Source organism: Streptomyces katrae (genome assembly GCF_000717655.1).
Classification (GTDB): domain Bacteria; phylum Actinomycetota; class Actinomycetes; order Streptomycetales; family Streptomycetaceae; genus Streptomyces; species Streptomyces katrae_B.
The window spans coordinates 55,999-112,949 of record NZ_JNZY01000023.1 but is presented as its reverse complement, the minus strand read 5'-3'; the positions used below and the strand labels follow the sequence as shown (position 1 = coordinate 112,949).

48 protein-coding genes and 5 pseudogenes (2 of these 53 only partly in view) are annotated in these 56,951 nt (G+C 69.6%); 32 read left to right on the top strand and 21 right to left on the bottom strand.

The genetic code is table 11. The features are described from left to right. From IF09_RS0125640 to IF09_RS0125610, 7 genes are all read left to right on the top strand, one after another. A protein-coding gene (locus IF09_RS0125640) for an alpha/beta hydrolase (RefSeq protein WP_324606863.1) crosses the window boundary here: on the top strand, positions 1 to 528 show its 3' portion. The gene continues 264 nt to the left of window position 1, outside the view; the window shows 528 of its 792 coding nt (coding positions 265-792); its start codon lies beyond the left edge, outside the window; it ends in the stop codon at positions 526 to 528. A 548-nt stretch (positions 529 to 1,076) separates the two neighbouring features. Beyond that, the gene (locus IF09_RS0125635) at positions 1,077 to 1,466 is read left to right on the top strand and encodes a GntR family transcriptional regulator (RefSeq protein ID WP_030299529.1); all 390 of its coding nucleotides are present in this window, start codon (positions 1,077 to 1,079) and stop codon (positions 1,464 to 1,466) included. Then, on the top strand, positions 1,463 to 2,353 hold the full coding sequence (locus IF09_RS0125630) for an ABC transporter ATP-binding protein (RefSeq protein WP_030299528.1): 891 nt from the start codon (positions 1,463 to 1,465) through the stop codon (positions 2,351 to 2,353). The genes IF09_RS0125635 and IF09_RS0125630 overlap by 4 nt, the downstream gene beginning before the upstream one ends. After that, complete coding sequence (locus tag IF09_RS0125625; protein WP_030299526.1) at positions 2,350 to 3,273, top strand: ABC transporter permease; 924 nt, start codon at positions 2,350 to 2,352, stop codon at positions 3,271 to 3,273. The genes IF09_RS0125630 and IF09_RS0125625 overlap by 4 nt, the downstream gene beginning before the upstream one ends. Before the next feature lie 1,120 nt (positions 3,274 to 4,393). After that, positions 4,394 to 5,590 (top strand): MFS transporter, encoded by a 1,197-nt coding sequence (locus IF09_RS0125620; protein WP_030299523.1) that lies wholly within the window; start codon positions 4,394 to 4,396, stop codon positions 5,588 to 5,590. 250 nt (positions 5,591 to 5,840) lie between these two features. Continuing rightward, entirely contained in the window at positions 5,841 to 6,461 is a 621-nt protein-coding gene (locus IF09_RS0125615; RefSeq protein ID WP_030299521.1) for a TetR/AcrR family transcriptional regulator, read from the top strand. Beyond that, entirely contained in the window at positions 6,458 to 6,805 is a 348-nt protein-coding gene (locus IF09_RS0125610) for a nuclear transport factor 2 family protein (RefSeq protein WP_030299520.1), read from the top strand. Before IF09_RS0125615 ends, IF09_RS0125610 begins: the two co-directional genes overlap by 4 nt. Before the next feature lie 934 nt (positions 6,806 to 7,739). On the opposite strand, the gene IF09_RS47255 is transcribed toward IF09_RS0125610, so the two are convergent. The 3 genes from IF09_RS47255 to IF09_RS0125595 all read right to left on the bottom strand — a co-directional run bounded on the left by IF09_RS47255 (position 7,740) and on the right by IF09_RS0125595 (position 10,446). Further along, positions 7,740 to 8,354: a helix-turn-helix domain-containing protein gene (locus IF09_RS47255; RefSeq protein WP_063607427.1), complete on the bottom strand. Its 615-nt coding sequence runs from the start codon at positions 8,352 to 8,354 to the stop codon at positions 7,740 to 7,742. 330 nt (positions 8,355 to 8,684) lie between these two features. Beyond that, positions 8,685 to 9,338: a hypothetical protein gene (locus IF09_RS0125600; RefSeq protein WP_030299518.1), complete on the bottom strand. Its 654-nt coding sequence runs from the start codon at positions 9,336 to 9,338 to the stop codon at positions 8,685 to 8,687. A 40-nt stretch (positions 9,339 to 9,378) separates the two neighbouring features. Beyond that, positions 9,379 to 10,446, bottom strand: a complete 1,068-nt coding sequence (locus IF09_RS0125595) for a MerR family transcriptional regulator (RefSeq protein WP_030299516.1) — start codon at positions 10,444 to 10,446, stop codon at positions 9,379 to 9,381. A gap of 92 nt (positions 10,447 to 10,538) precedes the next feature. Between IF09_RS0125595 and IF09_RS48545 the strand changes: the two genes are divergently transcribed. Together IF09_RS48545 and IF09_RS48540 are read left to right on the top strand one after the other, a co-directional pair. Next, entirely contained in the window at positions 10,539 to 11,663 is a 1,125-nt protein-coding gene (locus tag IF09_RS48545; RefSeq protein ID WP_078613448.1) for a hypothetical protein, read from the top strand. Then, entirely contained in the window at positions 11,605 to 11,847 is a 243-nt protein-coding gene (locus IF09_RS48540) for a WD40 repeat domain-containing protein (RefSeq protein WP_078613447.1), read from the top strand. The genes IF09_RS48545 and IF09_RS48540 overlap by 59 nt, the downstream gene beginning before the upstream one ends. 735 nt (positions 11,848 to 12,582) lie before the next feature. Here the strand turns inward: IF09_RS48540 and IF09_RS47250 are convergent. From IF09_RS47250 to IF09_RS41970, 4 genes are all read right to left on the bottom strand, one after another. Beyond that, positions 12,583 to 14,223: an alpha/beta hydrolase gene (locus tag IF09_RS47250; RefSeq protein WP_063607426.1), complete on the bottom strand. Its 1,641-nt coding sequence runs from the start codon at positions 14,221 to 14,223 to the stop codon at positions 12,583 to 12,585. A gap of 496 nt (positions 14,224 to 14,719) precedes the next feature. Next, positions 14,720 to 15,754: a terpene synthase family protein gene (locus IF09_RS0125585; protein WP_030299514.1), complete on the bottom strand. Its 1,035-nt coding sequence runs from the start codon at positions 15,752 to 15,754 to the stop codon at positions 14,720 to 14,722. Positions 15,755 to 15,852: 98 nt separating this feature from the next. Continuing rightward, positions 15,853 to 17,283 (bottom strand): cytochrome P450, encoded by a 1,431-nt coding sequence (locus tag IF09_RS0125580; RefSeq protein WP_078613446.1) that lies wholly within the window; start codon positions 17,281 to 17,283, stop codon positions 15,853 to 15,855. 1,162 nt (positions 17,284 to 18,445) lie between these two features. After that, complete coding sequence (locus tag IF09_RS41970; protein ID WP_051832868.1) at positions 18,446 to 19,069, bottom strand: hypothetical protein; 624 nt, start codon at positions 19,067 to 19,069, stop codon at positions 18,446 to 18,448. A gap of 725 nt (positions 19,070 to 19,794) precedes the next feature. Here IF09_RS41970 and IF09_RS0125570 point away from each other — a divergent pair. The 7 genes and pseudogenes from IF09_RS0125570 (at position 19,795) to IF09_RS0125550 (ending at position 24,529) form a co-directional block, all read left to right on the top strand. Then, entirely contained in the window at positions 19,795 to 20,262 is a 468-nt protein-coding gene (locus IF09_RS0125570; protein ID WP_030299511.1) for a lamin tail domain-containing protein, read from the top strand. A 99-nt stretch (positions 20,263 to 20,361) separates the two neighbouring features. After that, positions 20,362 to 20,706: a helix-turn-helix domain-containing protein gene (locus tag IF09_RS48280; protein WP_324606862.1), complete on the top strand. Its 345-nt coding sequence runs from the start codon at positions 20,362 to 20,364 to the stop codon at positions 20,704 to 20,706. After that, a pseudogene (locus IF09_RS47245) lies at positions 20,628 to 20,789 on the top strand (helix-turn-helix domain-containing protein); the annotation flags it as partial. The gene IF09_RS48280 and the pseudogene IF09_RS47245, both read left to right, overlap by 79 nt. Positions 20,790 to 21,105: 316 nt before the next feature. After that, positions 21,106 to 21,240: a hypothetical protein gene (locus IF09_RS48030; protein ID WP_267882177.1), complete on the top strand. Its 135-nt coding sequence runs from the start codon at positions 21,106 to 21,108 to the stop codon at positions 21,238 to 21,240. 92 nt (positions 21,241 to 21,332) lie between these two features. Then, positions 21,333 to 22,535: pseudogene (locus tag IF09_RS0125560) on the top strand (RHS repeat-associated core domain-containing protein); the annotation flags it as partial. 575 nt (positions 22,536 to 23,110) lie between these two features. Next, positions 23,111 to 23,395 (top strand): hypothetical protein, encoded by a 285-nt coding sequence (locus IF09_RS0125555; protein ID WP_158710046.1) that lies wholly within the window; start codon positions 23,111 to 23,113, stop codon positions 23,393 to 23,395. A 642-nt stretch (positions 23,396 to 24,037) separates the two neighbouring features. Further along, positions 24,038 to 24,529 (top strand): hypothetical protein, encoded by a 492-nt coding sequence (locus IF09_RS0125550; protein ID WP_234321148.1) that lies wholly within the window; start codon positions 24,038 to 24,040, stop codon positions 24,527 to 24,529. A 144-nt stretch (positions 24,530 to 24,673) separates the two neighbouring features. Here the strand turns inward: IF09_RS0125550 and IF09_RS48535 are convergent. Beyond that, positions 24,674 to 24,808: pseudogene (locus IF09_RS48535) on the bottom strand (hypothetical protein); the annotation flags it as partial. 719 nt (positions 24,809 to 25,527) lie between these two features. Here IF09_RS48535 and IF09_RS48530 point away from each other — a divergent pair. The 5 genes from IF09_RS48530 (at position 25,528) to IF09_RS0125530 (ending at position 28,929) form a co-directional block, all read left to right on the top strand. Next, positions 25,528 to 25,674, top strand: a complete 147-nt coding sequence (locus IF09_RS48530; RefSeq protein ID WP_418953074.1) for a hypothetical protein — start codon at positions 25,528 to 25,530, stop codon at positions 25,672 to 25,674. A 137-nt stretch (positions 25,675 to 25,811) separates the two neighbouring features. Next, a complete protein-coding gene (locus IF09_RS0125545; RefSeq protein ID WP_051832865.1) occupies positions 25,812 to 27,116 on the top strand; it encodes a competence protein CoiA family protein in 1,305 nt (434 codons plus the stop codon). Positions 27,117 to 27,240: 124 nt separating this feature from the next. Then, positions 27,241 to 27,591, top strand: a complete 351-nt coding sequence (locus tag IF09_RS0125540; RefSeq protein ID WP_030299504.1) for a hypothetical protein — start codon at positions 27,241 to 27,243, stop codon at positions 27,589 to 27,591. A gap of 112 nt (positions 27,592 to 27,703) precedes the next feature. Next, on the top strand, positions 27,704 to 27,850 hold the full coding sequence (locus tag IF09_RS45815; RefSeq protein ID WP_158710045.1) for a hypothetical protein: 147 nt from the start codon (positions 27,704 to 27,706) through the stop codon (positions 27,848 to 27,850). Positions 27,851 to 27,951: 101 nt separating this feature from the next. Then, positions 27,952 to 28,929, top strand: coding sequence for a helix-turn-helix domain-containing protein (locus IF09_RS0125530; protein WP_030299503.1), 978 nt, complete (start codon positions 27,952 to 27,954; stop codon positions 28,927 to 28,929). 4 nt (positions 28,930 to 28,933) lie between these two features. On the opposite strand, the gene IF09_RS0125525 is transcribed toward IF09_RS0125530, so the two are convergent. Then, on the bottom strand, positions 28,934 to 29,320 hold the full coding sequence (locus IF09_RS0125525) for a hypothetical protein (protein ID WP_030299501.1): 387 nt from the start codon (positions 29,318 to 29,320) through the stop codon (positions 28,934 to 28,936). 182 nt (positions 29,321 to 29,502) lie between these two features. Here IF09_RS0125525 and IF09_RS0125520 point away from each other — a divergent pair, with 182 nt between their 5' ends. Together IF09_RS0125520 and IF09_RS0125515 are read left to right on the top strand one after the other, a co-directional pair. Next, a complete protein-coding gene (locus IF09_RS0125520) occupies positions 29,503 to 29,871 on the top strand; it encodes a PRC-barrel domain-containing protein (RefSeq protein ID WP_030299500.1) in 369 nt (122 codons plus the stop codon). 22 nt (positions 29,872 to 29,893) lie between these two features. Continuing rightward, complete coding sequence (locus tag IF09_RS0125515) at positions 29,894 to 30,085, top strand: hypothetical protein (RefSeq protein WP_030299498.1); 192 nt, start codon at positions 29,894 to 29,896, stop codon at positions 30,083 to 30,085. Between the two features lie 65 nt (positions 30,086 to 30,150). Here IF09_RS0125515 and IF09_RS0125510 read toward each other — a convergent pair whose 3' ends face one another. From IF09_RS0125510 to IF09_RS0125495, 5 genes and pseudogenes are all read right to left on the bottom strand, one after another. Further along, positions 30,151 to 30,573, bottom strand: coding sequence for a YjbQ family protein (locus tag IF09_RS0125510; protein WP_030299497.1), 423 nt, complete (start codon positions 30,571 to 30,573; stop codon positions 30,151 to 30,153). 221 nt (positions 30,574 to 30,794) lie between these two features. Next, positions 30,795 to 31,868, bottom strand: coding sequence for a polyprenyl synthetase family protein (locus IF09_RS0125505; protein WP_030299495.1), 1,074 nt, complete (start codon positions 31,866 to 31,868; stop codon positions 30,795 to 30,797). Positions 31,869 to 32,283: 415 nt separating this feature from the next. Beyond that, positions 32,284 to 32,580, bottom strand: a pseudogene (locus IF09_RS48525) (aminotransferase class I/II-fold pyridoxal phosphate-dependent enzyme); the annotation flags it as partial. Between the two features lie 207 nt (positions 32,581 to 32,787). Then, complete coding sequence (locus IF09_RS0125500) at positions 32,788 to 33,390, bottom strand: HAD family hydrolase (RefSeq protein WP_030299493.1); 603 nt, start codon at positions 33,388 to 33,390, stop codon at positions 32,788 to 32,790. A gap of 86 nt (positions 33,391 to 33,476) precedes the next feature. Beyond that, positions 33,477 to 34,709, bottom strand: a complete 1,233-nt coding sequence (locus tag IF09_RS0125495) for an MFS transporter (RefSeq protein WP_063607425.1) — start codon at positions 34,707 to 34,709, stop codon at positions 33,477 to 33,479. Positions 34,710 to 34,880: 171 nt separating this feature from the next. On the opposite strand from IF09_RS0125495, the gene IF09_RS0125490 reads away from it, so the two are divergent. Together IF09_RS0125490 and IF09_RS0125485 are read left to right on the top strand one after the other, a co-directional pair. Next, on the top strand, positions 34,881 to 35,648 hold the full coding sequence (locus IF09_RS0125490) for a DeoR/GlpR family DNA-binding transcription regulator (protein WP_030299486.1): 768 nt from the start codon (positions 34,881 to 34,883) through the stop codon (positions 35,646 to 35,648). 28 nt (positions 35,649 to 35,676) lie between these two features. Continuing rightward, positions 35,677 to 36,189, top strand: a complete 513-nt coding sequence (locus tag IF09_RS0125485; protein WP_234321145.1) for a transposase — start codon at positions 35,677 to 35,679, stop codon at positions 36,187 to 36,189. Between the two features lie 173 nt (positions 36,190 to 36,362). Here the strand turns inward: IF09_RS0125485 and IF09_RS0125480 are convergent, their stop codons facing one another. The 3 genes from IF09_RS0125480 to IF09_RS0125470 all read right to left on the bottom strand — a co-directional run bounded on the left by IF09_RS0125480 (position 36,363) and on the right by IF09_RS0125470 (position 46,525). Further along, on the bottom strand, positions 36,363 to 37,970 hold the full coding sequence (locus IF09_RS0125480) for an MFS transporter (RefSeq protein ID WP_051832863.1): 1,608 nt from the start codon (positions 37,968 to 37,970) through the stop codon (positions 36,363 to 36,365). Continuing rightward, entirely contained in the window at positions 37,967 to 38,758 is a 792-nt protein-coding gene (locus IF09_RS0125475) for a thioesterase II family protein (protein ID WP_158710044.1), read from the bottom strand. Before IF09_RS0125475 ends, IF09_RS0125480 begins: the two co-directional genes overlap by 4 nt. Before the next feature lie 72 nt (positions 38,759 to 38,830). Next, positions 38,831 to 46,525, bottom strand: a complete 7,695-nt coding sequence (locus tag IF09_RS0125470) for a type I polyketide synthase (protein WP_106975134.1) — start codon at positions 46,523 to 46,525, stop codon at positions 38,831 to 38,833. Positions 46,526 to 46,929: 404 nt separating this feature from the next. Here IF09_RS0125470 and IF09_RS0125460 point away from each other — a divergent pair, with 404 nt between their 5' ends. After that, complete coding sequence (locus IF09_RS0125460; RefSeq protein ID WP_030299478.1) at positions 46,930 to 47,463, top strand: hypothetical protein; 534 nt, start codon at positions 46,930 to 46,932, stop codon at positions 47,461 to 47,463. Positions 47,464 to 47,470: 7 nt separating this feature from the next. Here the strand turns inward: IF09_RS0125460 and IF09_RS0125455 are convergent, their stop codons facing one another. Then, positions 47,471 to 48,712 carry an erythromycin esterase family protein gene (locus IF09_RS0125455; protein WP_030299476.1) on the bottom strand — a complete coding sequence of 414 codons (1,242 nt, stop codon included), beginning with the start codon at positions 48,710 to 48,712 and terminating at the stop codon, positions 47,471 to 47,473. An 830-nt stretch (positions 48,713 to 49,542) separates the two neighbouring features. Between IF09_RS0125455 and IF09_RS0125445 the strand changes: the two are divergent. Further along, positions 49,543 to 49,866, top strand: a pseudogene (locus tag IF09_RS0125445) (IS30 family transposase); the annotation flags it as partial. Positions 49,867 to 50,048: 182 nt separating this feature from the next. Here IF09_RS0125445 and IF09_RS0125440 read toward each other — a convergent pair. Beyond that, positions 50,049 to 51,074: a hypothetical protein gene (locus IF09_RS0125440; protein WP_234321144.1), complete on the bottom strand. Its 1,026-nt coding sequence runs from the start codon at positions 51,072 to 51,074 to the stop codon at positions 50,049 to 50,051. A 215-nt stretch (positions 51,075 to 51,289) separates the two neighbouring features. Here IF09_RS0125440 and IF09_RS0125435 point away from each other — a divergent pair, with 215 nt between their 5' ends. Both IF09_RS0125435 and IF09_RS0125430 read left to right on the top strand, forming a co-directional pair. Then, on the top strand, positions 51,290 to 51,814 hold the full coding sequence (locus tag IF09_RS0125435) for an AAA family ATPase (RefSeq protein WP_030299468.1): 525 nt from the start codon (positions 51,290 to 51,292) through the stop codon (positions 51,812 to 51,814). A gap of 1,115 nt (positions 51,815 to 52,929) precedes the next feature. Next, the gene (locus tag IF09_RS0125430) at positions 52,930 to 53,655 is read left to right on the top strand and encodes a peptidylprolyl isomerase (RefSeq protein WP_030299466.1); all 726 of its coding nucleotides are present in this window, start codon (positions 52,930 to 52,932) and stop codon (positions 53,653 to 53,655) included. A gap of 47 nt (positions 53,656 to 53,702) precedes the next feature. On the opposite strand, the gene IF09_RS40595 is transcribed toward IF09_RS0125430, so the two are convergent. Then, on the bottom strand, positions 53,703 to 53,888 hold the full coding sequence (locus IF09_RS40595; protein ID WP_051832857.1) for a hypothetical protein: 186 nt from the start codon (positions 53,886 to 53,888) through the stop codon (positions 53,703 to 53,705). Positions 53,889 to 54,166: 278 nt separating this feature from the next. Here IF09_RS40595 and IF09_RS0125420 point away from each other — a divergent pair, with 278 nt between their 5' ends. From IF09_RS0125420 to IF09_RS48025, 3 genes are all read left to right on the top strand, one after another. Beyond that, positions 54,167 to 54,370, top strand: coding sequence for a cold-shock protein (locus IF09_RS0125420; RefSeq protein ID WP_030299464.1), 204 nt, complete (start codon positions 54,167 to 54,169; stop codon positions 54,368 to 54,370). Between the two features lie 716 nt (positions 54,371 to 55,086). Beyond that, positions 55,087 to 55,287: a hypothetical protein gene (locus IF09_RS0125415; RefSeq protein WP_234321143.1), complete on the top strand. Its 201-nt coding sequence runs from the start codon at positions 55,087 to 55,089 to the stop codon at positions 55,285 to 55,287. Positions 55,288 to 55,602: 315 nt separating this feature from the next. Continuing rightward, positions 55,603 to 56,742 carry a hypothetical protein gene (locus IF09_RS48025; protein ID WP_158710043.1) on the top strand — a complete coding sequence of 380 codons (1,140 nt, stop codon included), beginning with the start codon at positions 55,603 to 55,605 and terminating at the stop codon, positions 56,740 to 56,742. 146 nt (positions 56,743 to 56,888) lie between these two features. Here IF09_RS48025 and IF09_RS0125400 read toward each other — a convergent pair whose 3' ends face one another. Then, a protein-coding gene (locus IF09_RS0125400) for a hypothetical protein (RefSeq protein WP_030299458.1) crosses the window boundary here: on the bottom strand, positions 56,889 to 56,951 show its 3' portion. 687 nt of this gene lie beyond the right edge of the window; the window shows 63 of its 750 coding nt (coding positions 688-750); the start codon falls outside the window, past its right edge; the stop codon is at positions 56,889 to 56,891.

Below are 56,951 nucleotides of genomic sequence, written 5' to 3'. Positions count from 1 at the left end.
TTCTCGGTCATCGGCCACTCCATGGGCGGGAAGGCGGCCCAGCGGATGTTGCTGGACGCCCCCTCGCGGATCCGCTCGATCGTCGGCATCTCGCCGGTGCCCGCGTCCGGGTTCCCGCTCGAAGGGGACATGTGGGAGCTGTTCGCCGGGGCCGTGGAGGAGTCCGGCAACCGCAGGACGATCTTCGACGTCACCACCGGCAGCCGGCACGACGATGCGTGGCTGGACGCCAGAGTGAGCGGCTCGGAACGTTCCTCGGAGGCGGCCCTGCGCTCGTACCTCGAGTCCTGGACGCGCGGCCCCGACATCCACGAGCTGGTTGAGGGAAACACGACCCCGGTACTCGTCGTGGCCGGTGCGAACGACCCGGCGATGGGCCCCGACATCATGCGGTCCACCTGGCTCCAGTGGTATCCGAACGCCGAACTCGAGGTCTTCGACGACGCCGGCCACTTCGCCCCGGACGAGAGTCCGCAGGCCCTGGCGACGGTGGTCGAGGGGTTCCTCGGGCGCTGGAGTGTGTCGTGAGGAGTCGTACGCCCGAGTACGCGAAGCAAGGGCCGTCCTGGTCCGCCTCGACCCGGTTGGCGCCGGCTGCGGAGTCGGTGCCGTCCCCGGAGACGGCGAAGGGCTTGAAGCCGTGCCGGCGCAGGATGTGGGGCACGACCAGGATCATGGCCTCGGTGGCGCGGGCTGTGGTGATGTCGCCGAGGTCGGCCAGCGAAGGAGCCGCAGCTCCCGGGGCGAGCATTGAAGGTTCGGGCGGTCAGCTGGTTGCTCCCGTCGGCTGCCGCAGCCGATGCGCCCCCCGGAAGAACGATGGTCGCTGCCAGGGCAGCCAACAGGGCAAAGCGGCGACGTGTGAGTGGTGCAGTAGTGCTTCCCCCAAAGGACGGTCAGTGAGCGGATCTCACCCAACGGCCCATTGATATCGAACGTTTACGTCAATGTGGCAGGGGTGGGAATCCCGCTTCCACCGACCGGTGGACGCGGCTGGGCCGAGCGGGACGAGTTGACAGACGACCCACCCGTGCACCACCCTTTCACTACTTACCTAGTGAAAGGGTGGTGTTGGCGTGCTGGAATACCGCATCGACCGGCGTAGCGGCATCGCCACGTACCTGCAGATCGTCCAGCAGACCAAACAGGCCCTGCGCTTGGGCCTGTTGGAGCCCGGCGACAAACTGCCGACCGCACGCGAGGTCGTGGAGGCCACCGCCATCAACCCGAACACCGTCCTCAAGGCCTATCGCGAGCTGGAACGCGAAGGGCTCGTCGAGGCGAAGCGGGGCCTGGGCACCTTCATCCGGAGGTCGCTGGGCAGTGCCCCGGCCGACTCCCCGCTGCGCGAGGAACTCGCCGACTGGGCACGGCGGGCCCGGGACGCCGGGCTGGAACGGGACGACGTGGCCGCGCTCTTCACATCCGTACTGGAACGACACTTCAAGGGGGACGGCGACGCATGACGCAAACCGTGATAGAGGCGGAAGGCCTCGGCCTGCGCTACGGACGCCGGGGAGGCTGGGCGCTGCGCGACTGCTCCTTCCGGCTGCCCGAAGGCCGGGTGTGCGCCCTCGTCGGCCCCAACGGTGCCGGAAAATCGACCCTGTTGATGCTCGCGGCCGGGCTCGTGCTCCCCACGGAGGGCACCCTGCGCACGGCGGCGTCGCGCGAGACGCTGGCCTACGTGGGCCAGGACAAGGCCCTCTACCCGCAGCTCACCATCGGCGAGACCCTGCGCATGGGCCAGGAGCTCAACCCCGGCCGCTGGGACGCCGAGGCGGCGCAGCGGATCGTCGACGCAGGGGTACTCGACCCGCACGCGAAGGTCCGTACGCTCTCCGGCGGCCAGCGCACCCGTGTCGCCCTGGCCCTGGCCCTCGGCAAGCGCCCCGACGTGCTCCTTCTCGACGAGCCGATGGCCGATCTCGACCCGCTCGCCCGGCACCAGCTCATGGGCACGCTGATGGCCGACGCCGCCGACAACGGCACCTCGGTGGTGATGTCCTCGCACATCCTCACCGAGCTGGAGGGCGCCTGCGACCACCTCCTCCTCGCCGACGGCGGCCGGATCCGCCTCTCCGGCCCCATCGACGAGGTCAGTGCGGCCCACCGGCTGCTCACCGGCCCCGTCACCGCGTCCGCCGAACTTGCCGCGCACACCGTCGTCGAGTCCCGTACGACGGGCCGCCAGCTCACCGCACTCGTCCGGCTGCGGGGCCCCGTCGACAGCGGGACCTGGCAGACGACGCACCCCTCCCTGGAGGAGCTCTTGCTCGCCCACCTGCGTTCCCCCGACGCCCCGCCGTTCGACGCCGAGGGCTACCCGGCCACCGCGGAGGTGCGGGCATGAGCGCGCTCACCCTGAAGGGCCCGTACTGGGTCACCGTCCGCCAGCACCGGCTCGCACTGTGGACCCTGCCCGCCCTCGTGGTGGCCGGCCTCGCCGCGGTGCTCGCCCTGCGCGCGTGGGCCTCCGACCCCCACGACGGCGCTCTGTACTCGAACCACGCCTACAGCGCCCTGCGCCTGTTCATGGAGTTCGCAGGCAAGGCCCTGGTGTTCCTGCCGCTGCTGGTCGGGGCCTTCGTGGCCGGCCCGATGACCGCCCGGGAGCTGGAGAGCGGCACCTGGCGGCTCGCCCTCACCCAGTCGTTCACCCCGAGGGCCTGGCTCGGCGCGAAGGTCCTCGTGGCAGCGACGGCGGTGGCGCTCGGCTCGGCTGCGCTGGCCGCCGTCTACCGCCTCGGCTGGGCCCGGGTGTCCATGACCTACCAGTTCCACTGGGCCGACCGCGGAGCGTACGAGGCCACCGGCCCCGTCCTCGTCGGATACTGCCTGCTCGGCGTGGCCCTCGGAGTCCTCGTCGGCCAGCTGGTACGGCGTACCCTCGCCGCCATGGCGGTCACCGGTCTCCTCACCGGCCTGACCCTGCTGGCGTTGGGCGCCCTGCGGTGGTCGTTCCTTCCCACGGAGACCGGCACCGCGCCCTACCCCGGAAGTCCCGTGCACCTGATGCCGAACTCCGCCTTGCTGATGGACACGGGATACCTCACCGCCTCGGGCGAGCGCCTGCCCTATGACGCCTGTTTCGGGCGGGCCCAGAGCGGCGGCGACTGCCCGGCGGACATGAACATCATCGCCCGGTACACGGATTTCCACCCGGCCTCGCACTACTGGCCGACCCAGCTCATCGAGACCTCCATCGTCCTGGCCCTGGCCGCCGCCGCCCTCTACGCCGCCTTCCGGCTCGTACGGGTCCGCCGCGGCTGACCACCCACCGGCACCGCGGAAACGGCCGAGGCCGGCACCCTCTCCGGGTTCCGGCCTCGCGCCGTGGAACAGTGAGTTGAGATGTCGCCCGGATGCTCTTACGGATGTCAAGCAGCGATAGTTGGCGGGTGGCGGTGAGCTGCGGCGGGGGTATAGCTGGTCGTCTGGGATGTGGAGGCGGGCCGGTTGTCGTTCGAGGCGTTGCAGCGCCGGGCCGGCGCCCGCAGCGCCCCCCGAAGCCGGCCGTCCGGTGGCCGTGGCCGGCCTACTTGGTCGCGTTCGACGTCCTGCGAGCCAGTCGGCGGATCTCCATGAAGCGGGACCGGCACCCGTCGGTGCCCCGGAGGACCCATCTTCCGGCCGGTCCTGGCTGCAATTGTGCGTCCGGACGCGGGCGGGCCCCGGTTAGGGTGCGGGTAGCCCGTGCCGATGTGGCGTGCGCGGGCAAGGCCCGGTGCCCAGTGATCTGGGGGCAGTACCACCGGGCCGTCTTCCCCACTCAGGCGCTGGCAGGCCGGGCCGCCGCCCGCGTCCGCGGCGTCCGGTCCTGGCCGCCCGATGGCCGGCCTCGTGGTCAAAGGCATCTCGACCCGGTACCCCGCCGGATGTTGCGGCTGGACCAAGATCAGACGGGACACCACCGGAGCGATCATCGGCGCCACCACCGGCACCCTCACAGGCCCCCCACTCCTCATCCTAGGCCGCCACGTACCCGGGAGGTCTTCGGTCGCTACATGATGGGCTTTGACGCCGGCATCGAGAGCCGGTTGCCCCCGAGTTGGTCGCCGGCAGTTCGCTGAACTGTTCGCCGCCCACTTCGATGCGTTCGTGCTGTATGGCGACACTGAGCCACCGGGATTGTGGACGGTGATCTTGGCGGATTCATCCATGAGCCGACGCATCACCCTCCTCGGTACGGACCGCATGCTTTTGAAGGCGCTGGGAGACAAGGAAGCTCTCGCCAGGATTCCGGGTGTTGCTTGGCGGCAGGACGGAGGATTTGACTCCTACACGGAGACGAAGACTCCGTTCAACGATCTCGACAGCCCGCCGATGCCGGAATCCTGGCCCTCGCGCTCCCTCCTGCCGGCGGCTGGCGACACCTTTGAGAGAGTCGAGCGTGATCAAGTTTTACCGCCTCTGGGTATCCACCGCGTCCTCGAACTTCGGGGACGGGCTGCTACGAGTCCTGCTGCCGCTCCTGGCCCTGGCCTGGGGTGCCTCCGGCTTCGAGGTGTCTCTCGTTGTCGCGTCGAGCTACCTGCCGTGGTTGTTCGCAAGCCTGCTCATCGGTGTCTTCGTCGACCGGCTGAACCGGTCCACCATCATCCGCGCGGCGAACGCGATACGCGTGCTCGCGACCTTCGCCCTCCTGGCCATGACGGTCGCCGCCCTGGCGAGCGTCGCACTGCTGATCGCGCTGGCCCTGGTGTACGGGGTCGCCGAGGTGGCGGCCGACTTGAGTTCGCAGAGCGCGGTCTCCCAGGTGGTCAAGGACGAGCAGCTGGAAAGCGCTTACGGTCGGATATCCGTATCCCAGGTGGTCGCGAATACGCTGGTGGGGCCAGCGGTGGCCGGACTTCTGTTCGGGTGGACGCAGGCCGCCGTGATCGGGCTCATCTGCGCCTGCTGCCTGATCGCCGGACTGTCGGTCCCGACCACTCCCGACAGCGACCAGGACTCCGCGGAGCCCTGGTCTCCGCGGCAGATCTGGCGGGAATTGCGCATCGGGGTGTCGGCCGTCACCAGCGATTCCTGGCTGCGTCGCGCCGCGCTGTCGGTGGGTGTCATGAACTTCGCGTCGGGTGCCAATGCCGCACTGCTGGTCACGTACGCGGTGAGTCCCGGTCCGCTCCAGCTCACCACGGGTGAGTACGGATTGCTGCTGTCCGCCCTGGGTATCGGGTCGGTGATCGGCAGTGCGGTCGCTGCCCGGGTTTCCCGGTTGCTCGGGGAGCCCCACGCGGTGGCGGTTGGTGTCGGGGGACTGCTCACCACCATCGCGGCGCCCGGCCTCTCGGACAACGTGTGGATCATCGCGCTGCTGATGACCGCAGGCAGCGCGGTGGGCACGCTCTTCGGGGTGAAGGTCATCTCCATGCGGCAGAGATCCGTGTCGAACGAGCTCCTCGGCCGCGTCAATTCCGCGTTCCAGTTCGTCGGGATCGGGTCGGCGCCCCTCGGTGCGACACTCGGAGGGCTGATGGCATCGATGGCCGGTATCCGGCCGGTGTTCCTGTGCCTGAGCGCGGTCGCCGCGCTGACCGTCGTCCTGCTCAGGCCGTGGCGCCGGGAACCGGTGCCCGTGGCGGCGTGAGCCCCCGCCGCTTCAGCAGCGGCTCGAGACGTAACGGCCGTCCCCTGAAGGCGGCGCAGGCGATTGGCGGCCGAAGTGCTCAGCGGCCGACTACGGCGCACCTTACGTGTTGGCGGGGCTGAGCACTTCACTTGGCCGGTGAGCGGCTCAGTTGGCCCGCCCTGCTCAGCCCGCGGCAGCAGTCGGGCGGCCCGCACGGGGCATTGGCATGCTAGTTTGTGAGCGATCGTTCAACTAAAGGAGGGCGTTGATGGGTCGCAAACAGGTCTGGGACCAGGACGAGGTGCTGGCCTCCGCCATGCGTCTGTTCCGTCGTCGTGGGTACCTCGGCGCCTCGCTGCGCGACCTCGAAGAGGCGACCGGAATGCACCCGGGCAGCCTGTACCGGGCGTTCCACAGCAAGGAAGGCCTGTTCAGTGCCGCGCTGGACGCCTACAACGAGCGAGTGGTGGAAGGCAGGGTTCGCGTTCACCTGCAGGACACGGAAGATCCCGTGGCCGGCATCCGCTCGTTCTTCACCTCGGCGTTCGACACCGGCGTCGGCCCTGAACCCGATCCGGGGTGCCTGCTCACCAACACCGCGGTGGAGTCGTTCACCGTCCCGCAGGCGACGCCGGGCGTGCGCCGGGGGCTGGAGACGATCGAGTCCGGCTTCGCCGACGCGCTGAGGCGCGCCCGAGCCCAGCGGCTACTGCCCGCGGAACTCGACGTCGAGGAGTCAGCCGCCCAGCTCTTGGCGCTCTACCAGGGCCTCCTGGTGCTCGTCCGGTCCGGTACGGGCGCCGCCAAACTGCACACCATCACTGATGGAGCCATGGCATCGATCGGTGCCAGGCAAGCCAAGCAAGCCCACGAAGAGGAACAGCGATGAGTGACCAACAGCAGCTCTGGAACGACTACGCCGCGTGCTGGTCGGCCGACCCCTCGATACGGCTGACCGCGCTCGGCGCGGTCGCGGTCGACGAGGTCACCTACCGGGACCCGGGAACCGAGGTCGGTGGCCTGGCCGAACTGGACGCGTACATGAACGGCTTCGCCGGGGCGTTTCCCGGACACCGCTTCCGCATCGACGAGGTCCTTGACCACCACGACAGGTCACTGGCCCGCTGGACCCAAGTCGGCCCGGACGGCGAGACCTTCATGACGGGCGTCAGCAGCGCCGTGCACCGGGACGGCCTCCTCGCCGACGTGACCGGGTTCTTCCTCCCCGCCTGACGACTCGGGCTGGCCGGTCGGCCACCCGCACAACCACCTACGGCAACGCTCGGCCCCTTCGGCGGCCGGCACTGTACAGGCGTGGCGACCGTGTCTGAGCGCGCTTGTCGGCCACACGGGCCAACTGGCGCGCTCAGTCACAACCGGCCGGAAGCCGCCAGCTGGAAGGACGAGGGGCAACTGAGGAGGTGGCGACGTGGCTCGTCCGGTATGGGCCGCATACCTGTCATTCGCGCTGGTCAGCTGCCGGTAGGCCTCTACAAGGCCCTGGGCTCTCTGAGTTCTGGAGAACGTCTTCGGCTGCCGTTGGGCATGGCTGGGCGAAAGGCGGGGAGCTTCGCGGCCTGACACTACGCGGTGATGATGGCCGATCACGTCAGCTAGGAGTCGTGGCTCAAGCGGGACTGCCGCCGAGCTGACGGGCGCCAGCACCCGGCGACACTCAGTACAGTCGCCCACCGCCGACGCCGCTACCAGGAGCAAGGGCTGATCGGTCTCGCCGCGCGCGAAGCGCGTCCTTAGTGGTCGGCTTCGTAAGTCCTTGGGGGGTTGATCACGCTCCCAGCGCGACGGAGGATTCTTCTTGTCGGTCGGCAGGTGTGTCGGTCGAGCCTGGCCAGCAGATCGTCCAGGGTGGAGGTGGTGAACCTCCACTGGAACGGCTGTGCCGTGGCGTTGTGGCGGTCTTCGAACGCTCGGAGCCGGTCCCGGACCTGGGTCAGGTCCGGGAAGGTCGTTGGGTTGGACGACCTTGCGCTGGACGATCGAGAAGAGGATCTCGATTTGATTGGTCCAGGAAGCGTGTACGGGGGTGTGGACCATGACCGCGTTCGGAAACGCCTTGTTCAGACGGCCGATGGCCTTCTTCCCCGGTGGGAGGAACGGTTGTCGACGATCCAGAAGACGCGTCTGGCACTCGCGTAGGGCTCGGCGGTCATGACCTGGGTGACCAGGGCCATGAAGGGGACGATGCCGGTCTTCGGCTTACAGCGGCCGAAGACCCTCGCGCGGTGGACGTCGTATGCGGCCAGCTAGGCGCCAGCGCACCGCCGCGGCCGTACTCCTGGTTGACGCGCATCGCCCGGGCCCGGGCCGGGTCCAGGGTCGGCTGGCAGCGGCAGCGGGCCTGGACGGAGGTCCTCTCGTCGCTGGAGATGACGTACTCGTCCTCGCACAGCGGGACACCCTCGAACGTGCGGGCGTAAAGGTCCAGGACACGTTGGGCCTTGGGCGGGAAGTCCGGGTCGCGGATGAAGATCCAGGACCGGTACTGCCAGGGCTTGAGCGCGTCCTCGCGCAGACAGCGGCGCACCGTGGACGCGGAGACGGTTTCGGTGATCCCGTGCGCGGTCAGCTCGGCGGTCAGCTCCTGGCAGGACCAGCGCGACAGCGGCACGCCGGTCTCGGCGGGCAGCTGGCAGGCCAGTGCCGTGGCCTCGGCGACCTGCACGGGGGTGAAACGGGCGGGGCGCCCGGAGCGTCGGCGGTCGGACAGCGCCGGCAGCCCGCCGTGGGCAAACCGGCCGCGCCAGGTCCGGACCGGGTCCACGTGCAGTGGATCTCGGCTGCGATCCTGGCATTACCCCGGCCACGTGCCGCAACGAGGACGACTGCGGCGCGCTGCCGGGCTTGGTGCGGAGACTTGTGCCCGTAAGTCATCTTCTTCAGCCGGTGGCGCTCGGCGGCGGTCAGCACCACCGCCACGGCAGCGCGTATGGCCACGTATCTGGTCCCCGGAATCCTGCGGCAGGCTGATCAGCCTGAATGATTTCGACTGTCCCCCGCTCTTCCCTCCACATCGTTGAAGGTTCGGCGGCTCCCAGGAAGGCGGCCGCTGGTCTACACGCGTGTCTCGTGTGTCACCGGGGTTCGGGGGCGCTCACGCGGCGGACCGGACCTTGATCGCGTGGCTGAGGGCGGCCTGCTCGTCGTCAGGAAGGCGACGCTCGGCATGGAGCATGCGCAGGGCGGTGGTGATGCTCTCCTCGTCATCGGGTGTGCCGAGGCTGCCCATGTACGGAGGCAGCAGCAGGCTCAGGGCTTCGAGGTCCGTGCGTGCGCAGAGCTTGGCGAGGAGTTCGCCGACCGGGTCTTCGTGCTGCTGTGGTGCGGCCGGGGCGGTGGCGCGCAGTCCTGCGGCGATGCGGTAGCGGAGCCATTGCTGGTGCGGGCCTGCTGGGACGTCGTCGATGTGCTTCGCTGCGTACTCGAAGTGTTCGCGGGCCAGGTCGATCTGGCCCAGGTCCCGGTGGGCGCGGGCCATGTTGCCGTGAAGTGAGGCGTAGAAGCCGCGGACACGGTCGTCGCCGACCTTGTCGGCCCGGTTCAGGCACTCCTGGTTCCAGCGCAGGGTCTCCTGCGGGGTGGGCTGGTGCCGGGCGAGGTAGTGGGCGGCGATGCAGGCGTCGTAGTCGTCCTCGGCCGCTTCCCACGCTTGAAGGAACAGGTCCCGTGCTCGGGCATCTCGTCCTTCGGTCTCGGCCTGCATACCCTGCACGCACAGCTGCACGACGATGTTCTGGGGCTCGGTCACGGTTCTCCTGGGGTGATGAGGGTGCGGGGTTGAGGAAGAATCAGCTGGAGGTGTTGAGGGAGACGGGCATGACCAGCGTGGTGAAGCTGCCCTGGTCTGCGGAACGTACTACGACAGGCTGATCTACGGCGGAGATCTCCAGCAGAACGTCGGGCCCGACACTGGCCTCCAGGGCGGAAGCCAGGACGCTCGGGTCGAACCCGATCCGCTGGGGCAGGTCTTCATGGCAGACTGCAGGCAGGGTGACGGCGTTGGAGTGATCGGCGAGAGAGACGATCAGCTCGTCGCCGGCGAAGCTCAGAGCGATGCGTGGAGCGTCTGCACGGCTGTTGACCGCATCGTGAAGGGCCAGGCGATCCACGACCACGCGGTATTCGGGCGGAGCCAGAGCCGAGAGCATCTCGCGGTAGGCAGGGAACAGGTCATCGGTCGTCACCAGGGCACGGGACTCTGACGTACTGCGTGCGCGGGCGCCGTCCGGTCCGACCTGGATGGTGACCTGGCGGACTCGCGCCGCCCATTGCCCGAACTCGATCAGGTCAGTCGCGTGCACCAGCAGGCGGCGGGGCCCTCCATCGAGTGCCGCCGGCCTCAGGACGCGCATCGACAGGCGATAGCGATCGGTAGCGACCAGACGAACCTCGCCGTCCTCCATCTCGATGAGGACGCAACCCAGCGCGGGGAGTTCCACGTCGGAGGCCGCGGCCGGCACCACCTGGCGTACTGCACTGGCCAACTCCACGCCGCCGATTCGCGCTTCCGTCGTACTGTCGGCGGTCGAGAGGGAACGCAGAGCCACCGCGATGGCGGCCCTAGCGGTCTGAGCCTGGTCCCGCACCTTCTCGAGGTGCCGCTCCAGCACCTCGCGGCCCTCGCGCTCGGGCCCGTCGAGCACCACGGTGACCTCGGCCAGCGGCAGTCCCGCCTCTCGCAGACTGCGCAGGAGAGCGGCACGGGCCTCCTGAGCAGGGCTGTAGAAGCGGTATCCGGTCGTCCCGTCAACCCACGCCGGCCGCAGAACGCGGCAGTCGTCGTAGAAACGCAGGGCGCTCGGAGCGAGACCCACTCGCCGCGCGAAGGCGCTGATGCTGATCGTCTTCAACCACATCGGCGCCCGCGCCCCCAACCGCACCGTCCCGCGGCTGCAGGAGCTGTCCCGGCCGCTGTGGGCGGGGAAGCCGGCCGACGGGTTCAGCAGCTATGACAGGAAGATCCCGATCATCGCGACCGGCCTGCGCAACCTGCGCGCCCACCGCCCGAACGGCCCGGTCTTCCCTCGCCTTCGGCCGCACCCCCATGCAGCCGCTGCGCGACGCGATCGGCAACCCCCGCCGGGACGCTGTCCTCGCCCGCCGAGCGGAGCGGATGGAGGCGCAGCAGGCGGAGTACCAGGAGCAGCTGCGCCGCGCAGCCGAGCAGAAGAAGGCCGAGCGCGAGGCCGCCCGCCCTGCCTGCGCCGGCTGCGGGACGAAGTTCGACACCGACCGATGGGAGAACACCCAGCTGTCCCCGGATCCGGGCCACCGGTGGCACCCGACGCTGCGAGCCGTGCGAGGACAAGAGGGTCGCGGGCAGCAGACCAGGCCGAGCGCGACCGCATGGAGCAGGAGGCCGCCGAGAATGCCGAGAAGGCCCGCGGCTGGCGCTCGCGCTTCCGCCCCGGGCAAGCCTCCCGGCGACAGTGTGGGCAAGCGCAAGGTGACCCTGGGCAAGCCCCCGCTGGCGGCGTTTGGAGACTGTGGCACATGCCACTGGGGCGGCGGCCGAGACCACGACGACCGTCATCCCGGTAGGTCCGCCCCACGTGCCCAGCGCGACGCCGCGAGCAACGACGATACTGGGGTAAAGCTATGGGACGCGTCCACCGGCCGCCTCCGCACAAGTCTGGCCGGGTACAACGGCGGGGCGGCAGCCTTGGCTTTCAGTCCGGACGGCAGCACTCTGGCCACCGGCAGCGCTGCCCGCGGAGTGGAGTTGTGGGACGCGTCCACCGGCGACGGGCGTAGAAACCTGCCCGGATTCAACGGCAAGGTGCACGCTCTGGTCTTCAGCCCGGATGGGCGCATTCTGGCAACCGGTGGTGAGGACTGGACGGTTCACCTGTTGGACCCGTTGACGGGTCGTAGTCGCGGGAGCCTGTCCGGTCATACCGGCGCTGTCGTGTCGGCGGTGTTCAGCCCGGACGGGCGCGTCCTGGCAACCGGCGGTGAGGACGGCACAGTACGGCTGTGGGACACGGACAACATTGGACCCAGCCGTTGGCGCGATGCTTGCCAGGCTCGCCGGGCACACCGACACCGTGCTCTCCGTAGCCTTCAGCCCTGACGGCCGCACTGTGGTCACCGCCAGCAGAGACCAGACCGTACGCCTTTGGAACCTGGCCTTGCCGACCCCCACCGCAGCTATCAGCAAGATCTGTCATGCCATAGGCCGCGACTTGACCACGCAGGAACGCTCGGTCTACCTGCCGCCGGGAACACCACCGCATGCCACGTGCGACGGACCCTGATGCCCGGTGGGTCGGTCGCGGCGGCTCACTGGCCACCGTCGGTCCACGTCGCACCTGCCCCCCTGCCACGCTCCGCCGTACGGCGTCCTTCACCAGGCCATGCCCTTGCGGGGCCAGGCTGGCCCCCGGGGCCGGGCTGCGGAGTCGGTGCCGGGTCCCGGTGTGCTGGGTCCTCTGGCGTTTGAGCAGGAGTTCGACGGGCACTGGGTGCTGCTGTTCACCGCGGTCGGGCCGGGCGGGCGGGTGTTGTTGCAGACCCGGCGCGGTTCCCTGGTCCAAGACCGGTTCCCTGATCTCGTCGCGGCTGCCGAGCAGCAGCCACCGGGCGGCTGGTCCTCGGTAGCGAGTTGCTGGTGTGGGTCCCGAGGCGGGCCGGTTGTCGATCCAGGCGGTGCAGCGCCGGGCCGCCGCCCGCGGCCGCACCGCCCCCACCTTGGCTGCCCGGTGGCCGGCCTACTTCGTTGCGTTCGACGTGCTGCAACTGGACGGGGAGGAACAGCTGAACCGCCCCTACGCCGAAAGCCGCGCCCGGCTTGAGGCCCTGTTCGCCGATCACGGCCTGACGGCCCCGTGGACGCTCTGCCCCATGACGACAGACCTGGCGACGGCCCGGGAGTGGCTGGAGTCGTGGACGGACGTGTCCGGTGTCGAGGGCCTGTTGTGGACAGGGTTCGCGGCTGACCGCTTGACCGGGCTCAGCCGATTCCAGCGAGGCCGGGCGGCCGGGCCCTGTCGTCAGCGTGCTCCGGCACCCTTCGGATCCGGGGTGGGCGGCGGGTTGTGGCAGGTCGCGTCCTTCGCGGGCAGCCGTCCCGTCGACAGGTACGCGTTGACGGGTATGTTGGCGCAGGCCGTGGGGTTGGAGAGATACACGCCATGCCCCTCACCCCCCAGCGCCAGCACCATCCGTGACCCCTTGAGCGCTTGGTGCAGCCCCTGGCCGGTGTCGAGCGGGGTCATCGGATCCCACTCGTTCTGCACGGTCAGGACATCGGCCCGGGTCTTCATGGGCGTGGCGGGCTCCAGCGGCCGCTGCCAGAAGGCGCACGGTTTGATGTTCGACGCGAAGTCCCCGTAGAGCGGGTGCTTCACCTTGTCCCGCGCCGCGTCCCGCGCGTACTGCTCCGGATCGCGGGGCCAGTTGTCCGTGTCCCCGCACACCACGGCCCAGTACACGGCGGTGACGTTGCTGGCGGGAATGGCGTCCGGACCTTCCGACGCCCCTCCCGCGTCGACGCCGGGGCCGGCGGCCCGGACGCCGCCGAGCGGTGACTGCGCGCCGGGCCCCTTCCTGTCGGCGCCCTTCCCGCTCGCGCCCGGATCGGTGCCACCCGGAGCCATGCCGCCCGGAGCGGTGCCACCCGGCGGCTGGGGCGCCTTGTCGGCCGATGCCTTGATGGACTTGACGACGACCGAGGCACCGTGGGGATCGAAGAAGAGCAACGGGTCGGCCCTGATGTAGTCACCCGTCACCTTCTCCCCGTAGTGGATGATCGGGTCCTGGTCGGCCCGCGCGACCAGCGCCCAGAAGGTGGCCGACACCGCCTCGGGCGTGGCGCCGAGCCCATAAGCGTCCGAGCGCTCCGCCGCCCACCGCGTCCACCGCTCGAAGGCGGGCTCGGCTCCGGTCCCCCACGCCTGGATCATGCCGCGCCAGACGCGCCCCGGGTCCACGCCGCTGTCCAGGACGAACCGGTCGGTGCGCTCCGGGAACATCTGGGAGTACACCGCGCCGAGGTACGTCCCGTACGAGTAGCCAAGGTACGAGACCGTCCGCTCCCCTAGTGCGGCGCGGATGACGTCCATGTCGCGCGCCGTGTTGCGGGTGGTGATGTACGGAATCACATCGCCCGACTTCGCACGGCACTTGTCGGCGATTCCGCGCGCCCAGGACACGTCCGAGGCGAAGGTCTCGGGCCGGTAAGCACCGCCGACGCCCACCTCCGCTTCGCTCAGATCACCACAGCCGATCGGGCTGCTCTCGCCGACGCCGCGCGGGTCGAAGCCGACGAGGTCGTAGCGGTCGCGGACGTCCTCGGGCATCTCGGCATTCGTCCGGATCGGCCGGTAGAGACCCGAGGTCCCGGGGCCGCCGGGGTTGAGGAGGAGGACGCCACGCCGCTTGGCGGGGTTCTCGCTCTTCATCCGGGATATGGCGAGGTTCAGGGTACGCCCTTCGGGACGCTGGTAGTCGAGCGGCACCTTGAGGGTGGCGCACTCGTACGCCGCCGGCCGATCGGGGCTGCAGCGGTGCCAGGCCGGCGTCTGTCGCAGGTACGAGGGGGTCGAGGCGGCGGAGGCCGACGGCGTCGCCAGCCCGGGAAGGGCGGCGGCGAGGAGTCCGGCGGTGGCGAGCAGCCGTGCGAGACGTTTCATGCGCGTGGTTTCGTTCCTTCGTCTGGTGAAATCGCTTGCGCCTCGACTGTGTTGCACGAGCGGGTCAGACCGGATCCCTCCCAAGAACGGACCTTCCGTCCCTCGCACGTACCACCTGAAATTCGGACACGTGGCCGAGACTCATCCCCAAGATCCGCGTATTCGCCGGGGCTTCCGGGACGGACCCGCCCGTGCACTCGTAGTCCCCTCCTCCTCAGGGAGGACAACCGACGACATAGCGACAAGGGATCGTGTGGAGAGGGTTCGCGGCTGACCGCTTGACCGGGTTCAGCCGATTGCGGGGCGCCATCCCGGCCTGGGACTGGTGGGCCGGCATGGTCAGGAGTCGCGTATGCGCAGGAGCCGTCCGCCGATCGTCACCCTGTGTCGATGCCCTGACGCGGGTCGCCACCCCCCGGTGGCGGCCCGCGCTGTCGTGTGTCCGGGGCTGCCCTCAGACGCCCCGGAGAGGTGGAGCGTGCCCTGGGCGGCGGGCTCAGTGGGGGTCGGTGGCCACTGGCGTGCGGGGCGTGGTGTGGGTGTGCGGCAGGTAGACGGTGCGGTAAGGGGTGAGGATGACGGTGGTGTCTCTCTGGCCGTTCCAGGTGTGGCCGAGCCCGTTGTAGCGGGGGGTGAGGTAGGACCATTCGAGGTTCCCGGCGATCATCACCTCCAGCGCGTCGAGGTAGGGGCGAAGGATGTTGTCCTGGCCTGCCGCGCCCGCCCGCAGGGTGGTGGTGACGTCGTCGAACTCGGCTTCCACACGGTGGACGGTCGCGGCGATGCGGTCGACGGCGGCTTGCAGGTTGCCGCCGTTGTGGGCGAGCGCGAGATGGATTTCGTTCATGGTGTCGCCGCTGTAGAGCTCTTTGCGGTAGGAGAAGACGTCGTTGACGCCGATCCAGTGGCGGGCGACCAGTATGTTCAGGCGCCGCAGTTCCGGCAGCTCGTCGAGCCGGTCGGTGAGGTCGGTGTCGAGGGCGAATTCCAGGAGGGGGAAACAGCATTCGCCTATCGAACGGTGGCGGTGGCTTTCGTAGGTGGGCAGGTCCAATACGGCGCGGCTGTCGATGAGACCCCGCTCGGCGTGGCAGGCGTCCAGGAACTCGTGCAGGGTCCGCGCGTAGCGTTGCCAGACGCGTGGGGGCGCCAGCGGCAGGGTCTGCTCGCGCAGCTGCTGAAAGGCGCGGGTGAAGACGGTAGCCGGCTCCGGGAGCCCGCCGTCGATGACGGCCGGCAGGTCGTGGATGCCCAGTTGCCGGATCTTCGTTGCCGGGGCGTGGGCGAGGACGTCGTCGATGGCGAACAGGACATCGATCCACGCGCAGACCAGCTCGATGCGGTCGTCGCGGGCGTCGGCGTAGGTGAGCAGGTTCCACAGGCTGGTGCGATGTTCCAGGAACGCCTCCAGCTCTTCCCGGCTGTCGTAGGCGTCGCCGAGCAGTTCGGCGAGGCGGGCCGCGCAGCGTCGTTCCAGAGCTTCGAGGCCGGGACGGCGCCTGGCGGGCGCGAACCGGGGGAAGAGCGGCATCCGGAACCTGGGGTAGCCCTCACCTGGGCCCGGTAAACCGGGCCTGGACGCCGGCCGTGCGACGGAGGCGTCGTCGTCTTCGGTGTGGCCGACGGCGGTCACTGCTGGCCTCCCGCGCGGGATAAGGCTGTGCGGCGGGTGAGGACGAGGGGGCCGGCTTTGGGGGTGAGGAGGAAACGGGGCCTCGGCCGCAGCGGAACGGCGTCGGTGTTGCGCAGTTGCCAGTTGCTGCTGATCGCGGCGAGGGCCAGGACGGCCTCGGCCATGCCGTACTGCTCGCCCAGGCACTTGCGGCGCCCGCCGCCGAAAGCGGTGAACGCCTGCCGCTGGCCCGTGGTGAGGCGTTCGGGCAGCCACCGGTCCGGATCGAAGACCTCAGGATCGTCGAAGACGGCCGGGTCGCGCTGGAGGGCGTAGGGGGAGACGATCACATCCGCGCCCGCAGGAACGCTGAAGCCGGCGACCACAGTCTGTTCGAGGGTGATGCGGGAGAGCATCCAGGTGGGCGGCCACAGCCGCAGCACCTCGAGGAGGACCTGCCGGGTGTAGGCCAGGCGCGGAACGTCGGCGAATACGGGAGCCCGCCCGGCGAGCTCGCGGTCCAGCTCCGCCCACAGCCGGCGCTCCACATTCGGGTGTCCGGCCAGGGCGTGCAGGGTCCAGGCGAGCAGAGAGGCCGTGGTCTCCACTCCCGCGGCCAGCACCGACAGAATCTGATCACGCACCTCGCTGTCGTCAAGCGGCCGGCCGTCATCGTCGGCGGCGGCCATGACCAGGGACAGCAGATCGTCCCCCGGCGCCTGCCCGCCCCGGTACTGCTCGATCACCTCGCCAACGGCCCTTTCCAGACGGGCCTGCGCCTGCTGGAAGCGGCGGTTGGCCGGCAGCGGGAGTCGGTGCAGCAGCGGCCAGGGCACCAGCATCCGCCGGAACATGCCCTCCAGCAGGACCGGCAGCGCCGCGGCCATGGCATCGGCAGCGTGGTGGCCGGCCGGGGCCGCGATCAACGTCCGCGCCACCACCCGGGCCGCCAGCCCGTACATGCCCGCCTCCACGTCGAGCCGCTCACCTTCACACCACCGGCCGACCGTCTGCGTGACGCACTCGCTCATCACCGGGGCGTAGCGGGCCACCTGCTGACGGCTGAACGCGGGCCGCATCACCGGCTGCTGACGCCGGTGATCCGCATTGCTGCACGTGATCACACCGTTGCCGACCAGGACCCGCGCCGTGTCCATGAACGGGCCGCCTTTGTCGAATACCTGCGACACCAGCACCTGGCGAGCCGCCTCGGCGCCGTTGACCAGATACACCCGGCGCCCCGCGAGTTGCAGCCGCACCACCGCCGGCCCTTCCCGCTGGGATGCCAAAAAGGCGAGGGGATCACGCGCCAACTGGATCACATGGCCCAGCCCCGGCACACCCCCCGTGGCCCGCTGAACGTCCTGAACTGCCACCACGCCCACTCCTCCGCCATCCGTCCACAAAGCCGAATCACAACTGCCCACCCCACCCTGCACAAGAAACACAAAATCGTTTCCTCTTCACACAGGCGCCCCACCCGCCCGCTCTCGTCGGACACCGGTGTTCACCGCGGGAGCGGAGGCGGCGGAGCGCCGCGGGCAGTCGTGGACAGGACGAGGCCGAGGGACTCGATGACGGCCATGAGGGGTTGAATGACAAGCTGACCGGCTCGGGAACGGCTTTCTTCAGTGGCCGGCGCCATGCCCCGGCGTACGCAACAGGCGACTCCGCATCCTCGGTCCGCGGTCGCTTCAGTCCGCGTCGATAGGGCGTGCGCGGGCGAGGCCCGGTGACCAGAGCGCTCTGGCGGCAGTAGCACCGGGCCGCCCAACCACCCAATGAAGCGAGCTCCGGCGTACGGGCACGCGTCTCCTCTGGTTTGGGCCACCCCGCTCTGCCGAATCTGGGAGCGGCCCGTAGGGATACAGCGCCCGGACAGGCGCTCGGTGCCCCCGTACTGGCAGGCCTGTGGTCCTGCATTCGACGCACGGGCCGGCCGCGCGCGGTATGGGGTCTGTACGGGTGGTTCGGGGAGGTGTGGAGCGGGTCGCGGGGGTGCATCGCGGGCAGGTTGGGTGAGATGGGGCTTGGCGAGGAGCCCGCCTGCCGCGTCGGTGGCCTCCTCCTCCCGGAGTGCTGTCGGCCGGGCATCGGCCGCCGTCACACGTCGCCGTCACGCAGCCGGGCCGGCAGCACTCGCTTACCAGTCCGCTGGCGTCCGGCCCCGGCCGCCTGACCGTTGACGACCCGGCCGTCGACGTCGTGGGCAAGGGATGGCAACCACGGCCTGCCGGATGGCCCGTTCGACGACTGCACCGCAACACGGCACGCTTCGAGGCCTCGGCGTGCGGCCATTTCGTCATCGACCGGTTGTTCCGGCTGATGGTGCATTCACCGATGCGGACTCGCAGGAGAGCTGTCAGCCGGGGGGTTGAGTTCCAAGCGTGGCTCGGTGACGGCGTCGAGCAGGGTTTTCAGCAGGTCAGTGTCTCGTTCAAGCCGGGGGAGTGGGTGGGGACCGGGAGGCCGCCCGATCAGGTGCCGCGTTCGACCAGCCACGCGGGTGTCTCGGGCAGGCCTGGCGCGGTGGGGGCGAGGGCTTCTGCGTTCTCCCGTGCTGCGCAGTGCCTCGGCGCAGACGAGCTCCCCGCGGCGTGGAGTGGCGGATCAGTCTTCGAAGTAGTTGGTCAGGACGCAGCCCTTCACGAGTGCGGGGTCCTTGCGGTAGCCACTGGGCGGGTTGAAGTCCGGGTGGCAGTTGAGGATCAGGAGGCCTCCGGGCTTGATCGCGTTGCGGATGACCGCCTTCTGGTCGGGCAGGACGGCGAAGTCCTGGCCGAGGAGGAATTTGCCGCGGTGCCCCTTGTTCGGGCTTTCCTTCCGGTCCTCGTCGAGTTCAGCCTTGTACCTGGCCTGGAAGGTCTTCAAGTCTTTGAACAGGAAGATGCGGGTGCCCCTGCCGCAGGCGCCGCGCTCGGTAACGCCCCACTTCTGGTCGTAGGTCTCGTCGCCGGGGAAGAAGTCGTCGTCGTGCGGGTCGGTGGAGAGGTCGTGGCAGTCGGCGTAGGTGTTGACGATCTGGGCGGCTTTTGCCATCGAGCCCGCCTTGGGCAGCCCGGCCTTGCCGTTCTGGTCGGTGCCGCCGCCCAGTCCGTCGGTGCCGCCGTTCTTCGCGGGTGCCGGGTTGCCCAGAGAGCCGTCGATGGAACTGGCTCCGTTCTCGCTCCCGCACGCGGTCAGAGTCGCGAGGGAGAGCAGGGCCGCGGTCGCGACGAGTCGTTGGATGCGCATGGTGGCCGGAACTCCCGTGTCAATGATCAGAACGCGCCGACTCTAGGATTGCTGGCGTGCGCATGGCAAATGTCTGCTGCTGGACGGCCCCGGGACCCGGTGGGCGGCCGGAGTTGTGTTCGAAGTGCGACTGGCTGGCGGTCGTGGCCTGGCTGCTGGCCAACGCCAGGATCGAGTGCAACAAGAGCGTGCCGGAGGCCTCGCGTGGCGCGGATGGACGCCCGGTTCCAGTTCGGTGAGCGGTGACTGGGCGTGGCCGATCGAGCGGCAGGGCAGGGCCGGTTGTCCGGCTGGGTCCACCGAGACGCCGAATGGTGACGGGCGAAAGTTTCGGCCCGCGCAGGACGCGAAGAATTTGTCGAACTACAGGCGTGGGTGCGAAGAATTCCGCAGAACGGTTGTTACTTGATCGGCTACTCCGGGTGGGTGAGGCGGGACAGGAGCGCGCCTGGGGGTGCGCCGGAGCGCACTGTGTCCGGGTGTCGCTGGCGGGCCGGGTGGGTGTAGCCGCCCGTGGATGTCAGGGTCACGCCTGGGAAGTATGTGTGCAGTATGCAGGCGAGTATGACGGGTATGTCCGCGTCTGGTAACCGGCCTCGGCAAGGGCTGTGGCGGGGCAGGTGCGGGGTGGAGAGTGTGGCCCTCGGCTCACTCCGCGCCGGGATGCCACACCGCTTCTCCCGCCTGTTTCGGCTGTCGGAAGCGTTGTTGAGGGAGCGTCACTCATGTCCTCTGTTTCTTCCTCCGTCCGTCGTATCGCCGCGACCGTCCTGGCCGCCGGGGCCGTGGTCGGCGCTGCCGCACTGCCGGCCACCGCGCAGGACCGTGACCGCCGCCAGCACCCGCGGGTGGAGATCACCCGTGTCCAGGCCGACAGCCCCGGACGGGAGGACCGTTCGAACCGGTCCCTGAACGCGGAGTGGGTGGAGATCACCAACACCACCCGCGACGCCATCAACCTCCGCGGCTGGACCCTGCGCGACGACGACGGCAACCGCTACCGCTTCGACAACATCCGCATCAACAGCCGCGCCACCCTCCGCATCCACACCGGTACCGGCCACAACACCCGCACCGACCTGTTCCAGAACCGCCGCGACTACATCTGGGACAACCACGCCGATACCGCCACGCTGCGCGATGACCGCGGCCGCACGGTCGACACCGAGTCCTGGGGGCGTCGCCACCACTGACCGGTGTCAAGGTGTCGGCGGCCGCCTGGACGGCGGGCGACCGCCGACACCGCACCAACTGACTTTAGCTTGTTGGGGTGAATCGTTGCGAAGCTCCTGATGGGTGTGGGTGGGTGGCTGTATCCGTGGTGTGTGAGGTATGCGGATGGGGGCGGGCTGACTCCGACAGGACGTCAGCGGCGCGAGACGGTGCGGATGCAGGCGGCTGGACTGTTCGAGCAGAAGATCAAGCCGTCGGAAGTCGCACGACGGCTGCGGGTGAGCGTGCAGTCCATGTACCAGTGGCACCAGTTGTGGCCGGACGGAGGTGTTCAGGCACTGGTCTCCCGAGGCCCGAGCGGCTCAAGATGCCGCCTGTCCCCGCGGTGTCTGGAGATGCTTGCGGGGTTCTTGGAGGAGGGGCCGGCCGCGCACGGCTGCAGGTGTGGACCGCCTCGAGGGTAGCCACGCTGATCGGCAGGAAATTCCACATCACCTACAGCGTCTCCGGGGCCACGAGCCTGATGTACCGGCTCGGTTTCTCCCTGCAGGTGCCCGCGCGGCGGGTCCCCGAACGCGACGAGCAGGCTGTCACCGCATGGCGGGGGGCGACCTGGACGGAGGTAAAAGGGCCGGGCGGCCTGCGGGGGCTACCTCTTCTTCGAGGAATGCCGGCTTCACCTGCAGGCCGCCCCGGGGACGGACCTGGGGGGCCGGCGAGGGGTCACCCCGGTCGTGACGGTCAGCGGACGACGCTCGGGTCGGCTGTCGGTGGCCGGGCTGATCGCGATGCGGCCAGGTTCCAGGACCCGGCCGTGTCACCGTCTGCGGACCCATCCCGCGGGCAAAGGAACACGTTGCAGCATGAGCGAGAGGGACTTCATCGCACTCGTCGACGGCGTTCATCACCTGGTCAGAGCGCCGATCGAACTGGTCTGGGACCGGCTCAACACCCGCGTCTCCCGCAAGATGCGTGACCTTGTCGCCGAGCGGGAGTGACTGACTGTCTTCCTGCTACCCGTCTACCCGCCCGACCTGAACCCCGTCGTGGGCGTGTGGGCGCACATCAAACGCAGCCTTGGCTGGAACGCCTGCGAGATCGCTATGGTCGACTGCAGTCCGAGCAGGGCAACGGCCGGACGACGACGCATGCGTACGACGAACTGGGCCGCAGGGTCCGCAGGACTACGCCCGGCGGTGCGGTCAGCCAAATGGTCGTACGACGAGGCGGGCCGCAGGACGAAGCTCACCGCATCCGGGCGCAGATCTCCTTCTCCTTCGATGCCCTGGGCCGCGAAGTGGAACGCACAGTATCGGACTTCGTGTCACTGACGTCGTCGTTCGACGAGATGAGCCGCCTGACGGCCCAGGAGATCACTTCCTGGGTCAGCCGCCTCCAACACCGCGCATACACCTACCGCGCGGACGGCGGTCTCGTCGGCATCAGCGACACACTCTCCGGCGCCCGCCGCTTCGACCTGGACTCGGCCGGCCGCGTCACGGCAGTCCATGCGCGCGGCTGGACGGAGCAGTACGCCTACGATGACGCCGGAAACCAGACACAGGCCTCGTGGCCAGCCGCCCACCCGTCCCACTCCGCGACGGGCACACGCGCCTACCAGGGCACTCGGATCACCAGGGCGGGTGCCGTCCGCTACGAACACGACGGCCAGGGTCGCATTGTTCTACGCCAGAAGATCCGGCTCTCCCGAAAGCCCGACACCTGGCGCTACGAGTGGGACGCGGAGGACCGTCTCACCGCGGTGACGACACCGGACGGCACGGTCTGGCGGTACGCGTACGACCCCCTGGGCCGACGAATATCCAAGCAGTCCCCTTTCGAGACGGTCCACTTCACCTGGGACGGCACGACCCTCTGCGAGCAGACAACCGATGACATCGCCTTCACCTGGGACTATGCAGGGCTGCGCCCCCTTGCCCAGACAGAACGCCGAAAGGACTCCACCGACGAGCGCTTCTTCGCCATCGTCACTGACCTGATCGGCACTCCGACGGAACTCGTCGACGAGTCGGGCGAACCGACCTGGCGCACGCGCACCAATCTGTGGGGCACGACAACGTGGAGCCGCGACGCGACGGCCTACACACCGCTGCGCTTCCCGGGCCAGTATTTCGACCTTGAGTCGGGGCTCCACTACAACCACTTCCGCTACTATGACCCGGAATGGGCCCGCTACCTCTCCCAGGACCCCTTGAGGCTCGTCCCTGCACCGAACCCGGCGACGTACGTCAACAACCCAGAGACGTGGAGCGACCCAAGAGGACTTTCACCGTGCCTCTTCCACAATCGGATGTCGGGCCAACTGGCAGGCGAGCTGGCAGACGCCGAACGTCTCGGAGTAAAGCCCATGCGTGTCGGGGACGAAGGCTTCGATGACTCAAGGCACCGAGCTGAAGCACCCCGTGCTCACGAATGGGGCTCCTGTGCGGGCGGCAGACGAGGCGGAGATCGCCGGAAACGGTGGCAACTACTTCGGCACGGATATAAACAACCAGAGTGGACACTACTGGCCCTCCCAGGAGAGCCTTGACATCGGGAAGGAGGCATTTGAACGTGCCGGAATCCCCATCCTCTGACCCTTCCCCTGAGACACGCGGCTGCCACGGGAGCGGGCGCCGATTCCTCAGCTCTTCGCCGGAGGACCTGGAACGGTACCTGCTGACACCCGAAGCGAGGGCCTGCTCGCTGGAGCACTGGGAACAGTTGCGCGACTTCGCCGTCGGCGGCATGCAGTCACCTGGTCTCTCAAACAAAACAAGGCTCCGCTGGGGTCGTCTCGCGCTCTCCGCAATCTCAAGAAAGGAGCGGAGCCACACGGCGCAGCAGGCGATGGCCGATTCTGCAAACGTGCGCGCCTACATGATCCGGGAGTTCGGGGCCAGTAACGCGGATGCGGCTCGGGACCTTCGCGCTCTCTGCTCAGAGATCCTGCGGAACGTGGGAGTGTCGCTGGAAGCGGGGGCGCGTCTCGCCGAAGAGTGGAAATCAGCATCGAGGGATCAGATGCTGCAGCTACGCCGGATCAAAAACATGCTGACTCCGCTGCTTCCCCTCCGCGCGCTCCTGGAAGGTGACGACCCTGCGTTCCAGGAGACGCGAGCCTGGCTGGAGCTCGTTCCGCGCCTTCCTTGAATGATGGCCGTCATCAGATACAGAAAACCGCCCGCTCGGAAGCGTCACGAGTGCACACCGAGCCGCCCGGGCCCATCGACGCCGATAAACCCGGACCATCGCCCCTGAGAAACAGGTCCCCATTGTGACCAACGCCCTTAAGCACCTTCTGGAGATCGTCCCGACGTTCGAGTGAGCCACGCCAGACTGATTGGGGCGAGGTGGAGCGAAGCCGTATCAAGTCGTTATTCAGGTGAGAAGCATCGGGCTCGACGAGGTGCTGCCGTTCTCATCGGCGACAGGCGAACCGATCCCGGTCGGCACCGACGAAGAGAGCGATCCCGAGGACCTCCTCAGGGGCAGGGAAGCCGGGCCCCTCCTCGGAGTTGCCGCAGGAATTTCTGCTCGTGCACTGCCTCTGGCTACCGGCCTGCCGCGCCGAGAGCGATCGGCCACGGCCGGACCTGGTGGCACCGGGGCATCGTTGAAGCCCGCCGAGACGGCGGTCAGCCATCGCAATCCCCGTCGGCGGCCCAGCGACCTCCGCAACCAGGCTCCTTGCTTCCCCGACGTCGTCGACTGGGTCATGCGTGCAGCCACACGGTGGGAGCTGCCAGGTGGCTGGTCCTCGCGGGGAGGGAGGTGCCGTGTTCTACGGTCTTGGTGGAGGTTTTGCGGTTCTGGGAGGAAGGGCGAAGCGTGGCCAGGTTGCTGGGGCAGCAGGAGCTGGATGCGCGGGTGGAGTTCCGGGCGTTCGGTTTTCAGGAGTCGGACGACAGCGTGGTGCCGGTGCCGTTCCCGGATGACTTCGACTGGGGGGTGTTCCTGCAGGAGCGTGTCCGCCGGTTCGATGTGTTCAGCGCTGGTCACACTCACACCGCCGCGGTGACAGCCCGTGTCTGGGACGGCCCGCCCGACCACGAGGATGGCGAGTGGGAGGAGCAGGGGGAGATCGACTACGAGTCGGTCACGGGCGAGGTGGCGGTGTGGGGGAGCGGCCGTGCCGAGGAGCTGATCCGGCTTGGCCGCGGGGGGATGTGGCGGGTGAGGGTCCGCTGCGCGGGCAGGGCGGAGGTGGAGCGTGTGACGCGGGATGAGGGCACGGCGTACGGCGTGGAGCGGTACGTGATCGATTTCTGGCCGAAGGCCGGATGAGGGCGGGGCCCGGCACACCCCTGTACCGGGCCCTGCTGTTGGACGTCTGTGCCAGTTGATCTTTACGATGAAGCCGTCTTCGGGTCCGTCGATGATGCGGTGGGCGTTGTAGAAGCCGCGCAGCAGGGTTCCGCCGGCTCCGTTCTGGTCGCCGGGGACGGGCTGGACGGAGAAGTTGTTCTTCTCGACGTGGGGGTCGTACTCGTCGATCGCGGATCCTTCGTAGGTGGAGGCGAAGGGGAACTCGTCGCACTCCCTTGCCGCCGTCGGTGTAGTTGGCTCCCCAGTAGCGCTTGCACTCGCGGACCGAGACGGGCCGGTTGCGGTCGAGGCGCTTCGTCTTCGTTACCGGCAGAGTCTTGCTCGTCACAGGCGTTGCGGCCGCCGGCCAGTCGACGGCGATGTCGCCCTTGAGACCGATCTTCAGACCTGACACCCCGGTACTGCCTCTGCGACAGCCAGCCATGAGCGCACGGGCGAGGAGGCCCGGCTCGCGGATGTTGCGGCCGCCCACCTGGCTGCCTGCGGCGTCGGCCTGCAGATGCTCGACATACAAAGGAGCAGGCAGGAGGCAGAGATGAAGGCTGCGAAGCGGGTTCAGCGCGGACCCCGGAAAGCCTGGCTCTGCTCCGCTGTCGTGCGCCGGCGACGGAGATGCGCAGGCTCGTGCGGAGCCTGTGTCGTGCGGCGGACCACGCCGGGGACCTCCTTGCCCCTGACGAGGTAAGCAAGATTACCGAGTGGAAGGCGCGCGCAGGTCTCGAGGATCCGGGCAGGTCCGAACCCGAGGCGCCGGCGCGTCCGAAGGTGCCATCGCCGCGGCACGAGCTGGTGGCCCGCCGGTTTTGGATCAAGGAACACTGCCCACGCTGCTTCGCCGTCGTGGGCAAGGACTGTGTGAACGACGACCGGATGGGCCGCAGAAGGGTCCGGCCATACCCACACGACGAGCGTGTTCAGCCCATCCTGGATGAGCGCGCGCAGCGGAGCAGCGCAGAATGAGTTCCCGGTCTCCCGGCTCGCCGGCCGTGCTGGCTGTGGCGTGTCCCGACTGCGGAAGGGAAGCCGGCCAGGTTTGTAGCTCTCCCCGTGGCTCGCACTGGGGACGAGTGGAGCGTGCTGCCGGGCGAGGGGGACGGCACTGAAGTGGCTCTTGCCTGGCGGGGGATAGGCAGGCAACGTTGATCGACAAGGCCGTGCTCAGTCGGTACGCGGTGGCGCGAGAGGGCGTGGGGCCGTCTTTGGCTGGGGACGCTGGTGGTGAGGCGCATAAGGGGGCTTGATGGGGTATACCGCTGTACATCCGTTATGGGGCAGGCTGGACGCGTCGCTGGACGATCTCGGGTGTGGTCGCGCCTGGACGGACGTCCATCGCGTCAAGGGGCTGGAGCTGGCGTGTCCGGAGTGCCGGGGACGGGTCTTCGCCCGGGTATCCCAGTACAGCGCCCGGCACTTCTACCACCAGGTGCGGCCGAAGGACTGCGAGCTGGCGAACGAGTCGCCTGAGCACCACCTGCTGAAGCTGGAGCTGGCCCTGGCTGCCCGGGCAGCGGGCTGGCGGGCGGACCTGGAAGTCAGCAGCGAGGCCCGGAACTGGCGCGCCGACGTGATGGTCTTCGACGAGCACGGCCGTCCCTTCATGGCATTGGAGGCGCAGCTGTCGCCGATGACGCCGCAGGACGCCCAGATGCGCACGGACCGCTATGCGCAGGACGGGGTGGCGGTGTGCTGGGTCGCCTTGACGGACCGGCCGTGGGAGAGGGTCGTACCCTCGTTGCGGGTGCGCTTCCCACAGCAGCGCGGCGAGACCTGGACGGTGTGGCACGGGATGGTGCGCTACGCCTGGGCGCCGCGCACCTTGAAGGCGAAGGCGAAGTGGGAGCACATAACCTGCTCGCTCGGTGACGCGATCAAGTGGGTCCTTGAAGGACAGGTACACGTTCACACCGGCGTGAACGGCGCGGTGTGGTGGACGGCTCCCGCGTACGAGCGCATGGCCGTCGCCCGCGCCCAACTGGAGGCTGAGGCCGAAGCCGTTACACGGGCAGCCGACGCCGAGCGTCGCCGCCAGGAGGCCGAGGAACGGGCCGCTGCTGCTGCTCAACGTCGCCAAGCGGCCGAGGAGCGTGTGCGAGAACGGAAGCGCGAGCGGGCGGCGGAGTTGCAGCGGCTGGCTGGCTTCTTCGAGTACGCCGGCCTGGATGCCTTGGTGTGGGAGCCCTTCACACAGATGGTCCGTTCCGCTTCGGGCAAGGCGATCACCTACGGCGATCAGAGCCCGGCCCACGGCCGCGGGCTGCTCGTCTACTCCCGGGCGACGGGAGGAAGCGGCGGGTTCAACCTGGCCGGCGTGGTGTGCCCTGATCCGAAAGCGCTCGCCCGGTGGCCGAGAGATCTGACGATCCTGGTACCGAATCACACTTGGCTCTCACGTATCCAGGCTGCCGCCAGGAGCCCGCTGAAGGTCGCTGTGCTGAACCCGGTCACCAGGCGCAGCGACTTCGTCCGGGTCGCCCCGTACGGGACTGCGGATTCACCGGTTGGGCCCGTTGGGCTCGGTTGGTCCAACAGGCCCAACAGCGCGTGACCAGACCGGCCCGTGCCGTCGGTTGGCGTGACTCGGTGCCGTATCCGTTCGACTCTTCGGAAGCGCCTCCGGATAGATCAGGCGGCGCCGATACTGGCCCGACGCCTATCGGAAGGAGTCCGACGTGATCGACGACGAGCAGCAGCTCGCCGCCCTCCTCGACGCCCTGCCCGGACGGTACGAGGCCCGGTTCTGGCGCGATCTCAAGGAAGCCGCGGGCATGTACCGCATACGTTCGACGATGTCCTCCGCTGTCCGCGACGCTGAGGACGGCGACTTCGAACCCCTTGCCGAACTCGTCCTCGAGGCTTGTGGTAACGATGCCCGGCACGAGGCGGTCACGGCCGTCCTCGCTGGCCACCTCGGTGGGACCCTGCAAGCTCGCGGCTGGGTCGTCGACGCCCTCGCCATCGCCGGGCGGATCACCCGTGCCAACGCTGATGCCCCGCTCGAATCCCTCGCCGAGAAGTGGTGAATCCGGGCCCGACTCGTCGGCAACCGCAGCTCGTATGCTGACTCGTCCGACCCGACCAGGCTCTTTTTGAGCACGCTGAAGCTGACAGATCCGCGCTTGCCGCGTCGTCGACATGGAAATTCGTGTCTCCACGCTGCCCCTCAACCCCCACTGCGCCCTCTCCCCGCACGCCGCGGGCATGACCCGTTCGGCGATGCGGGAGGCCTCGCGCAGACTCGTCGCCGAGTTGCCGCGCTACGTCGAGGAGGGCGCCGGATAGGACCTCTTCCGCGACGTCCCGTCGAGGCTTCCGCAGCACGTACGCTTGAACCGCGCGGCCCTGCCGTGCCCCGGCCCCCGTGGAAGAGGACGCCCATCGCCATGCTTGATCAGTCGCACGCCGACCCTTCGGACGGGCACAGCTTCCGTACCACCGAAGTGGACGTCGCACGCGACTGGCTGAAGGCGGCCTACGGGACGAGCCTGCGCATGAAGACGCCCGCCCCCCACAGCTCCTTCCGTTACGCCCGCACCAACGCCGGTCCTGTGTCGCTCAGCACCCTCGCGCTGCCCACGGAGTACGCCTACGCCACCCGTCCCCTCGGGGCCGTGGCCGTCACGCACGTGGTCGGCGGCCGCATGGTCGGGGAGTGCGCGGACGACGTCACCGAAGCCGGGCCGGGCGACGTCCTCGCGATCTCGCAGCCCCACCTCCCCTACGCGGGACGGGTGTTCGCGGCCGAGCTGCGCGCCGTGACCGTACCGATCGCCCTCGTGGAAGAGGTCGCGGGCCGCCCACCCGGGCACACCGCCCGTCCGCTGCGCTTCAGCCGCTTCACTCCCGTGTCGAAGGCCATGGCCGACCAGTGGAAGAGGACCGTCGGCTACGTGGAGGAGAGCGTCCTGGCCCTGCCGGAGGGCGGAGAACGGCTCGTGGTCGACGCCGCCGCCAGGATGCTCGCCGCGGTCCTGCTGGCTGCCTTCCCCACCGACGCCCACCCCGATCCCGTGCTCGCGGACACCCGGGACGCGACGCCGCAGACCGTCCGCCGGGCCGTCGCCTTCATGGAGTCGCAACCGGACGGCGAAATCGGCCTGGCCGACATGGCAGCTGCCGCAGGGGTCACTCCCCGGGCCCTCCAGTACGCCTTCCGGAGCCATCTCGACACGACCCCGATGGCCTACCTGCGCCGCGTACGCCTGGCCCTGGCCCGTGCCGACCTGGTCGCGGCGGATCCCGCGCGGGACACCGTCACGGCCATCGCCCACCGCTGGGGCTTCCACCATCAGGGGCGTTTTTCCGCCGCCTACCGAGAGGCCTACGGCGAGCTTCCCCGCCGCACCCTCGCCGGGGCCTGAGCATTCAGCGTCGCGCTCGGCCCCCTCCGTCCGCCGGAGTCGTTCCGGGCCGCAGGACGAGGAGGCACTCCTCGCGGGTGGCGACAGCGAAGCCCGCATCGCGCAGGACCACGGCGAGGGCAGTCCGCAGCGCCTCGCGCAGGCCCGCCAGGGCGGTGAACCGGGACAGGTCCTCCTCGTGGCCGTGGATCCGGAGGGTCGGCCTCAGCACCTCGCGGGCGACCCACCCCACCATGACACCGTCGGGGGCCGCCCATACACGCAGTCCGTCCCCCTCCGCCGACGAGGTGTCGAACCCGGCCCGGGCAAGGATGCGCCGGACCCGCGCGCAGTCGTCGTCGCGCCTTTCCTCGGAGGGCTCGGTGGTCGGTTCGGCCTGTCGCGGTGGCATGTGCCCAGTTCAGCCTCCGCGGGCTTGAGGAGAAAGCCGCTGAGCGAACGAGATCCGCACGCGGCAGCCGCACAACGAAACAGTCGTCCGACCGGCCGCGCCCGTGTGAGACCTGAAAGGCGGGGCAGGCGCGGTGTCGTGCAAGGCAGCACATCCGAGCCGAGCAGAAGGGACCACTCGTCATGACCGGGAACGTGTGGGGTTACCGCGGGACGTCCGGCCACCTGCAGGGCGTCGATCTGAGCGGATTCAAGGTCGAGGCCGTCGACGGCGGCATCGGCAAGGTGGACAAGCATTCGGACGAGGCCGGCTCCGCGTACATCGTGGTCGACACCGGCCCGTGGATCTTCGGCAAGGAGGTCCTCCTTCCGGCCGGCACCGTCTCGCGGATCGACGTGGACGAGGAGAGGATCTACATCGACCGGACGAAGGAGCAGATCAAGAACGCTCCCGAGTTCCACCGCGACACGCACCTCGAGGACGCCGGCTACCACGACGAACTCACCGCCTACTACCGGGTCGGCGACGCCTTCGGCGGCCGTCCCCTCTGAACCGCCGCAAGGAGCACGCGAGATGACCGAGCACAAGAAGCACCGGCGCACCACCCCGCCCTCCAAGGCGCCGGGGGAGAGCGGCGACCGCGAGGCGCGCAAGGAAGCCGAGGAGGCCGTCGCCCCGGGCAGCCGGGATGGGGAGGCGGGGGACGCCCTCACCCCGAACACCGACGCCCAGCGCCGTACGGCCGACCGCGACCGCCGGCGGTGACGGCTCCGGCTGCGGCTCCCCGGCGCTCCTGAGGCGCCGGGGAGCCGCCGCACGGCACTGGGTCCTCAGCCGAGGAAGGACAGCCGTACGGTGCGCTGCGGGTTGTCCCCGTTGGTGTCCACCAGGACGACCGACTGCCAGGTTCCCAGCGCGAGTTCGCCCCCGACGACCGGCAGTGTGGCGTGCGGCGGCACGAGCGCCGGGAGCACGTGGTCGCGGCCGTGGCCGGGGGAGCCGTGCCGGTGGCGCCAGCGGTCGTCGGCGGGGAGCAGCGTGCGCAGGGCGTCCAGCAGGTCGTCGTCGCTGCCGGCGCCCGTCTCGATGACGGCGAGCCCGGCCGTCGCGTGCGGGGTGAACACGTTGAGGAGCCCGTCGCGCCCGCGGGCGACGTCGCGGAGGAAGCGGGCGCAGGCGGCGGTCAGATCGTGGACGGCCTCGGCGGAGCCGGTGGTGACGTCGATGGTCCGGGTGGTGAAGTGGTCTGTCATCCCTCCATCCTCGCGCGGGGCCGGCGGCCGGCCGCCAGGCGCGCGGCATTGCGCGACGCGGCTCGCCCGCCACCCCTTGCCCCGGACACCCGGCCACAGAGCCTCCCGAACAGAACCTTCCGACACGCCCGATTCCGGCGTGCGCAGCGCCTCCCCGGGAGGGATCACCATGGATCGCCGGGGGGAGGCGCCGCGGCGGCCGGACGGATGCCCTGAGCGATTCACTGCACCGTGTGGGCGACCACGTGGGGCAGGTGTGTGAAGAAGGAGACGGCTTCCGTACGCCAGTGGGGCGTCCATGCGGCGGCTTCGGCGGTGGCGTTCTGCGCGTGGCGCCGGATGTCGGCGCGTATCCGGGCGTCGATGCCGTGGCGCCGCGCGAGGTCGCGGATGTGGTCGACGGACTCCCGGGGGCAGTCGACGTCGCCGAGCGCCTTCTCCACCACCGCCCGCTCGGCACCGTCCGTGGCGGCCAGTACGGCGCGCACGGCGTACGTGCGCCGCCCCGCACGGATGTCGGAGCCCGGGCCGGCACCCCCTTCCCCGAAGAGGTCGAGGTAGTCGTTGCGCATCTGGCCGGCTATGCCGAGCGCGGTGGCATAGCGGCGCAGCCGTTCGTCGTCGGCGGCGAGGTCGGCGCCCGCAGCCAGCAGGCCCAGGCGAAGGGGCGCAAGGATCGAGTACCGGGTGGACTTGAACTCGGTGACGCAATGGAGCAGTTCCTCGTCCGGCAGCGGACTGGAATCCCGTTCCAGGTCGATGATCTGCCCGGCGACGGTCTGGGCGCCGGTGTCCAGCTGGACCCTGAGCATGGCCTGCTTCACCTCGGCCGACGCGGCGCCGTCGAGCAGGACGCGTACGGACAGGAACGCGGCGAGGTCGCCCGCGAGGATGGCCAGCGCCGAGGCGGTGCGCTCGTCGTCCGGGAACTCCTGCCGGTACGCGTAGTAGGTGGAGGGACCGCCGCGCCGTTCGGGGCTGTCGTCGATGATGTCGTCGTGGACGAGCCCGTGCGTCTGCAGGAGTTCCAGGCTGAGCGCGGCCTCGTCCAGGCCGGGAACCTCCCCCTCGGTCACCAGCCGCGCCGCCTCGTAGACGAGGGCCGGACGCAGCCGCTTGCCGCCCCGCAACGACAGCTCCCGCAGCAGCTCCAGGGCGCGCGGCGTGTAACGCCCCAGGGTGGGGCCGCCCATGCGGTCCGCCACTTCGTCGAAGTACGTTGCGAAGCGGGCGTCGAACCGTCGCGCGTGCTCGGCGGCGCGTCGGGCCGCGGCGGCCACGGGGGTGTCGTGCACGGGGCCGACCTTTCGGTGAGCGAGCGGGAGCGCGGGGTCGGCCGGCCGGCCGAGGAGAACGATCGCCAAACCTATCAGCGGGGTCGAGGAAGGCTCCCGGCGCCGCCTCGTCCAGAGCAGCAGTCGGAAACCGGCGGCGCCGCCGGAGACCGTGCCTGCCGGGGGCCGACGGGCGACCGGCAGGCGGAGCAGTGCTGCGACGCGCTCCGGCGGCTCGGGGTTCCCGGTAGCGGGCGACGGCCGAGAGGAAGGCGTCGTTCTCCTCCCGGAGGCGACCGTGACGCGTACCCCGGCTCCCGGGAACGCGCGCACCAGCACACCGTGGCGGGCGCAGAACTCCTCGAACTCGGCGGCTCGTTCCCCCAGCGCATCCACACGAAGTAGGCCTGCGAGGGGGTCGCCGGCTGCTCCCGGCCCGGACGAGCCGGGCGTACAGCCGGTTCCGCTCCCGGATCACCGCCGCCGAGCGCGCGCGTACGTCCTCGGGGCGGTCGAGGGCGGCGAGCGCGGCGGCCTGGGCGAGCCTGCTGACCGCGAACGGAACGGACACCTTGTGCACCGCGGACACCACCGCAGGTGCCGCCACGCAGTAGCCGATGCGTACTCCGGCCGGCCCGTACGCCTTGGAAAGGGTGCGCACCACCGCGAAGTTCGGGCGTTCCCGGACCAGGTCGAGCCCGTCCGGGCACGCCCGGATCTCCAGGTACGCCACGAGCGGCGCGACCGGCGGCGCGTCGGGGTCGAGCAGGACATCGCGGTCGTACACCGGCCGGGACCCGACGAGGGTCTTCGTAGCGCCAGACGCCGCCCTGGACCAGCAGCGCGCCGACGAGTCCCCGGCCGGTCTCGATCTCCCGGCGCGGGGGCGGGAAACAGCCGTCCACGGTGGCGCACAGGACGAAGAGCTGCGCTGTCGCCATCACGGCGACACGGCCTCCAAGGCGGCTCGCAAGTCTTCCGGGGAGCTGAACACGTGTCCCTGTAGACCGACTTCGCGTGCCGCCCGCACGTTGTCCGCGCGGTCGTCGACGAACAGGATCTCCTCGGGGGGCAGCCCGAGTTCCCGGATGCACCACTGGTAGGCGGCAGCCTCCGGCTTCGCGCTGCCGATCCGGCAGGAGAGTCCGCGCACCGCGAATCTCTCGAGCCAGGGCTGGGTTGCCTCGTACCGGGCGGCCAGTTCCTCGGGGATGTTGGAGAGGAGCCCGAGGACGAACCCCCGGTCGGCGAGGTGGCCGAGCAGGTCCACGGTGTGCTGGTCGATCTCGCTCCAGCTGGCGAGGTCGGCGGCGATCAGATCCGCGGTCAGGCGGGCGTCGAGGGGGAGTCCCAGCTGCGCGCAGACCTTCTGCCAATAGCCGGGGCCGGTCAGTTCCCCGCGGTCGTAGGGGGCGCGCTGCGCCCAGTACGCCTCCCAGAAGTGGTCGGGGTCGCCGCCGGCCGTGCGCTCGAGTGCGCCCTGCGACTCGGCTGACTGCACCCGGGCGATGACGCCGAACATGTCGAAGAGAACGGCTTTCATGTTTCGGACTTCCTCCTGTCGCTGGTGCTGCTCGTGTTCCGCAAGTTCCGCAAGTTCCGCATGGTCCTCTTGGTCCTCGTCTTTCCTCAGGTTCGGGGGGCGGCGACGGCATCGCTGCGTCCGGTCGTGCCGGGGCGGTCCACCCCACCGGGATCGGGGGCGTTGCGCCGCAGCCACAGGCTCAGGACGCCGCACACCGCGGCGAGCACGAACAGGACCAGGGGCACCGGCGTCACGTCCATCGTGTCGATGACACCGCCCAGCAGCGGCGGGAAGGCCACGCCGCCGATCATCGAGGCGGCGATCACGTAGGCACCGGCCGCGGTCACGCTGGGGACGGCGCGGTTCAGCCAGGGCAGGCAGGTCGGGAAGATCGGCGCGATCATCAGCCCGACGCCGAAGTACGCGTACGGGGCGAGGGCGGGCACCGTCGCCAGGAGCAGGAAGCCGGCCATGCCCGCGCAGCAGACGATCAGGATCGAAGGCGCGGACCAGCGCAGGCTGAGCGGCGCGACGACGAACCGGCCGACGGTCATCGCCGCCCAGTAGGCGGAGGTCGCGGTGGCGGCGGTGGCCGCACCGTAGCCCACGGCTTCGAGGTGGGTGGGCTCCCAGCCGCCGACGCCGGTCTCGATGGCGACGTGCAGCACGTAGATGCCGATGAACACCGCGATGATCGGGAGCACCCGGGCGCCGCCCGTCGAGGCGCCCTCGGCCGGGGCCGGCCGGGGCTCCCGGAGGGCCACCCCGCCCAGGGTGAACAGGATCAGCAGGCTGATCGCGCCGATGCCGAGGAAGATGTCGGGGTAGTGGTCCGCGCCGAGCCAGCCGATCAGGGCCGGGCCGGCGATGGCGCCGACACCGAAGTGTCCGTTGAGCAGGTTGAGCATGGCGGTGCTGCGGCGGCCGAACCCGACGGCGAAGAGCTGGTTGAGGCCGTAGTCGATGCCGCCGAAGCCGAGGCCGATGACGAACGTGCCGGCGAGCGCCAGTGTCCAGTTCGGCGAGAAGGCGAAGACGGCCGCACCGGCCGCCATGAGCACGTAGGAGCCGCCGAGCAGCATCCGGTTGTTCAGCCGGCCCCGCAGGAGGTGGTAGACCAGCACGCCCACCAGTGCGCCGACGAAGTGGGCGCTGAGACTGAGCCCGGCCACGGCGGGGCTGACGCCGTACTCCTCCCGCAGGGCCGGGATCGCCGGTCCATAGAGGGCCTGCAGGGCGCCGATCACCACGAACGCCACGCACGAGGCGATGATCGCGACGGTGGTGAGGAGGGGCCTCCCCGCTTCCGGCAGGTCGGCCTCACTGGGGGAGGACATCGCTCTCCTCATCGGTCTTAGTCGAATGAACATCTTCGACGTTCAAAGCTGCCTGAAATTCACACTATGCCGCTCACGATACTCACTCAAAATGTTCGTTTCAACAGTTCAGATGTGCGGAACGCGCATCAGGGGGCGCTTGAGTGCTCCGTCTGTGCTAAAAGCAGACACATGAACGTGATGGAGAGGCACAAGTTCGTCGTGGGGCTGCTCGTGCAGCAGAACCGCGCGACCGTGGCCGAGCTGGCCCAGGCCACCGGGGCGTCCGAGATGACCATCCGGAGGGACCTGGAGGTACTGGAGTCCCGGGGCGCCCTGCGCCGGGTGCGCGGCGGCGCCGTGAGCAGCCTGCCCGGCGGCGTCGAGCCGCCCTATGCGGTCCGGGCCATGTCCGGGGCGCAGGCCAAGGAGCGGCTGGCTCGCGCCGTGGTCGATCTGCTCACCGACGGCGAGACCGTCGCCCTGGACACCGGCACCACCGCCGTGGCCGTCGCCAAGGCCATGGCCGGCCGCCAGTTCACGGTCACCCCTCTCTCCCTGCATGCCGCCTTCGTCCTCTCCGGGCATTCCGGCATCCAACTGGTGATGCCCGGCGGTCAGGTACGCCCCGAGGAGCTGTCGTTCTACGGACACGCCCCCGTGCAGACCTTCAAGGACCTGTGCTTCGACACGTTCGTCCTGGGTTGCTGCGGTATCGACCCGGTGCAGGGCGCCACCGCCTACAACCTCGACGACGTGCAGGTGAAGCGGGCCGCGGTGGCCGCGGCGCAGCGGGTCGTCCTCGTCGCCACTGCCGACAAGATCGGCCGCACCGCGCTGGGCCGCATCTGCTCGATGGAGGAGATCGCCCTCGTCGTCACGGACGCCCCCGCCGACTCTCCCGCGGTCGAAGCGCTGAGGGAGTTGGGGGTCGAGGTGGTCCATCCGGCGAACGGCTGAACCCAAGGACGGCACTGCTTCGCCCGGGGTGGCCCGCCAGTACTCCGGCACGTTGGGCAAGGTCGGCAACTGCCAGATCGGTGTCAGCGTCCACGCCGCCTCGGACACGGCTTCGTGCCCGCTGTCACGGCGGCTGTTCCTGCCCGCCGCATGGGACGGGCCCCAGGCCGCCGCACGCCGGGCTGCCTGCCGGATCCCCGACAGTGAACATCACCGACCGAAGTGGCAGCTCGCGCTGGAGATGCTCGACGAGATGTCCGCGATCGGCCTGCGGCCCGCCGCACTGGTCGCCGACGCCGGCTACGGCGCGAACGCCGACTTCCGTCACGGCCTGGAGGACCGGGCTCTGGCCTACGTCCTGCAGGTCAAGGGCGAGATGACCGCCCACGGTGAGGATGCCGAGCCGCATCAGCCCGCCTACAGCGGGCTCGGGCCCCGCCCTCTGCCCCGAGCTCGAGAAGGCCGTTATCCCGCCAGGGAGTTCGTTGCCGTCCTTGGGGCGTTGCGGATGTGGTCTGGCTGGTCGGACCCCGACACCTGAGCGGCGTAGAAGCGCCCGCCGACGAATCCGTACAGAGCTTCCCGGCTGTTCCGCCGCGGCGACAGCGGCTCGGCGAGGAGTACTGGGGTGGGTCGACGCTTCATCTCGTGTGGATGCTGTGCCCCGCCGACACGACGACTACAGCGGTCGAATCCGGCGGGATCGGTCTGCCCTCATTTCGCGTCCATCTGTGGGGGCGGCACCGCCCCGAGGACCGCACCCCGGCCTTGCCGAGGGGCGTGAGGGGCAGTGGGAAGAGCCTGACACGTCGGTGAGGGCAGGAGGAACGTGGCGGCCACGGCAGCGAGGAGAGTGGCCGCGGCGGCCAGGAAGGCCGTGCCGGTCAGGCCGGCGACGAAGGATTCGTGTGCCGCTGCGAGGAGTTCCTCGCGCAGGGAGTCGGGCAGTGTGGGGGCGGTGTCGATCGGCGTGAGGCCTTGGTGGGTGACGGTCTGAGCCAGGGATGCGGGCACGTCGGTGCCGGCGAGGCGGTCGGCCATGCGGTGGCTGTGGATCGTCACGAGGAGAGATCCTTGTACGGCTACGCCCAGTGCCGAGCCGATCTGACGTGTGGCGTCGTTGATGGCTGAGCCGAGTCCGGCACGATCGCCCGGGGTTGCTCCCATGACGGTCTCCGTCGCGGCCGCTGCCGACAGACCCGCGCCCACGCCCGCGACCGTCTGGAAGACGACGAGATGGCCGTACGCGGAGTTGGCGGTCGTGGTGGCGAGGAAGGCGAAGGCGGCCGTCGCGACGATCAGCCCTGCCACGATCGTGAACCGATTTCCCCACCGGGCTGCGAGCGGCAGGCTGCCCGCGGCCCCGATCACGAGTCCGGCCGGGAGTGCCAGGGTTCGTAGCCCTGCCTGCCAGGGTGTGTAGCCCAGTACCCCTTGCAGGTAGAGGGTGGTGATGAACAGGGCTCCGAACAGGGAGAACGACATCAGCGCCAGAACTGCGGCCCCCACCATCACGGAGGGACGGCGCAGCAGGGAGAGCGGCAGCATCGGATGCCGGGCAGTGGCCTGTCGGGCGGTGAACGCCGTGAGCAGCAGGCCGGCAGCACCGAAGGCCGCCAGGACGGGTGCTCCGGTCCAGCCGTGGGTGGGGGCTTCGATGAAGGCCCATACCAGGGACAGCAATCCGGCGGCGGACGTGAGGGCGCCGGGCACGTCGATGGGTTTGCCCGATCCGCGCGACTCGGGCACCACCAGCACAGCGAGCACGACCGTGACGGCGATGACGGGCAGGTTGATCCAGAAGCCGGCGCGCCAGGAGAAGTGCTCGACGAGCCAACCGCCGATCACGGGTCCGGTGAGACCGCCCGCGCCGAGAACCGCCGTCCATGCCGCGATGGCCCGTCGGCGCAGCTGTGGTTCGGGAAAGAGGTTGTGGATGGTCGACAAGGTGGCGGGCATCAGCAGGGCCGCTCCCGCGCCCATGCCGCCGCGTGCCGCGATCACCTGCTCCGGTGTCCGGGCGAGGGCGCCCAGCAGTGACGCTCCAGCACACAGTGCCAGTCCGATGACGAAGGCGCGCCGACGTCCGATGCGGTCGGTCAGTGCACCTGCCGTCAGGACAGTACCGCCCAGGACGAGGGCGTAGCCGTCGACGATCCACTGGATCTGGGCCATCGACGGCCGGAGATCGGCCTGCAGATCGGGGACGGCGACATTGAGCATGGTCATGTCTATGCCCAGGAGGAACAGGCCCAGGCACACGGTCAGCGTCGCCGCCCAACGCCGGAGGTCACCCGATGGCGGCGTCGTGGTCGCGCTCACGGCTGGGTTGCGTATCGCCTGGCGGCGAGGAGGTCCTTACCGAGCCGGTCGGTCAACTCGCGTGCCTGGTCACGGGGGTAGGCATGGGAGCCGGGGAAAATGCGGGGTGTGACCGGCTGAGCTGACAGGTCGCTCCAGGTATGCAGGAACTCTGGAGGGAAGACGGCGTCGTCGCGGGCGCCGTACAGGGAGAGCGGCAGGTCCAGGGGCGGTTCGTCGTACTGGTGGTACTGCAGTGCCATCAGAATGTCCGCGAGGAACGGTGTGTACGCCGTGGCCATGGCTCGGGGATCGGCCAGGAGTTCCTCCGGAATGGGGCCGTAGAGGTCAGCCAAGCGTGCGCGACCGGCGAGCATGACCCGGGCGAGCTGTGCGATGGGCACGTCGAGGTGTGGGGCGGGCCACGCGGACAGCGCGAGGAGCAGGGGGCCGCGGTGTTGCCTGCGACGCAGGACGCGTGTGGTGGCGTAGGCAAGCAGGGCTCCGACGCAGTGCCCGAACAGGGCGAACGGTCGGCGGTCGTCCACTTCATGGATCACCTCGGCCAACCGGTCGGCGACCTCGTGCGGGTCGGTCAGACACAGCTGCTCGGCGAGCGCTCCGCGGCCCGGCAACTGCACGGCGAACAGATCCACCGTCTCGGGGAGATGCTCGGCCCAGGTTCGGTAGAAGGCGGGACCCAGACCCGCAGGTGGTACGCATACCAAGCGCAGAGTCGCGGCGGGCCGACGGGTGATCGCGACGAGCGAAGGCCGGCCGGCCAGGTTGTGGCCGATGGGCGATGCCACGAGATGGTGTCCCCTCAGGTCTGCAACGGGCTCGGGTGCGGTGACGGGTTCGGTGTCGCACCCGGTCGACGGTCAGTCGTTCGCGTTCGCCTGGTAGCCCAGGCGGGTGAGCACGCGTTGGGCGATCTCCGACAGATGCGCGGCTCCGGACACTTCCATTACGGGGAGTTCACAGCCGAAGTCCCTGCTGACTACTTCGGTGAATTCCAGGGACATCAACGAGTCCACGCCCAGCAGGTCCAGACGTCGCCCGCGGTCGATGCGTTCCGGGGTGGTCTGCAGGACGTCCGCCAAGAGCTCGGCGAGTTTCTCCTCGACCAGCTTGGCGGCCTGTGCGGGAGTGGCCTCGGCGAATGCGACCCGCATCCGGTCCGCGGATCCGGTTTCGTCCCGTTTGCGGAGCAGTCCGGCGGTGCGCGGTACCGCCAGGTCGGGCGTGAGACGCCCCAGCCGGTCCCAGTCGAAGTGACCGACGGCGACGACCCGGGCGTCCGGGTGGACCAGCAGTCGATCCAGTTCCGTGAGCGCGTCGGCGCTGGCCAGCTCGTTGAGCCCCAGTACGGCCATCTCGTCGTTCCGTCCGGTGCGGTGCACGTACCCCGAGTCGCCGATGGCACCCCACTGGACGGCCAGGGCCGGTACGCCGGCCCGGTGACGGTCGCGGACCAGCGCCTCCAGGACCATGTTGCCGGACACGTAGGGGGCTTGTCGGATGTTGCCGATCAGGGCGGCCACGGAGCTGTAGACGACGAAGAAGTCCAGGGGGCGGTCGCGGGTGAGTGTGTCCAGGAGCAGGCCACCGGTCATCTTGGGGCCCAGGACCGCACGCAGGCGCTCGTTCGACGATCCGGCCAGCGGCGCGTCGTCGAGAACCATGGCCGCGTGGACGACACCGGCCAATCGGCGTCCGGAGGCGTCGATGTCGTCGAGGACGCGTCGCAGCGCCGCTTCGTCGGTGACATCCGCCGCGTAGGCGGTGACGTCGGTCCCGTCATCGCGGAGGTCCGCCAGGAGCGATGCGGCTTCGGGGGCCTCGGTGCCGCGGCGGCCGAGGAGGGTGAGGTGACGGGCGCCGCGGGCGGCGAGGTGGCGTGCGGTGGCGGCACCGAACCCGCCGAGGCCGCCGGTGACCAGGTACGTGGCCGTGGAATCCAGGTCGGGCCCGGTCAGCGGACTCTGGACCTGTACACCCTCCTCGAACGTGATCACGATCTTGCCGGTGTGCCGGGAGTGCTGGAGGCTCGTGAACGCCTCCTCGATGCGCCGGGCCGGGTAGGCGCGGAAGGGCAGCGGGTGATATGTGCCGTCGTGTACGGAGGCGGCGAGAGCCGCCAAGGCGGTGTCCAGGACGGCTGACGTTCCTCCGACCATGGTCGTCAGGTCGACGCCGAAGAACGCGAGGTTGTGCGCGAAGGGGGCCAGCGGCAGCCGACTGTCCATCAGGAAGTCGCGCCTGCCCAGCTCCAGGAATCTGCCGTGCGGTTTGAGCACGCCAAGGCTGCGGACAAGTGCCTCGCCGGCGAGGGAGTTGAGGACCACATCGACGCCCTGGCCGCCGGTGAGGTCCTTGACCTGTTCCGCGAAGTGCAGTCGGCGCGAGTCCAGGACGTGTTCGACGCCCAGTAGTCGCAGCAGATCGCGCTTCACGGGGGTTCCCGCGGTCGCGATGACATGTGCTCCCACCCGGCGGGCGTATTGAAGGGCGGCCAGGCCGACTCCGCCCGCCGCGCCGTGTACCAGGAGCGTCTCGCCCGCGGTGAGTCGCGCCAGGTACCCGAGGCTGTATTCGACGGTCAGGCCGACCAGCAGCAGCGTGGCGCCCTCGGCGGACGTCATGCCGGCCGGCAAGGCCATGACGCGGTCGGCGCGGGCCCGGACATGGGAGCCGAAGCAGCCTTCCGCCAGCGCGGCGACGCGGTCTCCTGGCGCGAAACTGGTGACCCCGGGGCCGATCGCGGTGATCACCCCGGCGCATTCGAAGCCGATGCCGGCGCTGTCCGGCCGAGGGGACGAAGCGGCTGGGACGTGGCCAGTCGCGATCATGATGTCTTTGTAGTTCAACGCGGCCGCCCCGACAGCGACCACGACTTCACCTGCCCGCGGGCGGGGAATGTCGGCGGGGCGCCAGCCCAGCCGGTAGTGCAGTCCCGGCGCGTTCAAAGTGAGCGTGTAGCCATCGGCGCCGCTGCAGCCTCGTGGCGGGTCCAGGGGCCTGACCACCGTCACGAACCGGCCCGCCGGCGTGAGGAGAACCTCGTCCTCTTCCGGTCGCAGGAGCATTTCCCGCGTTACCCGTTCAGCCAGCAGGTGCCGGTCCTCGGCGTCCCGTACTCCGGCGAGGGCGATCCGGCGGACGGTCAGGTTCTGGTGCTCGTTCGCCAGGGTGCGGGCTGCGCCCCACGCGGCGGCGGATTCAGGCACGGGCGGCGTGGACACGACGGCGTCGCGGCCACAGCTGACCACCCACACGGTGAGATCGGCGGGGTCCGGCCGCTGCTCGCAGGCGGCACCGACTGCCCCCAGTACCGCCAGATGGCACGCCGCCGTCTCGGTCTTTTCGGTCGCCGAGCCGGCCTCGCCTGCTTCGGCGATCAGGACGACGTCGCTCGGGGACTGCTTGCCGCACAGAAGTGCCGTCCACGACTCGACGGTGTCCTCGACGGAAACGGCACGGACTGCGCCGTCGTGGCCGTGCTCACGCAGGGCGGCAACCACTGAACCCGTCATCGGGGTCTGCGTACGGCTGTTGCACGGCAGCTCACCCACCAGCCAAGTGCGGGACCCGGTGTCGTGCGCGGAGTGCCCCTCCGGGACGCCGCCCGGATCGAGGCCTGGGGAGCGAGGCCTGCGGGCAGCGAGGATGACCGAGTTGTCGCTGAGCGAGGCAGCTGCTGCCTGACCGCTCTGCGCGGTGGCGGAGAATCCGCAGTCGCGCAGGAGGGGCTCCCACTCAGCGCGCGCCAACAGCGGCCCTGCGGGACGCAGCTCGTCGTCGGTCGTCTCCCAGAACGAGTCCAGCAGACCGAAGACCGGTGCGAGCAGGCTGTTGTCGTGGTACTCCAGCGCGAGCAGGTGTCCGCCGTCGGCCAGCAGGTCAGCGACGCGGCGCAGAGCGGCCTTGAGGTCCTTCGTGGCGTGCAGGACGTTGGATGCGACCACGATGTCGAACGAGGACTCCGCGAATCCCTGGCCGGCAGGGTCGGCATCCAGATCCAGAGTCCGGTAGTCGACGAACTCGTAGCGGGACAGGCGATGCTTGGCCTGCGAGAAGAAGGCGGGCGAGATGTCGGTGAAGGTGTAACAGGTGCGCTCGGGTGGCAAGTGCGGCACCAGCGCGGCCGTGGTGGCTCCGGTACCTGCGCCCACTTCAAGGATGCGCAGCGGGCGATCGCGCGGCCACCGTTCCACGATGCCCGACATCAGTGTTTCGCAGATTCGGCCCTGATAGCCCATGGCGACACCGTCGTAGAAGCGCGCGGCCAAGGCGTCGGTGTCGGAGAACAGCAACTCCACAGGACTGACGGTCCCCCGAAGTACCCCGCTCAAGTGCTGTCCGCAGAGGCCGTACGTCTGCGCCATGACGGCCCAGGCCGGGTAATCCCTCAGCAGCGCGTCGAACAGCTCCTGCGGGGCGGGTTCCCCCGTCAGGCGCCAGCGATCGGTCCCCTCTGCGGTCAGGACACCGTGCTCGACTGCCGTGCCCAGCACATGGTGCAGCAGCCGAGTGAACTTGGCATCGGGACCTGCCGCAAGCAGCGATTCCACGGTCACGACGTCGGTCTCGGGCACGAGTTCGCGTACGGCGGCGCCGACGAAGTGCGCCACCATCCGCAGCAGGTCCGTGCGGAAGGCGCCGTACGGACCTGCGGTCCACCCGGCGGCGAGCGCGCCCAGGTCCTCCTCACAGGCGGCGAATACCTCCGCGGGAGACGGCAACGGGACCGGGCGGACTGCCTCGCCGGGCAACGGTGCGGCGCGCAGCACCTCCGTCAGCCTCTGGGGTCGCGGCGGGCGGCCCGCCTCGAAGCGGCGGAGCTTGCAGCCCAGGACCTCCAGCGTGACCACCCCGTCGGTGTCGCTGACGGCGATGTCCCACACGGCCTCCTGCGCGGTCGCCGTCCGGGCCCGGACATGCACCAGCCCGGTCTCGGGCATCGGCTGCCAGGCGCGCACCGTCTCGATGGAGGCGGGCAGGAACGGGCAGGCATCCCCGCCGAGGGCGGCGATGAGCGGCATGCCCGCCTGGAGGGCACCGTCCAGCAGGGTGGGGTGGGCCTGATGCCCGGGCGAGGGCTCGATCGTGCACCTGTACTCGGCCAGTACCTCCCCGGGCCCGGTGCGCAGCGCGGCCAGGGGCCGAAACGCCGGTCCGTAGGGCAGGCCGGCCCGCGCGCAGGCGGCGTAGTGCTCCTCCACGGACACCGCCTCGGACAGACGGGCTCGGACCAGGCCAGGGTCCAGGGCCGGCGGCCGGTCCCGCAGCAGGCGCCGGACCCGGCCGCGGGCGTGTTCGTTCCAGTCGCCCTGCTCGCCGCTTCGGCTGCTGACGACGAGCACACCGTCCGGGGCCAGGCTCGTCGACAGCTGGACCCGCAGGTCCGGATCGTCCAACGGCAGCGTCAGGGCCCGGCCGATCCGCAGACCGGTCACCTCGATCGGGGCATCGAGGATCTCCCGCCCCGCGCCCAAGGCCATGTCCACGTATCCGGCGGCGGGCCACACGACCGCCCCCGACACCACGTGATCGCCCATCCACGTCAGGGAGTTCGCTTCGATCTGCCGGCGCCAGACGGGATCGGCAACCGGCTGCCGGGCACCCAGGAGCGGATGCTGCGCCCGCGGGGACGCCGCCTGCGCGGTGTCCTCCAGCCACCAGTCCGGGTGACCGTTCCAGTGCCGCTCCCGCTGCCAGGGATAGGCAGGCAGCTCAGCCACCCTTCCCTGCCTTGGGAAGACCATCGCCCAGTCGACCTGCGCACCGACGGCCAGCAACCGCGCGTAGGCCTCGTCAAGCGCCGCTGGACCCGGCAGCGAGCGCGACACCGTCGTCACGACGGCGACCGGCTGTGTCCGCTTCGCCGCCGCCCGCCGCAGATACGTGCTCAGCACCGGGTGCGGGCCGATCTCCACGAGCACATCGCACTGGTGCTCGGCACCGGTCAGAGCGTCGACGGCCTCGGCGAAGCGCACCGGCTCTCGGACGTTGAGCCACCAGTACGACGCGTCCAGCTCCGGGCCCGCCACGGCGTTCCCGGTAACGGTGGAGATCAGCGGGATCCGGCACTTGCCGGGGCGCACGTCGGCCAACGCCTCGCGCAGCGGGGCCTCGATGATGTCCATGGCCGCGCTGTGGAAGGCGTAGTCCAGGCCCAGATCGACGAAGAAGACGCCCTCGTCGTCCAGGCGGCCCCCGAACTCCTCCAGCGCCATCGCCTCACCGGCGATCGTCACGTCCTGGTCGGAGTTGATCCCGGCGACGGCCAGGCGCTCGCCGTAGCCCTCGGCGGCCAGCCGCCCACACGCGGCGTCCGCCCCGAGCCCGACCGCCGCCATCCGGCCCGCTCCTGCCGTCGCCGCCTGGGCGCGGCTGCGCTCGGCGATCACGCGACATGCCTGGGACCGGCTCAGCGCCCCCGAACAGTAGGCCGCCGCGACCTCACCCACGCTGTGGCCCACGACCGCTGTGGGTTCGACACCGCGGGCGGCCAGTGCGGCCACGACACCGGCCTGCACCGCGAAAAGCAGGGGCTGTGCCACCTCGGTACGCTGCCAGCGCGACGGGTCCGGTGCCCCGGCCAGCTCCGACAGCACCGACCAGCCCAGCATCGGCGCCAACTCCGCGTCCACGGCCATGACCTCGGTCGTGAACGCGCGGTCCCCGCTCAGCAGATCGGAGCCCATGCCCACCCACTGGGACCCGTTGCCGTCGAAAACGAAACCCACCCGGCCCAGGGAAACCGCGGCCGCCGAGACCGCCCCGGCCGCGGGCTTTCCCTCCGCGACGGACCGCAGAGCCGCCGCGACCTGCTGGGGGCCGTCGGCGAGCACGGCGATCCGGTGTTCCTTCCCCGCCCGGCGGCGGCAGGCGGTGTACGCGGCGTTGTAGAAGTCATCTGCGGGCTCCGCGCCGGGTTGCTCCGCCCGTTCCTGGAAGTGCGCACCCCACGCATGCGCAGCGGCTGCGAGCGCCTGGGGTGTCCGCGCGGACACCACCACCGGCAGACGCCCCGTACCACCAGCCGCGTCCTTCGCCGGCGACGGCCCATCCGACATCGACGATGCACCATCCGATGAGCGGGCCGACCTGGCGCCGGGCGCCTCGGCCAGGACCACGTGAGCGTTGGAACCCCCGAAGCCGAAGGAGTTCACCCCCACCACGCCCCGGCCGCTCGTGTCCAGCGGCCGTTGCTCGGTCACCGGCTCCAGCCCCAGAGAGGCGAAGTCGATGGCCGGGTTCGGCGGCATGGAGTGCAGCGTCCCGGGAATCGTCCGCTTCTGCAGGACCAGCAGCCCCTTGAGAAGACCCGCTACGCCCGAGGCCGCTTCCAGATGCCCGAGGTTGGACTTCACCGACCCCACCGGCAATGCCGCCGCCGATCGTCGCCCCCGACCCAGCGTCCTTCCCAGGGACTCGCATTCGATCGGGTCGCCGACCTGCGTACCCGTGCCGTGAGCCTCTACGTAGGCCACGTCATCCGGGTCGATGCCCGCGGTCACGTACACGTGCTCCAGCAACGCTGCCTGTGACCGGGCGCTGGGCAACGCCAGCCCGGAGGTGCGCCCGTCCGCGTTGACCCCGCTCGCCAGGATCACCGCGTGGACGCGGTCACCGTCCGCGAGCGCCGCGGCCAACGGCTTGAGAATCAGTACACCAGCGCCTTCGGAGCGGACGTAGCCGTCCGCCTGCGCCGAGAACGGCCTGCACCGCCCGGTGGGCGAGAGCATCGACGCCTGGGAGAACCCCACGAAGCCGCCAGGGTTGAGAATGACGTTCACCCCACCCGCGAGAGCCAGCGGAGCGCGCCTCGAGCGCAGTGCCTCACAGGCCTGGTGCACCGCGGTCAGCGCTGAGGAACACGCGGTGTCCACCGCGTTCGAGGGGCCGTGGAAGTCGAACACGTAGGAGAGGCGATTGGCGGTGTTGCAGGACGCCGAACCGCCCATCGTGTACGGGCTGATCGTGCGAGGCCGTCGCTGCTGCAGGTCCAAGTAGTCGTGCGAGGAAACGCCCATCACCACGGCCGCGTCGCTGCCTGCGAAGTCTGCCGGATCGATCGCGGCGTCGTCGAACGCCTCGACCGCGCATTCCAGCAGCAGCCGCTGCTGAGGATCGATTCGCGCCGCTTCCTTGGGTGAGATCCCGAAGTAGCCCGCATCGAACGACGTCACGTCATCGAGTAATCCGCCGGCCCCGGTGCAGGACTTGCCGGCCCGTGCCGAGCCGGTGGCCACGAAGGCCGCCGTGTCGAATCGACCGGCGGGGACCTCACCGACCAGATCCCGGCCCTCCTCAAGAGCAGTCCACAGTCCGCCCAGGGATGTGATTCCACCTGGAAGGCGCAGACCGACCCCCACCACTGCCACTGCGTCTCCAGCCGGACTTGCGGGCACCGAGCCTGGGCACGAGACGTCGATCTCAGCTGACAAGGCAAACCTCCGCAGCGCCAGAAGGGGAGCATTCTCAAACCGCCGGGATTTCGTTGCAACCAGCAGCGGGGCAACGGGCGGGCCGGTTGCACACCAACGTCCCCCGAGCGTGATCGACATGTCCAATCAGATTCGATCTACTGCTGACATTCACCCGTTCGGCGGGCGTGCGCGCCGTTCGTAGGGGCACTGGCACACCCCTTTCCGATCACGGACGCTGAACGATGGCCGGCCGCGCCGCCCGGCGGCAGGCTCGGCGAAGATCCGGCTTGTGGACTGCTCGCGGTGGTCCGTGTCCGTCACGGCGCCGCCGAACGACTACTACTACTACGCAGCCGGCTGGCGTCGCACCGGGGTACGGCTGCTCGTTCACAGGGGAACAACCGCTGCGCTCCCCGACGCCCAGGCGGTGGCGCAGCCCCTGCCCACCGGCCCCGCCTCTGGCCGGAAAGGGAAGCGGCCCTCCGCGTCCGGACGAGACTGGGGGAAGAGGATCACCAGGATGAACGGGAGGCAAGGTCCCGATGAATCCGTACGCGTACGTGCCCGCCGACGATCCGCTCTTCGGCGCGGTCCGGATCGAACTCGACCACGAGGCCGGGACGTTGGGCGTGAGCGGGGAGGGTCTGCCGCCGGTCGAGATCCGGCGGGCCCCGCACACTGTGCCGGAGAGCCATGTGCCGATCGGGACGCGCGACCCGGAGCACCTCACTCTGCTCGTCGATGGAGCAGAGGAGACCTTGCGGCCCTCCAAGGGATTCCTGACCCGGCGCTCGTACCGGGTCGAGGTCGTCTCAGGGGCGCGGGAGTGCCGCTATCTGCTGGTTCCGGGCTCTCTCGGCACCAGTCGGCTGCTGCGGGACGAGCGGCTGCTCGGCCTCTTCGCATCGAGCGGCGACGGGCGCGTGTCGGCCGACTGGGAGGCGCCGGGCAAGTCCGAGGGTGCCCGGGACCCTTATGACGCGTCCGTGGGGTACGGGCTCGCCGCGGCATTCGGCACAGGTGCCGAACCGATGTGGCAGCTCACTCTGAACGCCGCGCTCGACCTGTGGCTGTGAGAGAGCCTCAGTCCTCCGTCGGGGGCAGCAGGTGGGAGCAGGTCGAGCGTGCTACGAACGCGATGCCGTCGTAGTCCTCGGCCGGGACGAGCGGGGCTGTGTTCAAGCGGTAGAAGAACCGTTGGACATTGGCGCCGAAGCTGCGCTGTGCGTGCGGGGCGTGCAGCCAGGGCGCGGCGTCGGCGGGGGAACCCGCGGCGCGGAGGTCCGCGTAGTGGTCGCCGGGTACGGCGTGCGTGAGTCTGGCCTCCAGGGAGCGGAGGCCAGTGCCGATGCGGTGGCGGGCCGGCGGGCGCTGAAGATCATTGCCGCGGCGGGCCAGGAAGGAGCCCTTGCCGAAGAGGAGGGCCAGCGCGTAGTAGGCGTCGCCGTACCGTTCGCGGAGTCTGCTACCGAGGGCCGGCACCTGTTCCCCGTACGTGCCCTTCGCAATGTGCCCGTTGTGTGCCCAGACCATGACGCGCGCCTGGGGGTCGTCGTCCACGAGCCGTGCGACGGCCTCGGCCATGAAGCGGTCGCGCGCGGCGTACACGCCGTCCTCGCCGGCCGAGGCCCCGAAGGGGCGGGTCACCAGGTCGGCGGCGCGGACCAGGATCCGCGCGTGTTCCAGAGCCTCGTCGGCGTCGTCGCCGGGCCCCGACCGCCCGGCGTGGTCCGCGACGAGGCGGGCGATCTCCTCGGCGCGCCGCATCAGGGCCTCGTCCGGGTCCGGAAGCGAGCCCGGGCGGGCCCGGGCCAGTACGTCCAAGGCGCCCATGCGCCCGGCCTGATCGGGCGCCGTCCGGCGCAGGAAGGCGGTGACGGCCGCGACCGAGTCGGCGCAGAGCTGGGGGTCCGTTCCCACGAAGCGGACCCGGCGCTCTTCGGGCAGGTCGCGGTTGTGGGCGCGCAGCCACTCGACGAGGTCGACCATCTCGCGGGTGCGCCAGGTCCAGAAACCCAGCCGGGCGACGAGCCGTTCGGGGGCGCCCGTGCCGTACCGGACGTACGTGTCGAGCGCGCGGGCGGCGGACTGGCTGGCCTCCATGGCGAGGGTGGTGAACCCCTCCTCACGGACCAGGAACTCCACGATGCGGTGCTTCAGCCGGAAGAACTCGCCCGTGCCGTGGGTGGATTCGCCCAGACCGACGATCCGTGTCCCCCGCAGGGCCTTCCCCAGGGGTTTCAGGTCCTCCACCGGCGCGCCGGGGGTCAGGCTGCTCAAGGGGTTGGCGTGCTCGTTCAGCCATCGGGCGATGTCGTCGGGCACCGTCTTGCCTCTCCTCACCGCGTGCGGGAGGCGGCACGCGGGCGTGCCTCGGCCTCTCGCACCCGTTCACGGGTCAGTTCCTTGCCTCCCGGCAGGCCTCGAGGATCTTCTGGAGGTCCCGTACGGCGTCCGGTCGGCCATGCTCGGCATACATTCCCGCGACGTTGACGACAACTTCGTCCACCCCCGCCCGATCGTATTCGGCCAGCTGTGCGGTGATGTTGCGTGCCGTACGGGAAGGCTCCGGAGTCGACGAGGGCGCGGGCGCCGAGGCCCGGGCGGCTGTGGTGGCCGCGCAGGCCTGCGCGGCGCAGCATGTCGCAGTAGTGCGGCCCGGCGAGGTGGACGTGGGCCGCCGCGAAGGCGAGCCGGTAGGCGTGGCGCCCGGGGCGGTCGGCATCAGCCCCGAGCGGATCGCCATCCTCTACCCCGCTCGCGGTCCCCGCTCAACGCCGTGCACAGCGAGCTCACCCGACGTGAGCTCGACTTCCGGCACGAGGGCGACGACAAGCTGCCCGTCGGCAGCCTCTCCCGCTTCGTCTTAGCGGTGCGCGAGCCGCGCCGTCACCAGCTACCAGATCCACGCCGCATCGGCATCCCGATCAGGACAACACGAGCAGTCTCGACGGCCTGGCCGGCCTGTGCAGGTCCAAGGACCTTGGGCTGCAGGACCTCGCGCGCGGCGAGGAAGTCATCGGGAAGGTCCTGCTCGCCACCTACCACGCAGCCAACGGCCGAGAGTTCGACCCGCAATTCTGCCGGGCCTCCTCCAAGGCCTCATTCCGCGCGATGTCCCCAACGGGAAAAAGTGGCGGAGACCGACCGAGGTGGCCCAGCAGGTCACTCCGCACCTCACCATCCCGCCCCGACTGCGGCGGACTCTCACCTGGGATCGGGGCCGGGAGATAGCCGAGCACCAGGCCATCACCTCCGAGACGGGGATGCCGATCTACATCTGCAAGCCCCGGAGCCCGTGGCAGCGCGGCACCAACGGGAACACCAACCGGCTGCTTCGGCAGTACCTGGCCAAGAGCGCGGACCTCCGCACGATCAGCCAGGCCGACCTGGACGCCATCGCCTACGAACTCAACCATCGCCCGCGCAAGACCCATGGCTCCGGCAGAGGTCTACGCTGGCCTCCTGAACAGCGGTGATGCGCTGACCGCTTGAGCTCGCCGCGTTTGACGACAGACGTGCGGGCCGGCCCTGGTCGTTTTGAGGGCGTTCAGACTCTGCTGCGCAATTCCCGCAGGTCATGTGCTGATCACATCGCGAGGTGCCCCCTGGGAGCGCTCCGTCACTCCCAGGGGTCTGAGTGGCCGCACTCGGGCAGGTGTCATACCGGGGGATTCTGCAGCCAGTCTGCTTCGGTGGTCCAGAACATTTGGCGCGCACCGAGGTAGTCGTGGGCGAAGTCCGTGAACCGTTCGCGGGTGTACGGCTTACCGGTCTTGGGGTCCTTGGCGTTGATGTCGGGTTCCTGGACGGCCATCGCGACGAGGGGAAGGGCATCCTTGTATTCGTGGAGGAACTTGTAGGAGTTCTCCATCTGGTACTTCCGGTCCGGCAGGGTATCCGGTCCTCCGATGCCGATCTTCTCGTCCCTGGCGAGGTCGAACATTTCCTTCATGCGCTTGTGGTCGTCGTCACCCGGCAGGAAGTTGATGTACTGGATGAACTGCGTCTTGGTGAAGACCTTCTTGCCGTAGCGCATGTTGTCGATCTCGGCATCGATGTAGGACTTCGAGGTGTAGTTGGTCTGATCTTTCTTGGTGTCCACCTCGACCGCGGTCTCCGGAAGGTTCACCCCGGCGAGCTTGCCGTCGAACTTCTCCGCCATCGCCTTCAGCATGGCCTGGAAGTCTGCTCGCACCCCTTTGTTCCACTGCGCGGCCATGGCCCCATGCGTGGTGGGGTTGTCAGGGTTCTCATCGACCGTCGGCGCGACCCCGCCCTCGTCCTTCACATATTGGGGCACGTTGGCGTCCTCCATGGCTACGTCGAAGAACCGATCCTGAACCTGGACGAACAGTTTCTTGTGGCGTTCCTGGAGATACGTCAGGGCATTGTCCAGCCGCGACCACTTGTACTCCCCCTTCTTCCCCTCAAGGGCTTTCCAGGGCACCACCACCTGTACGCCGCCGATGTCCGTACGGTCAAGCAGGGCCTTGACCTTGGGGTCCTCGCCGGACGTGGCATCCTCGAATGCGCCGAGCGACATGTACAGATTGTCCGTCACCTTGCTGTGGGACACCGAGGCGGCCTTGTCCGGGGCGGGAGCCACGACGGCCACCCCGAGGGTGGCGGTCAAGGCCACGGCCGTGAGGACAGCAGATCCGACTGCACCACGTTGCATCATCATGAACGAGACGCTAGGGACACGTTCTAAGTGAAAAATAAGAACGTCCGCCGTCACTCTCGGTGTCGGCGCTCACCGCCACCGAATCTGACAGCCCGTACTGGATCCGGGCCGCCGACGGGCGTCGTCACCGTGGCCTCAATCCACCTGTGGCTCAGGCCGTGAGCAGACAGATAAAGCAGTGGCCGTCCGCCCGGCTTCCCTGACACGATCTGGGCGTGACCACGTTGTTCCTGATGGTCGGCCTACCAGGGGCCGGGAAGACCACGAAGGCTCGGCAGCTCGCCGAGGAGCACGGCGCGCTGCGCCTGACGCCCGACGACTGGATGATCCCGCTGTTCGGCATGGCGGAGGCGGACGGGAAGCGCGACGTGCTGGAGGGCCGCATGCTCTGGCTCGCTCTGGAGGCGCTCAGGCTGGGCACCAACGTCGTGGTGGACTACGGCTGCTGGTCCCGGGACGAACGGTCCGCGATCCGCTGGCTGGCCGAGGCCGAGGATGCCTGTTTCCGGATGATCTACCTGCCGGTGGACGACGAGACCCAACGTGCCCGGATCGCCCAGCGCTGGGCGAACGCCCCCGGGGAGACGTTTCCGATGACCGAGGCCGACATTCTGCACGGGCGGGCGCACTTCGAGGCGCCCGATGCGGCTGAGCGGGGAGACTGCGGGGCCGCCGGCCCGCCGCCCGGCTGGGCGGACTGGCGGGAGTGGGCCGCCAATCGGTGGCCGTCCTTCGCGTGACTTCAGCCGAGCACGGTGTGCGACGCCGCGTGTGGTTGTCCATCAGGCCGCATGTCCTTTCCCATGACTCGGTTGCTTGATCTGTGCCGGTCGCGGCGGTGCGAGGGGGTCTGTGGGGGCAGGTTGGCGCGGTGAAGTTGGTGTCATCGAAATGAGCTGGCCCGGTCAACGAGCTGCGGTGTAGCAACAGACTGAACTGTCGTGGGGCAGTGAATCTGCGTAGTCGTCACGCTTGTGACCTGGAGCCGTGCAGGTTGACTGAGCGGGTTGGTGGCTGGGTTGGCTCACCGATTCGGCGCAGAGCGCAGGGTCGTCCAGCCGTCTGACCTGCGGAGTTGTTTGCTTTGGGGCCTGGTTGCGCAGGTTGCTTGAGTACTGCGCAGTTTCCCTGGTCGTTGGTATGTGGCGCGTGTCCAGGGAGGTGAGGCCGGCCTGGTCGCGTACTGCCGTGCCTTCCGCGACCGCCGCCGCGGAGCGAGTTCTACCTCTACTACGCGCACTGGTACGAAACTCGGGTGGCAAGGCCGTCATCAAGGTACACAGCTACGGATCCCGCCCCAGTACTTTCAGCTGCGACAGCGAGTCCCATACGATCGCGTGGGGCAAGAACGTCGGGAGGTGGATCGACATCACCTCGATTCGACTCGACGAGCTGGAGGGGAGTGGCAGTCGGCTCCGACAACGCCTCCCTCGGCTATTAGGGTATGCCGAAGGCGTTGGGGAAGGGCACCGGCCGCAGCTAAAGGCTGTGCCGGTGGGTATGGGTGAGGACGGCCGGTTGGCGCAGGGTGTGGTGGTGCGTCGGTTGTTGGCGGTGGATCAGGGGCGGGGGTCAGTGTCGTCGTTGCATGTGCGGGTGATGGCGGAGGCTGCCGGTGTGACGGTCCGGACGGTACGGAAGCGGCTGGCGGAGCCGCGTGAGGGCCGTCTGGAGCCTGTGGTGCGGCCGACGCCTACAGCGCCATTGGCTCCGTCGAGCAGGGACGTCAGCTGGAGGGCGAGGATTTCGGGGTCGGCCGGGCCAGCCTCCTGCCGTTAACTATTCCCGCGGACCAAACGCACGCCCTAGACTGCCACCGCTCCAGGACTTGGCGATCATCGGGAGGGCGTGCGAGATGAAACGGGCACTGATCAGCACATTCGCGGCCGTGGCGTTAGTCGTGTCCGGGGGGAGTGTCGCCACCGCTTCCGACGGCGCTCCGCCGCGCACGACGCACGGCCCTTGCCAGTACACACAGACCCCGGACGAGCCGCCGGCGCGCTCTGTTCCGCTGCCGCCTGACCCGCGGCGCACCCCCAATCGTGGCACGGTTGACATGGCTGTTCCGACTAGCCAGGGCGCGCTCCCGCTGCACTTGGACCGGGCCAAGGCGCCGTGCACGGTCCAGAGTTTCCTGCACCTGGCACGGCATGGGTTCTACGACCGTACGGTGTGCCACCGTCTGACGGCGTACCCGACGCTGAAGGTCCTGCAGTGCGGCGACCCGACCGGTACCGGTGAGGGCGGGCCCGGGTACAAGTACAAGGACGAGCTGCCGGTGGACCTGCCGCCGGCACCGACCGATCCGACCGGCGCGCGCCGCCTCTATGGGCGCGGCCTGCTGGCGATGGCCAACGCCGGTCCGGACACGAATGGTTCACAGTTCTTCGTCGTTTACGGCGATTCCGCGCTGCGACCGAACTACACGGTGTTCGGCACCGTCGGCGCCGACGGCCTGACGACACTCGACAAAGTCGCCGCCGGAGGCATCGAACCGACCGCGGAGGCCCCGGCACCGGTCGACGGCACACCCGTGCTGAGGACCGAGCTGCTCCGCGTGCGGCCGTCCTGCCAGCATTGACGCACCGCGGCGTGGACACGTCCTCGATGAGCGGCCGGTGAGATTGATCATGGTGCGGCTGCTGCGAGGGTGCTGACGCGGTTCTCGTGGTAGCGGCGGGCCTTGCGCTGGGCCGGGATCGCCGGAACGCCCCGGGCGCCGTCGAGCGGCTGGCAGCGGGCGAGGAGCCACTGGCGCACGGCCGGGACGGCGGTGACGCGCACGGCGTAGCCCTGACCGCGTTGTACGGTCACCCCTTGGTCGAGGGCGGCGCGCTCGGCGGGCTACAGGTCGGCGGTGTCCGGACCGAATGATGAAGCGCCCTTACGGCCGCCTGCTCCCGAGCCGCCTCGTCCCGGACAGCTTTGGAGGGCCCGTGCCGTGGTGAGGTTCATCCCCATGGGTGAGGTGCAGGGGGAACGGCGGATTTCGCCTCGGCGGGAGGAAATGATCAAGTGCCGGAGCCTGCTCGATTGGGCTGCGGCCGGGGCGTCAAGATCGCGCCGTGGTACCGGATGAAGGAGTGGGACCGATGGCAACAGGCACTGTGAAGTGGTTCAACGCCGACAAGGGGTATGGCTTCATCAGCCAGGACGATGGCGGCGCAGACGTGTTCGTGCACTTCGCAGCCATCCAGACCAACGGATACAGGAGCTTGGAAGAGAACCAACGGGTGGAGTTCGAGGTCACCCAGGGGCAGAAGGGTCCGCAAGCGGAAATGGTCCGCCCCTTGTAACCCCCTCTTCGTTCTGGCTGCGCTCTGTATCCACGCGATGGCCAGTGGAACAGAGCGCAGTCCCGGTTTCGCCAACAGCATCCCCAGCCCAGGGCGGGACGTCAGCAGACCTGCGCCGCATGCCCCCCGAGACTCAGTACGCCTGCGCGTTCATACGCCGCATCTGTCCGACGAGCCCCAGAAAGTGCAGTCAACACACGGCCGGGCGTAGGGGCCGGTCTGGCTGGGTGCCCAGGTGGCGACCTGCGGGCGGGGCTTGGTGGTGGTCTGCTCGTTCATGCTGCTGCCTCCCCGTCCGCCGGTGCGGAGGTGTGGATGCGGGCGGCGCGCCGCAGCTCGGGCTGCCGGCTCGCCAGGCGGTGGGGGCCGCCCAGTAGGGGTGGGTGCACAGGGTTCCGGAGAGGGCGATCAGCCGGGGCTCCAGCACGGTCGCACCGGCCTCGTCGGGGGACTCCGAGACCTCCACGTAGGTCTGCTGCCACGCCCCTTGGAGCGTGATCAGGGCCTCGGGGAGACAGAACGGTGGTCTCACAACCCCGAGTGAAACATGTGTTCGCTTTCTCCGCGAACGCCACGCCCGGCCATCGGCCGTAGTTGTGACTGAGCGTCGTAGTTGGCCAGAGGTGTGCTTATGCCGGAGCGCCGGCAGAACCTGTTGCCAGGGGTATCCACGTGCCTCTGCATTCGTTGATCAAGACATGATGAACATGCGCACCTTGCTCACTTCTTCGGCGCTCGTCCTCGGCGCCCTCGCCTTGGCTGCGGGCCCGGCCAACGCGGACGATCAGTCGATCCACCCCGGAGCCACCAACAAGCTCAACCAGCTGAATCAGCTCGGTCAGCTGAGCCAGGTGGCGGGGGCTCTCGATCCCGTCTTCGGCCTGCTCGCTCCGGTCACCAGCGTCGTGCCCCTCTAAAAGCTCCTGGGCCGGGATGCCTGTGGATCGCGAGCGCCGTTGTTGGCCAGGCTGGCCAACAACGGCGCTCAGTCACACGGGTTTGACGGAGCGCTGTAGTTGGCCCTTGAGCGTTCTAGGTACAGCGCTGAGTCACACGGGTGTCGCTCTGCTCCCCGAGTTGCCGTGAGAAAGGCGTGTGCGGCTGGGCTGACGGTCCAGGCTGACGCAACCGCCAGGGTTAGGCAGGCCCGCGGCGTTCCGTGTCCGTGACGTGGGAGTCGGTGGTTCGTTGTAACGGCCATGATCAGAAACATTGTCGGAGCGGCTGCCCTGGTGAGCGCGTCTGTGGTGGCCGGCGCACCCGCCGTCCACGCTCAGCAGGCTGAGGTTCGTAGTGTCGAGCACAAGAAGCAGTGGGGGCCGGGCCGGTGGCTGTGGACCGTCCCTGACGGCGTCGACTCCATCACCATGTATGTCTGGGGCGGTGGCGGCGGTGGCGGCGCGGGCGGGGGTGGCGGCGGCGCGGGCGGTGGCGGTGGGGGAGGCAACGGAGGAAGCACCAATGCCGTCGGGACGAGCGGTGGAGGCGGTGGTGGAGGCGGTGGCGGCGCGGGTGGTGGCGGAGGCGGCGGTGCGAGCAGCGGCGCGTTCGTGACCTGCACGATGCATGTGGTCCCGGGGGCGAAGGTGGAGATCTTTGTAGGGGCCGGCGCAGACGGCGGCGCAGGCGGTGCGGGCGGTTCCGAGGCGAGCTGGGGCGAGGGCGGAGGTACCGCCTGGGGTGGCGGGACCAATGGAGGCAGCGGCGGCAAAGGCCACGACGGCCACGACGGGCGCGACGCGGAAGGCTCGATGATCGTCCTCCGCAACAAGGACAACAAGTTCCCCTCCACCATCGCGAGCACCCTCGGGGGCAAGGGCGGCGCGCCGGGGCGGAGCGGCAGCGGCGGCTCAGGCGGTGTGGGCGGGACCAACGGCTCGACGGGCGGCGGCGGCGCCGGCGCCGGCGGCGCGGGAGCCAAGGAGGGCGGCGCGGCCGGGGCCGGCGGTGCCACTGCCTCCAGCTCGAGCAACCAATGCGGCCACTCGCAGGCCTCTGCGGTGAAGGGAGCCGCCGGTCTGAGCGGAGCGGCTGGCAAGGCCGGTGCGAAGGGCTCAGACGGCCAAACGAACCCGCAGGGCGGCACTAGCCGGGGTGGAGCGGGCGGATCTTCCGGCGCGTCCGGCGCCGCCGGACGAGGCGGCGCGGCGGCCCGCGCCCAGGGCGTGTCCTACGGTGCCGGCGGCGACGGCGGCGCCGGAGCATACGGCGCACACGGAGGCTCGGGGGGCGGGGGCGGCGAGTGGGACCCCAATGTCGGCAATGCCAAGGGCGACAAGTGGAAGGGCCTGGACGGCGGCTACGGACCGACCGGCGGAGTAGGGGCCAAGGGCGCCAAGGGCGGCAACGGCGCCGTCATCCTCACCTGGTGACACCCCCGCGGTACCCCGACAACAGAGCGCCCCTCCCACAGCCCACGCGGATCCCCGACAGAGCCCGTAATTCGGCTCGGCCGCAGATCTCGTGACGTTCAGTGTCTACTTGAGGGGAAATGACGGGATGTCGGTTCGTGCCCGGTTCACGCGGCGGAGGGCCGGATGGGCCAGTGAGTGTCGTCCCAGCGGTCGGGGCCGGTGAGGCC

What these genes read in the sequence shown, in the direction of transcription:
- IF09_RS0125630 (WP_030299528.1), top strand. Translation starts at nt 1,463, where the DNA reads ATGACGCAAACCGTGATAGAGGCGGAAGGCCTCGGCCTGCGCTACGGA.
- IF09_RS0125625 (WP_030299526.1), top strand. Translation starts at nt 2,350, where the DNA reads ATGAGCGCGCTCACCCTGAAGGGCCCGTACTGGGTCACCGTCCGCCAG.
- IF09_RS0125615 (WP_030299521.1), top strand. Translation starts at nt 5,841, where the DNA reads ATGGGTCGCAAACAGGTCTGGGACCAGGACGAGGTGCTGGCCTCCGCC.
- IF09_RS0125610 (WP_030299520.1), top strand. Translation starts at nt 6,458, where the DNA reads ATGAGTGACCAACAGCAGCTCTGGAACGACTACGCCGCGTGCTGGTCG.
- IF09_RS0125595 (WP_030299516.1), bottom strand. Translation starts at nt 10,446, where the DNA reads ATGTGGTTGAAGACGATCAGCATCAGCGCCTTCGCGCGGCGAGTGGGT.
- IF09_RS48545 (WP_078613448.1), top strand. Translation starts at nt 10,539, where the DNA reads ATGACAGGAAGATCCCGATCATCGCGACCGGCCTGCGCAACCTGCGCG.
- IF09_RS48540 (WP_078613447.1), top strand. Translation starts at nt 11,605, where the DNA reads ATGCTTGCCAGGCTCGCCGGGCACACCGACACCGTGCTCTCCGTAGCC.
- IF09_RS47250 (WP_063607426.1), bottom strand. Translation starts at nt 14,223, where the DNA reads ATGAAACGTCTCGCACGGCTGCTCGCCACCGCCGGACTCCTCGCCGCC.
- IF09_RS0125585 (WP_030299514.1), bottom strand. Translation starts at nt 15,754, where the DNA reads ATGCCGCTCTTCCCCCGGTTCGCGCCCGCCAGGCGCCGTCCCGGCCTC.
- IF09_RS41970 (WP_051832868.1), bottom strand. Translation starts at nt 19,069, where the DNA reads ATGCGCATCCAACGACTCGTCGCGACCGCGGCCCTGCTCTCCCTCGCG.
- IF09_RS0125570 (WP_030299511.1), top strand. Translation starts at nt 19,795, where the DNA reads ATGTCCTCTGTTTCTTCCTCCGTCCGTCGTATCGCCGCGACCGTCCTG.
- IF09_RS48280 (WP_324606862.1), top strand. Translation starts at nt 20,362, where the DNA reads ATGGGTGTGGGTGGGTGGCTGTATCCGTGGTGTGTGAGGTATGCGGAT.
- IF09_RS48030 (WP_267882177.1), top strand. Translation starts at nt 21,106, where the DNA reads ATGAGCGAGAGGGACTTCATCGCACTCGTCGACGGCGTTCATCACCTG.
- IF09_RS48530 (WP_418953074.1), top strand. Translation starts at nt 25,528, where the DNA reads ATGAGTTCCCGGTCTCCCGGCTCGCCGGCCGTGCTGGCTGTGGCGTGT.
- IF09_RS0125545 (WP_051832865.1), top strand. Translation starts at nt 25,812, where the DNA reads ATGGGGTATACCGCTGTACATCCGTTATGGGGCAGGCTGGACGCGTCG.
- IF09_RS45815 (WP_158710045.1), top strand. Translation starts at nt 27,704, where the DNA reads ATGGAAATTCGTGTCTCCACGCTGCCCCTCAACCCCCACTGCGCCCTC.
- IF09_RS0125530 (WP_030299503.1), top strand. Translation starts at nt 27,952, where the DNA reads ATGCTTGATCAGTCGCACGCCGACCCTTCGGACGGGCACAGCTTCCGT.
- IF09_RS0125525 (WP_030299501.1), bottom strand. Translation starts at nt 29,320, where the DNA reads ATGCCACCGCGACAGGCCGAACCGACCACCGAGCCCTCCGAGGAAAGG.
- IF09_RS0125520 (WP_030299500.1), top strand. Translation starts at nt 29,503, where the DNA reads ATGACCGGGAACGTGTGGGGTTACCGCGGGACGTCCGGCCACCTGCAG.
- IF09_RS0125515 (WP_030299498.1), top strand. Translation starts at nt 29,894, where the DNA reads ATGACCGAGCACAAGAAGCACCGGCGCACCACCCCGCCCTCCAAGGCG.
- IF09_RS0125510 (WP_030299497.1), bottom strand. Translation starts at nt 30,573, where the DNA reads ATGACAGACCACTTCACCACCCGGACCATCGACGTCACCACCGGCTCC.
- IF09_RS0125500 (WP_030299493.1), bottom strand. Translation starts at nt 33,390, where the DNA reads ATGAAAGCCGTTCTCTTCGACATGTTCGGCGTCATCGCCCGGGTGCAG.
- IF09_RS0125495 (WP_063607425.1), bottom strand. Translation starts at nt 34,709, where the DNA reads ATGTCCTCCCCCAGTGAGGCCGACCTGCCGGAAGCGGGGAGGCCCCTC.
- IF09_RS0125490 (WP_030299486.1), top strand. Translation starts at nt 34,881, where the DNA reads ATGAACGTGATGGAGAGGCACAAGTTCGTCGTGGGGCTGCTCGTGCAG.
- IF09_RS0125470 (WP_106975134.1), bottom strand. Translation starts at nt 46,525, where the DNA reads ATGTCGATCACGCTCGGGGGACGTTGGTGTGCAACCGGCCCGCCCGTT.
- IF09_RS0125460 (WP_030299478.1), top strand. Translation starts at nt 46,930, where the DNA reads ATGAATCCGTACGCGTACGTGCCCGCCGACGATCCGCTCTTCGGCGCG.
- IF09_RS0125440 (WP_234321144.1), bottom strand. Translation starts at nt 51,074, where the DNA reads ATGATGATGCAACGTGGTGCAGTCGGATCTGCTGTCCTCACGGCCGTG.
- IF09_RS0125430 (WP_030299466.1), top strand. Translation starts at nt 52,930, where the DNA reads ATGAAACGGGCACTGATCAGCACATTCGCGGCCGTGGCGTTAGTCGTG.
- IF09_RS0125420 (WP_030299464.1), top strand. Translation starts at nt 54,167, where the DNA reads ATGGCAACAGGCACTGTGAAGTGGTTCAACGCCGACAAGGGGTATGGC.